We start from the raw sequence: 43,597 nt of genomic DNA, 5'->3' as shown, positions 1-43,597 counted from the left end.
GCCGCTGGATCTACTACACCTCCGGCACGACCGGCGGAGCCAAGGGCGCCCGCCACACCGACGGCTCGGTCATCGCGGCGGCGCGGGGCGCGATCGGGCGGCACCGCAAGGTCCCGTCCGATGTCAGCGCGATCGCCTGGCCGTTCCCCCACGTCGGCGGCGTCTCCATGCTCGCGTCCGTGCTGATCGCGGGCGGCAGGCTGGTGCTGTACGACCACTTCGACCCGGAGACCACCCCGATGCGCATGGCCGCGCACGGGACGACGGTCCTGGGTTCGGCGACCCCGTTCTTCAAGGCGTACGTCGCCGCGCAGCGCCGCTACGGCGAACGTCCGCTGTTCCCCGCGCTGCGCGTGTGCGTGGCGGGCGGCGCGGCGGTGCCCGGGTCGGTCAGCCGGGAGGTCGCCGAGGTGCTCGGCGTTCCCGGCATAGTCGACGCCTGGGGCCTCACCGAGTTCCCGGTCGCGGCCAGCCAGACGCCCGAGGACCCGGACATCGGCACGAACGTCGGCCTCCCCACCCCGGGCGTGCGCGTCCGCGTCGTCGACGGGGAACTGCGGCTCAAAGGCCCGCAGTGCTTCCTCGGCTACGTCGACGCCTCGCTCGACGCCGAGGGCTTCGACGAGGACGGCTGGTTCCGGACCGGCGACCTCGGCACCGTGGACACCGGCGGCCGGATCCGCATCACCGGCCGGCTCAAGGACGTGATCATCCGCAACGCGGAGAACATCTCGGCCAGGGACGTCGAGGAGGCGCTGCTCAGCCACCCGGCCATCGCCGACGCCGCGGTGATCGGCGTCCCGGACCCCCGGACGGGCGAACGTGTCTGCGCCGTGGTGGTGGCCCGTCCCGGCGGACGGGAGCCCACCCTGGACGGCCTCGCCGAGCACTGCCGGGCCGCCGGGCTCGCCCGCTTCAAGGCCCCCGAGCGCCTCGTCGTCCTCGACCAGCTGCCTCGCAACCCGATGGGCAAAGTACTCAAGAACGAGCTGCGGTCCGCCCTGGCGGAGCCGTAGGCCGAGAAGGGATCTTCGTGGCGACGGTCAAGAGGGCGATCGACTGCCTGGTGAACGTGAGCCTGACGGGCGGCCAGGACCCGCCCGACTGGCTGGTGCGGGTCAAGGAGGACTACTTCAAGGGCGACGACTCGTTCTTCCGCGACGCCGACTACGACGAGCTGATCGACGAGATGGACCGGCTCGGAGTGCGCCGCGCCATCCTCCTGAGCCCCCTGAACGCGGGCCCTTCCTCGCTGGCCCGGAAGTTCGCGGAGAAGGCGCCCGACCGCTTCTCACTCGGCATCGGCCGCCTCGACCTGCTGCGCCCGATGCCGACCCTCCGCGCCCTGACCGAGGTCGTGGCCAGCGCGCCCGTGTCCTACGTCTCGGTCGGCCCGAGCTTCTGGGGCGACGGCAACTACCCGCCCAGCGACGCGGTCTACTACCCGCTCTACACCAAGGCGTGCGAGCTGGGCCTGCCCGTCTGCGTCAACACCGGCCTGCCGGGGCCGCCGCTGCCGGGCGAAGCGCAGAACCCCATCCATCTCGACCGGGTCTGCGTCCGCTTCCCGGAGCTGAAGCTGTGCATGACGCATGGCGCCGACCCCTGGTGGGACACCGCCGTCCGGCTGATGATCAAGTACCGGAACCTGCACCTGATGACGTCGGCCTGGTCGCCGAAGCACCTGCCGCAGTCGCTCGTCCACTACATCTCGACGCGCGGCAAGAAGAAGGTCATCTTCGCCTCGGACTCCCCGGTGCTGTCCCTCACCCGCACCGTCACCGAGGCGGCGGCACTGGGCCTCGCCCCCGAGGTCCTCGACGACTACCTGTTCGGCAACGCGAACCGGTTCTTCTTCGACGGCGCGGCGGCCTGACATGTCTGTTCAGCGCGACCCTGTTCAACGCGACCCTGTTCAGCACGATTCTGTTCAACACGGTTCTGTTCAGCGCGGTTCTGTTCAGCACGAGGTTCGTGACGGGGTTCTCGTCGTGCGGATCGACCGTGAGAACCGGCGCAACGCGCTCGACCAGGAGTCCACGCTGCGCCTGGTCCGGCTGCTGGAGGACGCGGCGCTGGACGAGTCACTCAGGGCCGTCCATCTCACGGCGGCCGGACGCGACTTCTGCTCGGGCTCCGACTGGGTGTCGGCCAACTCGGGTAGCGCCGCCAACTCTGCCAACTCTGCCAACTCCGGCGACTCCGGTGACAGGGAAAGGCCACGCCCCGCGAGCCTGGTCAGGCGCCTGCCGCTGCAGAGCCATCGCCTGATCGAGCTGCTGCTGACCATTCACCTGCCGGTCGTCGCGACCGTGCGGGGCTTCGCCGCCGGGCTCGGCTGCCAGCTCGCCCTCGCCGCGGACTTCACCGTGGCGGACGAGGACGCGACGTTCTGGGAGCCGTTCGTCCACCGCGGATTCACCCCCGACACCGGTGCGACATGGCTGCTCCCGAGGCTGGTCGGGCTGGCCCGCGCGCGGCGAATGCTGCTGCTGGGCGAGAAGGTCAGCGGCGCGCAGGCGGCGGAATGGGGCCTGATCCACGAGGCCGTCCCCGCCCCGGACCTGGACGACCGCTCCAACGAACTGGTCGCCTCGCTGGCAAAGGGCCCGACCGTCGCCCTGGGCCTGACGAAACAGTCGCTTCTGCGAGCGGCGGAGGCGCCCCTGACCCGCGCCATGTCCGACGAGTCGTACGCCCTCGAACTCGCCGCCCGGACAGCCGACTTCAAGGAGGGCCTCGCCGCCTTCAAGGCCCGCCGCGACTCCGACTTCACCGGGCGATGACCGACACCAGAGGAGACCCGCGCATGGGCCCTGCCGATCCACCGCATCCCCTTCCCGACGAGACGGTAGGGCCCGACGAGACGGTCCGGCCCTACGAGACGGTCCGGCTGGACGTGGACCGCGACGCGCGAGTGGCCACCGTGACCCTCGACCGCCCGAAGCGCCTCAACGCGTTCAACAAGAAGATGTGCCACGAGGTCGCCGACGCCTGGCGGCGGATCAAGCTCGACGAGTCGGTCAACGCCGTCGTCCTCCGGGCGGCCGGGGAGCGTGCGTTCAGCGCTGGCCTGGACGTCCGGGAGCGCTACGAGCAGCCGGACGACATCTGGAACCACGAGGATCCCGGGGAGCTCCTCAGCCCGAAGTGGCAGAAGCTGTGGAAGCCGGTCGTCTGCGCGGTCCAGGGCATGTGCACGGCCGGGGCCTTCTACTTCGTCAACGAGGCGGACATCGTCATCTGCTCCGAGGACGCGACGTTCTTCGATTCGCACGTCACCTACGGCATGGTCTCGGCCATCGAACCCGTCGGCCTGATGCGCCGCATCGGGCTCGGCGACACGCTGCGCATGGCACTGCAGGGCAACGACGAGCGGGTCGGCGCGGCGACCGCGCTGCGCGTGGGCCTGGTCACCGAGGTCGTCCCGGCAGACCGGCTCTGGGCCAGGGCGGACGAGATCGCGCGGGGCGTCGCGCGCAAGCCGTCGGCCGCGACGCAGGGCACCGTCCGGGCGATCTGGGAGTCACTGGACAAGCCGTATCGGGCGGCCGTCGAGCAGGGCCTCACCTACACCCGGCTCGGCAACCCGATCGGCATGAGCCAGGTCGACCGCGAGCAGGCGCTCGACGGGGACGTGGTGATCAGATGAGCGCGCTCTCCGGCGGGCTCGGCCGGACGCTGCGGATCGACCCCGCCGCGCCCGCCATCGAGTTCGAGGACGCCTGGTGGAGCTGGGGCGATGTCGCGCGGATCGCGGAGTCGGCCGCCGCGTCGGTGCCGCGGCCCGGGGCACCGGTCGGGGTGATCCTGCGGAACACGCCGTGGCATGCCGGGGCGCTGCTCGGTGTCCTGATCGCCGACGGGTGCGTGGTGACGATCAACCCCGGGCTCGGGCGTGCGCCGGCCGAGGTCGGCGAGCTGAACCTCGCGGGGCTGGTGGGCACGGACGCCGACCTGGAGGCGTTCGGACGTCCGGTCACCGATCCGGCGGCACCGGCCAGGCCGGGCGTCGCGGTGCGGATGCTGACGAGCGGGACGACCGGACCGCCCAAGCGCGTGGACATCACCGCCGACACGCTCACGCGGACCATGGAAGGCGCCAAGCACTACGAGTCAGGCCGCCGCCCCGAGCCGGTGCTGCGGCACGGCGTGGCCATCGTGAACTCTCCGCTCGTCCACATCGGTGGCCTGTTCCGCGTCGTGCAGTGCGTGCTGGACGGCCGCTCCTTCGTGCTCCTGCCCCGCTTCGAGGTCGGGGCGTGGGCCGGCGCGGTGCGCCGCCACCGGCCGAAGACGGCGAGCCTGGTGCCGGCCGCGCTCCGCATGGTCCTCGACTCGGACCTGACCCGCGAAGACCTGTCCGGCCTCCTGTCGGTGGTCTCCGGGACGGCGCCGCTGGACCCGGCCGACGCGGACGCGTTCACCGAACGCTTCGGCGTGCCCGTGCTGACCTCGTACGCGGCCACCGAGTTCGGCGGCGGCGTGGCGGGCTGGACCCTCGCCGACCACCGCCGCTACTGGACGGCCAAGCGAGGCAGTGCCGGACGTGCGCATCCCGGCTGCGGCCTGCGCGTGGTGTCCCCGGAAGGCGAGGAACTGCCCGTGGACGAGGCGGGCCTGCTGGAGGTGCGTCCAGCACAGTTCGGTGCCGATGCGCCATGGGTCCGCACGACCGACCTGGCCCGTATCGACGGCGACGGGTTCCTGTGGATCGTGGGACGCGCGGACCAGACGATCATCCGGGGCGGGTTCAAGGTGCAGCCCGATCACGTCCGGTCCGTGCTGGAGCGGCATCCGGCCGTCCGGAGCGCGGTCGTGCTGGGCGTCCCTGACGCGCGCCTCGGCGAGGTGCCGGTCGCGGTGATCGAGTCGCGGCCGGGACACGCGCCCCACCGGGAGGAACTCCTCGCCCACGCCGCCGAGGCACTGGCCCGCTACGAGCTGCCGACCGAGGTGACGTTCGTGGACGCGCTGCCGCGTACCCCGTCCGGCAAGGTCGACCTCCCCGCCGCACGGGCCCTCCTGGGGGCGTCATGACCGAGCCGTGGGTGTTCGGGGAGCGGGCACTGCCCGAGCAGGAACGCTTCGCGCGGGAGGTCAGGGACCTGTGCTCGGTGGTACTCGCCCTAGAACACACCGACCCGCTCCTAGAGGACGTGACCCGCACGCTGACCGCGGCCCGCCGGCGACTGGCCCGCCGCGTGCCACCCGAACCGGGACCACGCGTCGGAGCCAAGGCCGACACCAGCGGGCGCGTCTACCTGGACCACGGCCGGGACGTCGGCGAGTTCAACCCGATGTTCCCGCCCTACGGCATCACGGTCGACGGTCCGGCGCGGGCGACCGGGACCGTGCGGTTCCCGATCTGCTACGAGGGGCCGCCGGGCTGCGTGCACGGCGGATTCCTGGCCGTCTTCGCCGACTGCGTCGTCCAGCACCACAACTGCGCGGTCGGGCAGACGGGCAAGACGCGCGGGCTGGAACTGCGCTACCGGCGTCCCGTCCCGGTGTCGAGGGACCTGGACTTCGAGATCGACAGGACGGTCGCGGACGGCTCGGTCCACTCGAAGGTGCGGCTGATGTCGGACGGCGAGCTGCTCTGCCACGCGACGACCAGCGCGATCTGCGGCGACCGCGCGAACCTGCCCGCCGTCTCCGCCAGGAGGTGACATGCGAACCGTGGGCGACGTGCTCCGCTCCAGAACATCCGACGATCACACGTTCCTGGTGTGCGACGACGAGCGGCTGACCTACCGCGACGCCTGCCGGGAATCGCGCCGCCTCGCGAAAGGCCTGGTCGCGGCGGGTGCCGGCCACGGAACACACATCGGCCTCCTGATCCCCAGCGGCGCGGATTTCGTCGTCGCCGCCCTGGCCGCCGCGCGCATCGGAGCGGTGGCCGTCCCGATGAGCACGATGTCCACGACGGCGGAACTGCACACGCTGATCGACGGCTCCGACACCGAGATCCTGCTGGCCTTCCCGTCCTACCGGTCGAAGGACTTCGAGACGATGCTGCGAGAGGCCGCAGGACTCGGCGCACCAGTCTTGCGGGAGGTTCTCTTCACCGGCGGGGACGCCTGGCACGGCCTGCTGAACGACGCCGACACGGTGAGCGACGACCTCTTCGAAGCGATCGAGGCCGATGTCACGCCGTCCGACGACCTGGTCATCGTGCACACGTCCGGCTCGACCAGCGCGCCGAAGGGCGTCGTCCACACGCACGGCGCGCTGCTCGACCACCTGCGGGTGCTGAACGAGATGCGCGACTACGGCCGCGGCGAGACCCTCTTCTCCAACTCGCCGTTCTTCTGGATCGGCGGGTTCGCCTACACCCTGCTCGGCACCCTGCTCGCCGGCGCGACGCTCGCCTGCTCGCGCGCCGCCGAACCGTCCGGCGTGCTGGACGTCATCGAGCGCGAACGTCCCACGATGGTGAACGGCTACGCCTCGTCGGTAGCCGCCCTGGCCGCCGACCCCAGCTTCCCGCGCCGCGACCTGTCGTCCATCCGGCGCGGCAACCTGTATCCGATCATGCCGGACAGCGCCCTCCCCGCCGATCCCGGGCTGCGGACGAACATGCTCGGGACGACCGAGGGAGGCAGCGTCGTCCTAGCCGGACGTGACAACGCGGACGACCTGCCGGAGAGCAGGCGAGGCTCGTTCGGACGCCCCGTCCCCGGCTACGAGGCCCGGATCGTCGACCGGGAAACCGGCGCCGACCGCCCGGTGGGGGAGAAGGGCGAGCTGTGGCTGCGCGGCCCCGCTCTCATGCGCGGCTACTACGGCGTGGAGCGGTTCGACACTTTCGACGACGACGGCTGGTTCCACACCGGCGACATGGCGCGCACCGACGAGGCGGGCCACTGGTACTTCCTCGGCCGCGCCGACGACCTGATCAAGACGGCGGGCGCGAGCGTGTCGCCCGCCGAGGTGCAGGACGCGATCCGCACCGCCACCGGCCTGGACTCCTACGTGTTCGGCCTGCCAGATGCCGAGCGCGGCCAGGTGGTGGCGGCCGTCCTGGTCACCGGCGACGGCCCCCCGCCCGCCCTGCGTGAGTCCCTCGCCCCGGTCCTGTCGCCCTACAAGATCCCCCGGGTGGTGCGCGCCGTACCGGTCTCGCGCGTGCCTCTCCGCTCCAGCGGCAAGGTGGACATGAACGCACTGGCGGAGTTGTTCGATGACCGTTGACCAGAAACCCACGATCCCCACCGCCCTGGCGTCGCTCACCGACCGGTGCCCGAACCGTGATGCGCTGGTGACCGCCACCGAGCGGATCACCTGGACCGAACTGGACGTTCGCAGCCGTGGCCTCGCCGCCGTCCTCGCCGATCGCGGCGTCACCCGCCGCACCCGCGTCGGGCTGCTGATGGAGAACGGCATCGACTGGGCGGTCCACGCCTTCGCGATCATGCGGATGGGTGCCGTGCTCGTCCCCCTCAGCACCTTCCTCCGCGCACCCGAACTCGACCAGCAACTGCGGACCGCGGCCGTGGAGCGCCTGATCCTGGTGGACGGCTTCCGCGACAGGAACTTCCTGGACGAGTTCAAGGACCTGCTGCCTCTCGGTGCCCGGGACGGCCGAACGCCTCGCCTGCCAGCCCTCCGCTCCGCCTGGCGCCACGACGAGCTACGGGACGCCCCGCCATCCAGCGAGAAAGCGTCCGCCCTGGAGGACCGCGTCCGCCCCGCCGACGACCTCGCGATCATGTTCACCTCCGGCAGCCGAGGAACCCCCAAGGGCGTCATCCACACCCACGGGAACGCGCTGCGCGCCGTGGCCGCGAGCCTGCCCATCCGATGCGTCCGCCCTGGTGACCGCCTCTACATCCCGATGCCGTTCTTCTGGATGGGCGGCTTCGGCGGTGGCCTGCTGACCGTCCTCGCCGCCGGGGCGACGCTGCTGACGGAGGCCGTTCCGTCCCCGGAGAGCACGCTCGAACTCCTGAGCCGCGAACGCGCGACCCTCTTCCGCGGCTGGCCCGACCAGGCCGCCCGCCTGGCGGCGCACCCGCTGGCCGCCGAAACCGACCTGTCGTCCCTGAGACCGGGCAGCCTCCCCGCGATCCTGCCGCCGCATCTGCGCAGCCACCCCGGAGCCCGCGCGAACCTGTTCGGAATGACCGAGACCTTCGGCCCCTACTGCGGCGACCCCCTAGACCAGGACATGCGCCCCGAAGCCTGGGGAAGCTGCGGCACCCCATTCCCAGGGATGCAGGTACGGATCGCCACCCCAGAGACGGGCGAACCAACGCCCTCGGGCGAACACGGCGAGATCCAGGTCCGCGGCAGACACCTAATGCGCGGCATCTGCGGCCGCTCCCGCGAGGAGGTCTTCACAAAGGACGGCTGGTGCCGCACCGGAGACATCGGCCACCTGGACGACGCCGGACGCCTCTGGCACCACGGCCGCCTAGACGACATGCTCAAGATCCGTGGCGCCACCGTCTATCCAACGGAGGTCGAGTCCGCGCTCCAGACCATCCCCGGCATCCACCAAGCCTTCGTAACCGACGTCCCCGCCCCAGACGGCACACCCCAGATCGCAGCAGCCGTAATCCCGGAACCCGACACCGCATTGGACGAGGCAGACGTCCTGAAGGCCGCCCGAACACAGTTGAGCGCCTTCAAGCTCCCCACCGTCCTCCGCGTCCTCCCGCCAGGCGAAGACGTCCCCCGCCTACCAACCGGCAAGCCCAACAAACCCGCCCTACAGCGCCTCCTAACGGAGTAGCAGCAACACGTCCGATTCGGTGGTAAGCGTTGCGCGAGGCGGAGCGGGGCTTTCACTATGTGGTCCATGGACGGATTCGGGGCGATCATCGGGCCTCCCGCCTGGCGGGAACTCACCGCGCTGGGCCGGCCAGGCACCTATGAGCCCGGCGAGATCCTCATGCGGCAGGGGGACATCGCCGACCAGGTGCTCCTGCTGGTCGCCGGACGGGTGAAGGTCTCCCTGGTCGACGCCGAGGGCCACAGTATGCTGCTCGCCGTGCGTGGACCGGGACAGGTGCTCGGGGACATCACGGTCATCGACGGCGCTCGGCGGTCTGCGACGGTCTCAGCGATCGACGAGTGCGAGGTCTCGGCGGTGTCCCGGGACTCGTTCCTCCGTGCTCTCCAGGCGATGGGCCTCCATAACGAACTGGTCCGCTTCGCGATGCGACTGTTCCGGGAGAGCGAGGAACTGCGGCTGGAGCTCGCCACGCTCAAGGCCGGCCCCCGGGTCGTCCGTGGCCTGCTGCGGCTGGCCGTGTCGACTAGCCGCGAGGTCAAATCTATTGATATCGGGCTGAGTCAGGCAGAGTTCGGTGAAGCGATCGGCCTCTCGAGGGCCTCGGTGGCGGACAAGCTCGCCGAATTGCGTTCGGCTGGATTGGTTAACACGAAACGCGAGCGAATCATTATCACGGATCTACCGGGCCTACGTGATCGCGCCTCCAGGTAACATTAAGATTACTTGTCGGGACGTGTCTACTTTTGCACACAGAGGCCGCTGTGGTTCCTGCAAGATCGGGTGATCCACCCGCCTTGCCTTGATTTCTCATCACCTGTGCGGGTGTCCTTCCTGACCACGAGAACACCCACGGAGGTGCCATGGCAACGCGTCCGACGCTGGCCGACCGGTTCGTCATCGGGTCGGACATCGAGAAGTACAGCAGCCGTTCAGTGCGCCGCCAGGTCGAGCTTCAACGGACGCTGCACGAACTGCTCAACACGGCCGCCGAAGAGGTCGGCCTCGACCGAGGCTCGTGGCAACGGGAGCCCGGCGGGGATGGTGAGCTGGCCATCCTGCCTCCGGAGATCGACCTCCTCGCGGTGGTCGCCGAGTTCGTGCGTGTGCTGGACCGGCGGTTGACCGACCATAACGACGACCACGGTGCCGAGCTTCAGATGAGGTTGCGGGTCGCCATGAACATGGGCACGGTGACGTCCGGCCATATGGGGGGCGGTGGCGACGCTTTCATCGTCCTCAGCCGGCTTCTGGACAGCGCGCCCGTGCGCGCCGCGCTGGCATCCCGGCGGGATGCGAACCTCGCATTGATCATTTCCGAGGAGGTTTATCAGAAGGTCGTACTGTCTGAGTTGGGCGGCCTGAGGGCGAAGCAATTCCTCGCGGTTGCGGTGGACCTTCCCGCGAAGGGGTTCCATCAGACTGCCTACGTCCATGTCCCGGGAATCGGTCCGGGGGCGATCGTTTCCGGTGGAACGGAACCGGGTTCCGGTACCCCTGAGTTCGACAGTAAGCCAAAAACCGTCATAAACACCATCTCGGGCGAAAACATCGATCTGTCACGTTCCATCCTGGGCTTCAATGAGCACGGCTGATTCGGTCTGTGCAAATGTCCGACGATGAGATCGCCGAAAAGGTGCCCGAAATGCCGGAGCGGGAGCCGGAGCACGACGACGGAAACTCCGGCGATGACGCGCTTGCGAACGACGATGCCGATCAGGTCACACCGGAAGCCGATGCCGATGCCGGTGATGCGTCAGCCGACGTTGACCATGGCACGGTGAGCAATGCTCACGCTACGGCCGCCCAAGCCGGGAAGGCCGTCTACAACATCTTTCTCGACCGGGTGGATCAGCGGGGAAGCGTGCTCGGCATGGCCTCGGCGGAGCGCATCGAACGAGGGCACGCCGTCACCGGCAAGATCAGCCCGGCGGTGATCAAGGAGGCCGCCGCCGGGTACGCCTCGCCGGGCGATTGCTACGAGGAGGCGAGCGCCCACCTGGTCAAGGACCACGCCCTGGTCCTGACCGGCCGGAGGGGACTAGGGAAACGCACAGGCGCCCTTGTCATGCTGCGCGACGTCATCGGCTCAGAAGGCACGATCGTCGCCCTGCCCCCATCTATCTCCCTGAAGGAACTCGCTGAGCGCAAGTACAACCAGGGCTGCGGTTACGTGGTTTTCGATCGTGTGGACGACGGCCTGCCCCGTGCCGGAAGCGGCCGAAGCACCGGAAGCGAACTCGACCACGCCTGGCTGGCCGTCCTTGACCGCCTAGATCACTTCGGTGCCTTTCTCGTGGTGACCATGATCGAGGAGCCGGTGCGGGTACCCGACTCCGTCCGGCACGTCCCTTGGGCGCCGCCGCCGGTCGCCACCGTGCTCCGGACCGGACTCGGCGAGCACGCGCGAAACGAGGACGTCGAGGCCGTACGGGATGCGCTGCCCGCCGAGTTCGCGATGCGCGACCTCGGCCGCATCGTCGAGCGCCTTGCCGCCGGGCAGGCGCCCGCTGAGGCGGTTGCGGAGGTCCTCGACGAAGCGGGGCGCCGCGTAGTCCACGAGTGGTTCGACGGCGGTCCTGGCCGGGAGCAACTACTGGCAGTTACCGTCATCGCCTTCGTCTCGCGACTTCCCGAACGGCGCTTCGAACTGTGCGTCAGGCTGCTGGACGGCATCCTCTCACCGGCGCGCACCGAGGCCGCCTCCGATGGAACGGCAGGTTCGGAGTCGGGCACAGCCTCTCCAGCGGGAGATCGTCCCGCCATAACGCAGGATCGGCGCCGGAACGAGACGCTTGTCCAGGTCCTTCGCGTACAGGACGGTGCCAGCACGCGACGGGTGCTTGCGTTCGCCGAGGACGCCTACCGCCCCTACGTTCTCGAAGAACTCACGACGGGCTACGGCATCGGGTTCTGGGACTCCGTCCGCGCTTGGCTCAACCTGCTCGTCCTCGAAAAGGACGATGAACTCCACCTCGGCATCGGTTCGGCGCTCGCCCTGCTCACCTACTTCGACCGCGACGAGACCGAGACCTATCTGGAGGAATGGTCCCGGGGCGGGGCCGGCTGGCAGGGGCAGGCCACCGCTGTCTACGCCCTGTGGTTCCTGTGCCTGGACGAGGCCATGGTTCCGATCGCGCAGCGGATCGCGGATGACTGGGCGGGCCAAGGAACCGCAGAGCAGCGTCACACCGCGATCCAGGCATTCGCCGGGGAGCTGGGCGTCCGCCTTCCCCAGCTCGGAGCACGTCGGCTCTGGCAGCTCGTCCTGCAGGAGAACCGGCACAGCGAACCGGCGGCGTCCGCGTTCGGTGAGCTCTTCGCCACGCTGGTCGCCCGGGACGGCGACGCCGAGTTGCTTGTTGAGCACCTGCTCGCGCAACTGGCGAAGTTCCTGCCGATCGGTTCTAGCCAGAACCGCTACCGGCTCACGTTGGTCGGCGTCCTCTCCGTGGTCCACGCCCGCAGTGCCCGCACCGGCGTCCCCGCCGTCGCCGAGTACCTGCGCGACCGCCCGGATCGGCTCGCTGCCACAGCTGAGCTGTGGGCGGCGGCGATCCGGCACCGGCCGTGCCGCCGCTCCGCGTTGGAGGCGCTGCTGAGTGCGTGCGTCGCGATGATCCGGCGGGGCGGGACGGAGAACGAACGGGAGGTGCAGGCGCTCGCCGACGCCCTGATCGGCGCGCTACCGCCCGAGGAACTCGAACCGCTGAAGACCGACTTCGGCGTTCTGCTCACGCATACCCACTCCAACGCGGTTCGTGTGCGGAGCTTTGGCGAGATCATGCTGGCCGCTCTGGATCACGCGGCAGCAGTCCTGAAACGGAGACCGCAATGACGATCCCTTACCCGATCACCAGTGAGAAGACGCTGGGCCCGGCGGGCCGCGGCGGGGTCCGGGGCATCGGACGACGCCGCCGGGCCCCGGGGGAACTCCCGCCGGTCAAGGGCGAGCAGGTCCGTGTGTTCCTGGTCGACGGCGAACACGTCGTCGACCACGGCAGGCCGGACGACGACGAGCAGGCCGTGCGCGCCAGCCATGTCGCCGTAGTCGACCTGTCGCGGAATGTCGAGGTGCCTGTGCGGCTGACCATCCCGTCGTGTGACGCTCAGGAGTTCACCGTCCAGGCGACCTTCCTTTGCTCGGTCACCGATGCCGCGGCCGTCGTGCAGAACGGGCAGGGCGACGCGTCCCGGGCACTCACCGGATATGTGCGCAGTCACCAGCGGCTCTTCCAGCTGGGCCTGGATCACCGGGTGTCGGCGATCAACCACGTGCGGCTGCTCGTGCAGACACAGCTCCAGGCATACGTTCAGCTCCGGCCGCCGGTCCTGCCGGGCATCGCCGCCGACCTTGCCAGCGTCGACGTGCTGACCCCGGACGCCGTCCGCTCCTTCCAGAATCGGCTCAACGAGCAGGACGCCGCCCACACCGTCCAGGCGCGGGGGTTGAACCTCCAGCACGAGATCGAGCGGATCAAGGAGGACTACGCCCGGCAGATGGAGATCGCTCAGCGGAAGCATGATACGCAGATGGAGGAGATGCGCCTTCATCTCCAGGAACAGACCCAGCGAATCCTCAACTCCCAGATCAATTTCCTGGACGAGGCCGTGGGTGACGACCCGTTGCGTGCCGCTTATCACGCCCAGGGAAAGGGGGAGCTCTCCGCGGTCGACGTCGCCCACAAGGTGCAGGAGCAGGCTGACCGTGTGGCCGCGGGGCAACGCGACGAGATCGAGCGCTCAAGGCGGCTCGAGGACGAGGACCGCACGTGGATGAGGCAACACGCTGACCGCGAGTATGAGGCGGGGCTCAAGCGGGAAGAGCGCGCCTATCAGGTCGAGAACGGCGACCGGGAACGGTTGCGGGCGTTGGAACAGTTGAAGCACGAGCTGGATTTGAAGAAGCTCGAGCATCTTCAGGCGCTCGAAAGCAGCGGTGCCGAACACGAACGCGCCATGATCGAGCGTGCCTACGCCGCCGAGGAGCGCGAGCGGGAACGGCTACACGAATTCAAGGGCAGAACACTGGATATGCAGGCCGAGCAGGCCCGTCTCGACCATCAGGCCAACGAAGCCAAGCTCCAGCTCCTCTACGCGGCCCAAGGTGCCGACCGCGAACACCGGCATGCCTTCCGGGAGCGGGAGCAGCAGCAGGCGATCGATCGTGAGATCCGCGAGCACGAGCTGCGCCGCCATCTCCTCCAGGCACGGCTCGAAATGTTCAAGGAGTACGCCGCGCGAGGCTACGTCGACCAAGGAGTGATCAGCCAGCAGGACGTGCTGTACGGCCTCACAGAGAATCCCCCTGTCACCGGACAGGAGCCGCGCGCTGCCTTGCAGGACGGGGATTCCGGCGACTATGGCGACTATGACGAGTCGACCTTGCGTGAGGAGGGCTCGGCATGACCTCTGACACCGTGGTGCCCGCTCCGCCCGGCAACCGGTTCGATGTTCGGTTCCGCAAGGTCACCGGCGTGGAGGAGGACATACTCCGGTGGGTGCCTTGGGAACGCACTCGCTACTCGGCGCTTGCCCTGGTGGTCGTGAACGCCGGGTTGATGGCCGTCGTCTCGATGCTCATTCTGCTGGCGGCTTTTACGAACGCACCCTGGTATGCCCTCCTGCCGTTCGCGGTCCTGTGGGGTTGGGGCCTCATCGGTGTGGACCGCTTCCTCATCACTATCACGCACGGAGCCGTTTCCAAGCGCGTCGTCATCCTGATCCTGCGGCTCGGCCTGTCGATTATGATCGGCCTGGTCGTCGCCGAGCCTCTGCTTTTCAAGATTTTCGAGCCGGCGATCCACCGTGAGGTGAGCGCCATGCGTGTCGATGAGCGCCTCATGAAGGAGTCCGCGCTGCGGGAATGCAACCCCGTGCCGTATCGGGCTCTTGACGAAAAGACCCGTGCCCGTTGCGCGGCTGGCCATCTACTTCTCTCGGTTGAGGACACCCCGGCCGCGGCGGTCGGGGCACTGGAAGCGACGCGGAACCGGCAAGCGGAACTCCGGCGGCTCATCGACGATGCCGAAAAGGCGATTGCCAAGGCGGATCAAACCGTCCGCAACGAGTGCAATGGTGTCCGAGGCCGGGGCCTCACCGGCCAGATCGGCCGCGGCCCGGCCTGTAAGGCGGCAGAGGACGCCGCGCGGCGCACCGAGGCCGGCAGCAGGATCGATGAGTATCAACGCCAGGCCCAGGCCCTTGAAGCGACACTGGCGAATCTGACCAAGGCCAGGCAGACGGCCGAAGGAGCTTACGAGGGCCGGGTCGCCCAGGCCATCGCATCCAAACTTCCCTCGGCCGACGGCAAGATCGGCATTCTGGAGGAGTGGAAGGCTCTGGAGCGATTGTCCTCGCAGAGTGTCTTCATCTTCCTCGGCCAGTGGTTGCTCCGCTTGCTTCTTGTCATGCTCGACTGCCTGCCCATCCTGGCCAAGAGCATGATGGGCACGACAAGTTACGACCGAATGCACAGAGCCCAGCTCTTCCTCGCCGAGGAAATCTACGGCTCAGAACAGAAGCTGCAACGTCAACGGCACCTCGCCATGAAACGCGTAGCCCACCAGGAGTCCGAACTTGACGAGCGCCGCCGGACAGACCAACTGGCGGAGGAGAATCAGGCCGTCCTTACACACCGCGACGCCGTCCTCGATTCCCAGATAGACGCGCTGGCGGAAGAACTCCGCCGCCGTCACACCAGCACTAACCCGCCCAGCCCCAACGGCGTGCCTTTCCTCATCAACTGACCCACCCCGCGTCCATTGAGGCGACCCGGTTGCTGGCCGGCGCCGGGGTGGCGCAGCCGGTCAAGGTGCGTCTGGGCGTCCGGCGATGAATCGCATACCCACGTGGGTTTCCAGCAAGAGGTGGTCGGCTACCGGTTTCATGTCCTCGGTCGCCGTAGCCAGTTTGAAGCGTTGTACGGCGTCGACCTCAAGGCCCGACCACTCGCCGGGGGCCAGGTTCGGGCGGTCCCAGATACTCTCCGACCAGGTGTGGTCCACCCTCCAGTAGGGCGTCCAGAACACAGCTCATGGCTTCTGCGCCTGTTGCCTGCCCCGTTGCCCGGCCGAAGAACCTGAACTGATGAGCCAATGCATACACCTTTGATCGCTGCTCACCCACCATAGGCTTTCTCGATCGCGAGAGAGCAGGAAGCCGTGCTGCAGGCTGGGCCACAGGACGCGCCTATCCAGAAGAACGGTGAACACGCCCGGTCCCGGGGCGGAAGGCGAAACGCTGCCGATTAAAGCGAACGAAACGACGTCGGAAGGAGGCCGGCGAGCCGGTCGGGATCGGCGATCATCTCGATCCGGGCGATTGTCGCGTCGTGGACGGTGAAGGCGAACGCCATCTGCGGACGTCCGCCCGGCGCCCACACCGCCCCGGGTGAACCGCCGAGCAAGGCCGGCCGGGCGCCGAAGGCCCGGCCGCAGAACGTTTCGGCCACGGCGGTCGCACCCTCCAGCAACTCGGGGGCGCCGGTGAGGACGGCGGCGGCGTCGGCGCTCAGCACCGCGTCCGGATCGAGCAGGGCGAGCAGTGCCGCGAAGTCCCCGCCACGGGAGGCGGCAAGGAAGGCGTCGACGATCTCCTTGCGCCGCCGGACGGCTTCCCCGCCGCTCGGTGCGGCCCCTTGGACCCGGCGCCGGCCCCGGCTGGCCAGCTGGCGCGCGGCGTCCGGAGATCGGCCCAGGACGACGGCGATCTCCTTGTACGGCACCGCGAACATGTCGTGCAGCACGAACGCTAGCCGCTCCGCCGGAGTGAGGTGGTCCAGGACGACGGTCATGGCCAGCCCCACGGAGTCGGCGAGGAGCGTTTCCCGCTCCGGGTCCCCGCCGTCGTCCTCGCGGGCAGGAGGCTCCGGGGTCTCGTCCATGGGACCTTCACGCCTGGTCGCGCGGGAACGCAGCATGTTCAGCGACACCCGCGCCACCACCGTCGTCAGCCAACCACCCAGGTTGTCCACACCGCCGGTGCCCGCGACGCTGGCCCGTACCCAGGCCTCCTGCACGGCGTCCTCGGCCTCGTTCACCGAGCCGAGCAGCCGGTGGGCAACGGAGAGCAGGTGGGGCCGATACCGTTCGAACTGATCGGTCGGCACATCGCGGTCGTTCAAGGCAGCACATCTCCAGTGAGTCGTTACCAGGACTGACACCGCCCGCAGGCCGAATGTGACGCACCCGGCTGTCACATCCGCCCATCGCCACGTGTCAGATCCACCGACCGGCCGAAGAGACGCCGGGTCGAGCGATGTGGAGAAGATCATGACCGAAGGTGTTCGGACGATCATTTACCCGGTCGGGAACCTGGACAAAGCGAAGGCGCTGTACAGCCGGCTTCTCGGCGTGGAGCCCTACATGGACGAGCCCTACTATGTCGGCTTCGAGGTCGGCGACCAGAACATCGGTCTCGACCCCCACGGGCACCGCCTGGGGGCGGTCGCGTATTGGCACGTGGACGACATCGAGGCGGCGCGGCAAGAGCTTCTCGACGCCGACGCGGAACCCGTTGACGACATCAAGGACGTCGGCAACAAGTTCATCGCCACGGTCAAGGACGCCGACGGCAACATCATCGGCCTCCTCCAGAACGCCTGAAGGCGAGCACGATGTCTCACGTGTGGAAACGGCGGCTCGCCGTCGCGCTCATCGCGTACCTGTTCCTCTCGTTCACGGTCGGGATGGTGACCAAGTTCTGGCCCGGCCCGACCTTCTTCGGCCCGGCCTACTCGGTGAAGTTCGCCGAGTGGGGATGGCCGTCGTGGATGCGGTTCGTGGCCGGCGCCACCGAGGGGATCTGCGCGGTTCTGCTGGTCGTCCCGCGCCGCCGGGTGCGCTTCCTCGGGGCCGTGGCGCTGGTCTTCCTCCTGGCAGGGGCGGTGACGACGCACCTTCTGGACGAGGCGCCCCTCTATGAGGAGGTCTCGGCCCCCCTCCATCTGGTGATCATGATGGCCGTGGCGCTGGCGAACTGGCCGTCGGACTGGCGGCTGTTGCTGCGGCCCTGGGAACCGGACGCGTCCCCGCTGCGTACTCAAGACCACATGCACGTCAGGGAGGATGCCTACATGCCTTGACCTTCGCGTGTTGCCGTGCCGGCTCCGCCTCCAGCACGCCTACTCCACGGAGAGCGGGCAAGCTCCCCAGAGGGCGGGCAAGCTCCCCGGAGAACGGGCAAGCTCCCCGGAGAGCGGGCAAGGAATCCGCCGTCTATGGCTTTAGCGAATCGGAGGCGCCGGGGCGGCCGATGAGTTTGTGTCTCCCGGCTGGTCAACCTCGTGACACCCTAGGAAAGGAGACCGCCATGTCGGAGCTTCTCGTCGACTTCATCACCTCCCTCGACGGTCACGCATCGGGAGAGGGATGGCCCGGGTTCTGGGGCCTCGAGGGTCCGGAGTACCTCGCATGGCTCGGCGAGCAGCCCGAGGCCACCCACCTGATGGGAGCGAACACCTACCGCCAGATGTCGGGCTTCGCCGCCGGCGAGGTCCCGAGTGGCCAGGACGAGTTCAGACCCGAGGAAGAGGCGTCCGTCGACGAGCTCACGCGAGCGTCCAAGGTGGTGTTCTCCTCCTCACTCGAGGAGCCGCTGACGTGGGCCAACTGCACGCTCGTCCGCGACGACGCCGTCGAGGCGGTTCGCGCCATGAAGTCGAGCGGCTCGGGGCTCCTCAGCACGATCGGCAGCCTGAGCCTGTGCCGGTCCCTGCTACGAGCCGGACTCGTCGACCGCTTCCGGGTCGTGATGTTCCCGGTGATCACCGGGGCCACGGGCGCGGAACGCATCTACGACGGCTATCCGGACGTCGCCCTCGAGATGACCGAGCACCGCACCTTCGACGGCCGCATCCAACTGGTCGAGTACAAGCCCCGCGTGCTCGAGCACCCGCCGTTGGGCGCCCCCGGGTGACGTCGCCCCGTCCGCCGGTCTGGACCGGGTCTGGACCGCCGCCAGGCCGACGGGCGCGGAGCAAGCTATAGAGATAGCTGTGCTACGAGATCGCCTGGGTAGGTGCGTGTCGGTGATGCAGAACAGGGACGATCCTCGGTGGCAGAACGCGCCAACTCCTGGCACAACCGCGCCGTTCTGCAAGCTCGCGATCTGTACCGAACGACGGGCCCGCGTCATCAACGCCTTCATCGGTCTCGCCAACGCCGCCATCGTGACCCGACGACCACTGGCTGAAGCCTGGACCACCGACAACCGCTGGGACGACCGGCCAGCCCGTCGACCGTGACCTACCTGCGGAACCTCTAAGGAGTGCTTCGAAGCGTGGGGTGCGGCGGGTCGTCCGGCTCAACGGGACGACTCGCCGCGACTTAGCGGATCGGGGGCCGCCGGGGGGAGTTGTTGGCGGCCGGTCAGTGCGTGCGGGTGGCGGTGTGGAGGGTCGTGCGCAGGGCCGCACGGGTGAGCAGGAGGACGGGCCCGTCCGGGTCCTTGCTGTCCCGCACCGCCACCGCACCGGCGACGTCCGCCAACTCGATGCACTCGCCGCCGTTGCTGAGGCTTCGTCCGGCTTTGCGCCACTTGGCGTTCTTCAGGTCCATCGTTCTTCGGCCACCTTCCTGATGAAGTCTCGCGACATCTCTCCCGGAAGTGTTCTGTTCCGGAGATCAACCAGGACGCGTGAGAGCTCCGCAAGGTCTGCGGGATCATCTGTCGTGAGTCCTCGTATAGCCGTCTCTATGCGGGCTATACGTATCGATTGGCCGTGGTGAGTCGACCCTGACCTGCGCTGACGGTCCGGACACGAAGGTAGGAGGGCACGAGGGCAGGAGGGCACGAGGGCAGGACGTCGCGGAACCAGATGGTCAGCCGTCGGTTCGGACAGCATCTGGATCTCGCCGCCGAAACCGCCGGTCTTTCCGGAGAACCAGGCGTCGATCGTTTCGTCCTTCACGCTCACGGTCTTCTCGCGGCATTGGTCGCTGGCGAAGATCTTGCCCGTCCAGATCCAGGTGCGGCAGTCCGTCGGCGGCTGCCTTGTCCAGGGCCTGATGCAGGTCCGGTGCGCGGTCGGCCAGGACGTCGACGGCCTCGTGCAGGTACTGGTAGGCGGTTGATTGCGACAGCCCGAACGCGACGCCGTGTCGGGTGATGTTCGGCTTGTCCCGGAACCACGCGATCGTGAACAGAGCCTGCTTCCGGCAGGTCATCCCTGAAGGGGCGGGGACGGTGCCCTTCCTGGTCCCGCGTGCCCGGCGCTCGGCGCGGCGTGCCGGCCAGACCGCAGCAGTCCGGCGACGAAGCGGATCAGTTCGCCGGGACGTCGAGCATGGCAGGATAGGTGAGCACGTGGCGGCTTTCGGTGGCAGACGAGAACTTGGGGTGAGATCTCTTCTGCCCGGGGTCACCACGCTTGTTTCGGGGCACATCGCCGTGTCCGAGAGTCTTCCCGATCCTGCCTGTCACGGCATGCTGAATCCCAAACGCCCGAATAGAAGTCGCTGGGAAAACGTCATTCCTGCCCGCTTCAGCGATACCGTTGCCATCCGCGACAGCAAGAACTACGACGGACTCAAGCTCCTTCCCCCCAACGACTTCAGGAACCTTGCCTAGTCTCTGAAGAATGCCTGACCTCTGGAGCGATTCCCATTCCCGGCTTCGCGTGCTGATTCTGCGTTCGTAGTCGCAGTTCGTTGTTCGTGACCCGTGGTTCCGTGAGCCCGTGGTTCCGTGAGCCCGTGATTCGGTGCCGTGCGGTGGGGGCGGCGCTGCGTACGGGGCCGCCCCTCCAAAGTCAAGGGCGCCTTCGGCGTCGCTTCGCGATGGGACTCCGTCCCACCCTTGACTTCGGAGCCTCTGCGGCCCCTGAGTGCAGCTTTTCGTCGGGCAGGCTCCGCCTGCCCTCTGCCCGACGCGCCGCCCCCACCGCCAGCCAAGAACCCCATTGTGCATCACCCAGAAAGCTATCAATTCACGGCCATCACTCGTAATGGTTGACTGGCTCGCAGGTCAGTGGCGCCCGATTTTTCCGATTCGCCTCTTTGTGAAATACCGTCAAACTCCGACATGGCGCGACGGTGACAATAATCGAACCGCGGACGGTCACGGGAAAAGGTGCACGGGCTTTATAATCGGGGGTATGGAAAGAGTCGCGGTCGACCTGGCGGGGGCGTCCACCATGGAATTGGTGAACGCCGCATCCGCGATCGCGACCGAACTCGCCCGCCGTGAGCCGCCCGAATCGGCGGCCGCCTGCCTGGAACTGACCGAGGTTCTTTCCGCGGCCAACGACAGGAACGAGGCCGCGCTCGCCGGGTTCGTGTCCGTCGTGGACGCCGGTCGCGAGGCACAGCGATGGGGCTTCCCCTCCACCCAGTCATGGCTGCGCAACCGGCTCGGCATGCGCGACACCCGCGCCAGGGAACGCCTCACCCTCGCCCGGCAGCGGCACCGCCTCACCGAAGTCATCAGGCGGTGGAGCACCGGTGACCTGTCCTTCGGGTACGCCGCCACCATCGCCGGTGCGGTCGCCCGTCTCGACGATGAGGACTGCGCCGCCGCCGAAGACATCCTGCTCGGCATGGTCGACCAGGACTTCTCCGCTGGGAAGATCGCCTCGTTCGGCAAACGGATCCGTGACGTCATCGCCGAACGCGACGGCACCGAACAGCCGCCCCGCGACGCCGAACGCGGCTACCAACGCTCCTGGATCGACTCGACACGCTCTCTGGACGGCGGCCGGTACATCACAGGGTGGCTCAACGCCGAAGACGCCGCCATCTGGGACGGAACCCTCGGGCCGCTGGCCAAACCCGCCGGAACCGACGACGACCGCGACCTGCCCGAACGCACCGCGGCGGCGCTGTCGGCCGTGCTGTCAGGCGGGCACCGCGCCACCAAGGTCACCGTCATCTGCGACCTGGACACCCTCACCGGCGGCACCACACCCGCGAGACTCACCGACGGCACCCCCATCCCCGCTGAGCAGGCCCGCCGGATCGCCCTGGCCGCCGGAGTGTCACCCCTGCTGCTGGGACGCGGCCACATACCGCTCTACCTCGGCTACCGGGAACGGTTCGCCACACCTGGGCAGCGACGCGTCCTGGAAGCCCTCTACCCCACCTGCGCAGTGGTCGGCTGCGAAGTCCCCGGGACCTTGAGCGAGGTCGACCACGTCCACGGCTGGGCCCTGGGCAACAGCCCCACCGACATCGATCAACTCACCCTCACCTGCGGATTCCACAACCGCTACAAGGCTGCCCACCCCGGTCACGTCGCCGTCCACCGCGATACCCAAGGCCACTACACCTACCGCCTCCAACAACCCGGAACCGGCATCCCAGGCGAAACCGGAACACCCACCGCGACCAGCCGCCCACCACCCTGGAACCAGGCCGCATGACCTCCGGGACCGACCGGTTCCCCCGGCGCACCGCCGCGCGAGCCCACGGCCCGGCGACAACCAGGGAACCGCCGAAAGCACAGCCAGCGACATGCCCCGGCGATCCATGGCGAGCAATCCTTGAGACCTGATGACTTCTGAACGGCGCGGTCCCGGGCCACGGACGTCTACTTGAGACGCGGGACCGGTGAGCCCTCTCCACAGGCTGGCGGAGTGCTTCGAGCCGGGCCGTTCGTCCCTGTCGGGGGACGGTCGGCGGACACCGGAGACGCCCGTCAATCCCCTGGACCTGGAGTTCTTCTTTGAGGCCGCGCGGCTGGCGTTTCGGCCGTCACCCAGCAGGCGCCTGGCCCGGGCTGACGTCTGGGAATGGATCGGAGCGCGCACTCCTGGTGGTGCACGCTGCACGCGGCCGGGGCGGGCTGGCGAGCAAGATCGTGGGCTGAGCCGGCCGTAGGGAGCCTCGCTCGATCAACTGGGCCTGTGAGCCCTGACGCAGAGCGCGGGCCTGCGGTCGGCTGGGGCCACGAACTGGTCATTGAGAGTCAAGCCATCGAGCTCCCTCATTAGGTAGGGCGCAGCGTGCCCCTGCCCGGCTCGCAAGCTGCACCAACCCTCTCAAGGAGGAGACGTTGAAGGTGACCTGCGGAATCGACTGGAGCGAGAAGCACCACGACGTCGCCCTGGTCGACACCGACGGCACGCTGGTAGCGCACCGGCGCATCACCGACGATGCCGCCGGCTGGAAGACACTGCCGCAACTGCTGGCCGAGCACGGCGACACCCCGACCGGCAGATCCCGGTCGCGATCGAGACCACCCGCGGGCCTTTGGTCGCCTGCCTGCGCGCCACCGGCCGCACGGTGTACGCGATCAACCCGCTGTCGGTCGCCCGTTACCGCGAGCGGCACAGCGTCGCGCGGGCCAAGTCCGACCACGCGGACGCGATGAGGCTGGCCGACATCCTGCGCGTCGACGCCGCCCACCACCGGCCGCTTCCCGCCGACTCTGATCTGGTCCAGGCGATCGCGGTACTGGCCCGCGCGCAGCCGGACGCAGTCTGGAACCGGCAGCAGATCGCCAACCAGCTCCGCTCCCTACTACGCGAGTACTTCCCGGCCGCGCTGATGGCCTTTCAAGTCAAGGGCATCGGCCTTGACCAGCCGCGAGTCCCGCGCCGTCCTTGCCGCAGCAGCCACCCCCACCAAAGCGGCCAAGCTCACTCGCACCCGGCTGAAGGCCGCGCTGCGCCGCTGCGGCCGTCAGCGCAACCTTGACGTCTGGACCGACCGGCTCCACACCCCTGTTCCGCCAGGGGTCCCTGCGCCAGCTCCCGCTGGTCGAGGACGCGTTCGGCGCCCAGACCCGCGCGCTGCTCCTGCAACCGGACGCAGCCTGCCAGGCCGCCGACGACCTGGCCGAGGCCACCGGCCAGGCCTTCCACCGCACCCCGACGCCGCCGTCATCACCAGCTTCCCCGGTCTGGCCGACCTGACCGGCGCCCGGGTCCTGGCCGAGATCGGCGACGACCGCACCCGGTTCGCCGACGCCCGCGCCCTCAAGGCCTACGCCAGAGCGGCACCGATCACCCGCGTCACCGGCCGATCCCTCGCCGTCCACCACCGCAAGGTCAAGAACCAGCGGCTGGCCGCCGCCGGCTACGTCCGGGCGTCGCCTCCCTCAAAGCCACCGGCCCCAGAGCCCACTACGACCACCGCCGCCACGCCGGCGACCGGCACTCCAGCGCCCTGCGCAACACCTTCAACCGCATGCTCGGCTGCCTGTTCCACTGCCTCCAGACCGGCCAGCACTACGACGAGACGACAGCCTTCGGAGCCCCTCGCCGCCGCCGCTTGACGCCTACGAAGATCTGATGTCTGTGGATCGGCCGGAAAGGGGCGGGCCTTCCCGGTGATCTGTTGAGGCTCACGCAGGCCGACGCGCCAACGTCCGGGGAAGCCGGGGTCGACGCCTACGTCGCCCGGTTCATCGACGAGCGCGACGAGTTCGACGAGCGCGACGAGCAGGGGCGTCGTCTGGTCGTGCGCAATCCTGCCGCCCCGAGCGCGTTAGACCCCGCGGGTGACCGAGGTGCCGCCGCTGCTGTACATGCACGGCCTGTCGAGCGGGGATTTCGTCCCGGCACTGGGCCAGTTCCTCGGTTCGTCGGCCGGGCTGTCGGGGCCGGTCATCACCACGATCACAGAGCACCGGAAGGCTCACCGAGCAGTGGAAGGCCGACCAGCGGATTTTCGCCGACCGTGACCTGTCCGAGGTCGACTACGTCTACCTGTGGCTGGACAACGGCAAGATCCTCAGCACCCGTTCACACGGCAAGGACGTCTACTACATCCCGGCGGCAAACGTGAAGTCGGCGAAACCGACCTTGACACCCTGATCAGGGAAATCGACGAAGAACTCGCCATCGCCATCGCCATCGTCCCGGCCACCGCCACGCACGTGGGCACCTACCGTGCGCAAGCCCACGGCCACACCGCCGGCGTCACCGTGCAGATGACCCGCTACACCGCCGACCACCATGGCCAGCCGACCCCCAACAGCGAAATCGCGGAACTCGTCTGGCTCACCTACGCCGACCGCGACCAGGTATCCCCCGTCGACCAGAGCATCTTCGACCACCTACACCAAGCCGGCCAACTCCACTGACACGAAAGACCCGATCCACAGGTGTTGACTATTCCTCATCATCCATGGCGCCAAGATCCTCGAGCGCGTCCAGGAGTGCCATTCGGGGGCGGTCCGGGGGCCCGCATCCGGTGGGGCGGAACCGTCGACGCGCTCGGCCTCGGCCAGCTGCCCGTTCGCTCCAGTGATCTCTGGCCTCCGGTGGCGCACGATTTCGGCGATCTCCACCTGGTCACGCCCGCGGATACGTTCGACCGTCCGTCCACCACAGCAGGTGGAACGTGCGGCCGTTTGCGCTGACTCCGGCGGTGGTGCCGGGCGCGATGTCCCCGGTGCCGTTGTCACCGAGTCCGGTCACCGGCCGGCCGTCGGCGAGATTGGGGTATCCGCCCACTGCCCAGTGCAGGGCACCCATCCGTCGCTCTCCGCCCTCCACGGCCATGTTGAAGAAGTCCGTGTTCGCCGCGGCGAAGGCAGCCTTGCGGGCCGCCGTGCGAGGTGGTGACCCTGAACGACTTGTGCAGGACGCCCCGGACCTCCTGTGTGCCGCGCCGTACCGGCTGGAACCGGACGTTGACCAGAGACACCAGCCCGGCTTATCCGACCTCCCCCACCAAGATCTTTCCGCCCGGTGAACGGCCGTAGACCCGCGATCCCGCCTGGCGGTCAAGGTGTAGCGGCGTCGTACTGGGCGATGATGGTTGGAGGGATCGGGCCCGAGTCGTTGACCGCCAGGCCGTTGGTCTTCGCCCAGGTGCGAATGGCTTTGAGGCGATCGGGTTCCCACTGCTGTGCCGCTTCCGGCTCGCCGTTGTCGTGCTCTGGCCAGAATCTCGCTACGTATAGTTCGGTGCCCTCGGTGCGTTTCCACTCGTCATCGAGGGGAGAGATCTCGCGGGCGTAAAGTTCCTTTTCGATGGTGGGCATTATGCTGCGGCGGTAGCCGAGTAGGTGTAGGTGGTACCCGCCGGGTGGCAGCGAGAAGGCACCCGGTTCCGACCCTGCGGCGACTGCGTACAGGGCGATCGATCCCTGCGTCACCTGGAACTTCAGCCTTTTCTGCACCTCTGGTTCATCCCCGGTATGCAGGACGTCGCCGGGGGGAGCGTCAGCCCACAGTTCGAACCGGATCCCTGGTTCTGGCAGTTGGCACATGGGACGGACGTCTACCGCGCGGCTTGTCGCGGAGAACCAAGCGCCGGTGATCTCTGGCTCGGGGTGGTCGCTGTCCTCGTTCTCGTCGTAAAAGCCGAACATGCCGTAGCCGGTCGTCGCGACATGTTGGGTGGCTGCGACGAGACCGTTGCCGGTGGATGCGCTTTCCGGCCACAGTTGTACCGTGTAGCTCTCCCTGCCGTTCGAAATCCTGCCGGCGGCGGCGCGCTCACGGGCCATCTTTCGCTGCCGCCCGGCGATCCGCGCGTGGTACCTGCCAGGTCGGACGGTGAAAACGTTCCGGACGGTGCCGTTCCTCTCCCTGAACGCCAGTTCTCCGGTGGGAGCGTCGATGGTGAAGGTCTCCTGGACCTCTACTGGGAGATCGTCCCGCGACGGAGGCGGAGACCGCCGGCCGGCCGGGTCGTTATCCCAGAGCTCGAAGTGAACGATCTGCTCTTCCGCGTCCTGGGCGACCCGGATGAAGATTCCTCGGTCGTCGGCGACCGCCCAGCCGGACAGTGCCGGTGGCGAGCCCGCGTCCGAATGGCCGGTGAGTGTGGCGATTTCGAGGAGCAGGTTGTGGGATCGGGCACTGTGCAAGGTCGATGAGATGCGTGTGCTCATGGCGATGCTCCCCGGTAATGGTCGAAGGTGCTGGACGATTGTTGCGACTCGTCTCCGCCTGCGCATTCGCCGCGACGGGACTGTCCCCCGTGCGAGCTACCGGTGAGTGTCCACTGTGCGGTGAAGACTCCGGGGGGCCCGGATTCGTAGCGTCCTCGGTGTGCCGCGGCGCCGTGCGGCGGAGTCTCGTGGAGGAGTTTTCATGCGCCTGCTGAAGCAGTTCTTGGCCGTCGGGGCGGTCGCTTTCGTCGGTGGGCAGGCCGTTGCCGCGGCGGGGAACGCGTTTCTCATGCTGGTTTTCGGTGCGGCGACCGCCGTGCTCGCGCTGCTCGTCTACGCCTGGGTGGTGCGGCGGACCGAGGACCGCGCGCCGGTGGAGGTGGCCAAGGAGGGCGCGGGCGCCGCCATCGGCCGGGGCATGCTGATCGGTTTCGCGATGTTCGGGTTCGTCATCATGAACATCGCCATGTTCGGCGGCTACCGGGTCGACGGTATCGGCTCGGTGGCGGGCGCGGTCGGGCTGCTCGGCCTCATGGCCGCCGTCGCCGTGACGGAGGAACTGCTCTTCCGGGGCGTCCTGTTCCGGATCGTCGAGGAGCGCATCGGCACGTGGCTGGCGCTGACGCTTACCGGTTTGTTCTTCGGCTTCATGCACCTGACCAACCCCGACGCCAGCCTGTGGGGTGTGATCGCCATCGCGGTCGAGGCCGGGGGCATGCTCGCCGCCGCCTACGCCGCCACCCGCAACCTGTGGGTGCCGATCGGCCTGCACTTCGGCTGGAACTTCGCCCAGGCCGGCATCTTCGGCAGTGAGGTCTCCGGCAACGGCGACATCGAGGGCCTGCTGGACGGTGTGGCGTCGGGACCGACCGTGGTCAGCGGTGGCGAGTTCGGCCCGGAGGCGAGCCTGTTCTCCGTGGGAGCCGGTCTGGCGCTGACCGTCGTGTTCATGTGGCTGGCCCGCCGCCGCGGGCGCGTGGTGAGCCGTCGGCGCCCCGCCCAGGCCGCCGCGACCGCTACGCTCTCCCAGTGATCGAGCTCCGGCGGCTGCCCGACATGTGGCGGCGGTGGGACGTCACGGTCCGGGATTTCCCGTTCGCGGTGCTGCTGATCGTCTTGTCGTTCGTCCCTGCTCTGCACGGCCAGGAGACGCAGGTCGGCGACCTTCCGAAACGCCCCTTCGACGCGCTCGCCGCCGTGATCCTCGCCCTGGAGTGCCTCCCGCTGGTCGTGCGGAGGCGGTGGCCGGCCGCTTCCCTCGCCGTGACGACGCTCGGCTTCACGCTCGCCGAGCTCGGCAGTTACCACATGGTCGCGGGTACCGCCTTTCCCTTCATGCTGGTGAGCGCGGGCGCCCACCTGGAGCATCACCGGCGCACCGCCGTAATCGTCCTCTCCGTGGCGTACGTGCCGCTGGTGGTCACGCTCTACCGGCTCGGCTCGACCGAGGGGCTGGGCGGATTCGTGACGTTCTACCTGCTGGCGGCGATGGGGTGGGGCGTCGGGGCGTGGCTGCGCAACACCCGGATCGCCGAGGCGGAGCGGCGCCGGCACGTCGCCGAGGCCACCCGTACCGCCGAACGCACCCGTATCGCCCGCGAGCTCCACGATGTGGTGACCCACCACGTGACGGCGATGGTGGTGCAGACCGAGGCGGCGCGGTACCTGACCGCCGCGCCCGATCGTCTGGACGAGACGCTGAACGCCGTCACCGATACCGGGCGGCGGGCCATCGGCGACCTGCGGCATCTGCTCGACCTGCTGAACCCCGATCACGACGCCGGCGGGCGGACGCCGTCCACCGGTGAGCTCAGCACGCTGGTGGAGCAGACGCGCCGGGCCGGGCAGCCGGTGGAGTTCACCCAGGAGGGGACGCCGGTGGAGTCGGCCGGCAGCGCCGAGTTCGTGGCCTACCGGGTCGTACAGGAGGCCCTGACGAACGCCCTCAAACATGCCCATGGCAGCCGCACCGGGGTCTGCGTGCGCTATGGCGAGAAGGAGATCACCGTGGAGGTCAGCAACGACGGCTCCGGGTCTCGGACGGGGTCTCCCGGCGGGAGCGGGCGGGGCCTGGTCGGGCTCCGCGAACGGGTCGACGCCCTGGGCGGCGAGTTCCGCGCGGACGGGTCGGCCGGCGGTTTCGTCGTGCGGGCGCGCATCCCGGCGGGGAGCGCGTCGTGACCGAGCCCGTCCGGGTCATCGTCTGCGACGACCAGGCGCTCGTCCGGACCGGGTTCGTGACGATCATCGGCGCGCAGCCCGACCTCGAGGTGGTGGGCGAGTGCGGGGACGGGCGGGCCGCCGTCGACCTCGCCCAGCGGCTGAAGCCGGACCTGGTGGTCATGGACGTCCGGATGCCGGTCCTCGACGGCATCGAGGCGACCCGCCTGCTGGCCGGCGCCGGGGTGGCGCAGCCGGTCAAGGTGCTCGTGGTGACGACGTTCAACCTGGACGAGTACGTCTACGAGGCGCTGCGGGCGGGGGCGAGCGGGTTCCTGCTCAAGGACGCGCCGCCGGCGCAGCTGCTGCACGGTATCCGCACCGTCGCGTCCGGCGCGGCGCTGCTGGCGCCCGAGGTGACGCGGCAGCTCGTCGGCAGGTACGCGGCGCGGATCCGTCCCGCCGGGGGCGCGGCGGACGGCACGGCGCTGACCCCGCGCGAGCTGGAGGTGCTGCGCCTGATCGCCGACGGCCGGTCCAACAGCGAGATCGCCGCGACGCTGGTGATCAGCCAGGAGACCGTCAAGACGTACGTGTCGCGCATCCTCACCAAGCTCGACCTGCGCGACCGCGTGCAGGCGGTGGTCTACGCCTACCGCAGGGGCTTGGTGACCTGAGATTTCCGCCGTCCTCCGGGGCCCGCCTGCCGGACGGTGAGGACGGCCGACAGGAGTTTGCGCGTGTACTCGTGCTCGGGGTCGTGGCGCACCTTCCGCCATTCGCCGGTTTCGACGGCGACGCCCTTGTAGAGGACGACGACGCGTTCGGCGAGGGCGGACACCGTGGCCATGTCATGCGTGATCAGCAGGTACGAGAGGCCGAGGCGTTCCTGGAGTTCGCGCATCGTCTCCAGGATCCGGCCGCGCACCGACAGGTCGAGGGACGCGGTCGGCTCGTCCAGCACGACGAACTCGGGCTCGGTCACGATCGCGCGGGTGATGCCGGCGCGCTGCTGCTGGCCGCCGCTCAGCTCGCGGGGGTAGCGGTCCCACAGCCCGGGGTCCAGATGCGCCAGCTCCATGGCGTGCTCGGCGCGCTCACGGCGTTCGGCGGCGGGCAACTCGGGAAAGTGGACGTCCAGCGGTTCGGTGACCGACTGGCCGAGGGTGCGGCGGGGGTTGAGCGCCAGCTCCGGCTCCTGGAGGACGATCGAGGTCTTGCGGCGGAACTCGGCGAGCCGTTCGCGGTCGAACCCGGCGAAGTCCGCGCCGTCCGACAGGAGGCGTCCCGAGTCGAACGGTTCGGCGCCGAGGCAGATGCGGCCCAGCGTGGATTTGCCCGATCCGCTCTCGCCGATGAGCCCGAGTGTCCGGCCGGGTTCGACGGCCAGCGACACTCCCCGGACGGCCTCGACCGCGTTCTTGCCGCGCCCGTAGGTCTTGCGCACTTCTTCCAGCGCCAGCCGGCTCATCGGGCGGCCCCCTCTTCGATGTCTCCGGCGGAGGCCGCTTCCACCAGGGTGCGCGTGTACTCGTGCCGCGGTGAAGCGAACACCTCGTCGACCGGGCCTTCCTCCACCAGGCGGCCTTCGCGCATCACGTAGACCCGGTCGCAGTAGTGCGCGACCACGCCGAGGTCGTGGGTGACGATGAGGACGCTCTTTCCGTCCTCCTGGCAGATCCGGCTCAGCAGGTCGAGGATCTCCCGCTGGACGGTGACGTCCAGCGCCGTTGTGGGCTCGTCCGCGACGACCAGTTCGGGCTCCAGCAGCAGCGACATCGCGATCACCACGCGCTGGGCCATGCCGCCGCTCAGCTCGCCGGAGAACCCGGCCAGGACGCGTACGGGGTCGGCGATCTCGACCCTGGCGAGCATCTCCCGCGCGGCGTTGTCCGTCCATGCCCGGCTCTTGCCGTGCGCCCTGCCGACCTGCCGGAACTGCCGGTCCAGGCGGATGACCGGGTTCAGGGCGCTCCACGGCTGCTGCGGGATGAAGCCGATCCGGGCGCCGCGCAGCCGCCGCAGCTCCTTGGCGGGCAGGGCGGTGAGGTCGGTGCCGCGGAACTCGCTGGTGCCGCCGGCGAGCGTGCCGTTGCGGGGCAGCATCCGCAGTGCCGCCCGCAGCGACACCGACTTGCCCGAGCCCGTCTCGCCGATGATCCCGACGAACTCGCCGGTGGCGATGTCGAACGACATGTCCCGGACGACCCGGGTCCGCTGCCCGTCCCGGGTGAAGTCCACGGTCAGACCGCGGACGTCCAGCAGCGGCCCTCCGGTGTCTTTCTCACTCACTGGATCTCCTTGGCGAAGTGCGCGTCCAGGCTGTCGGCGATCAGGTTGAACGCGACGATGGCCCACACCAGCGCGAGGCTCGGGAACAGCACCGGCCACCACTGACCGCTGGTGATCCCGGCCGTGCCGGACTGGACCATCGCTCCCCAGCTCGGCGTGGGCGGGGCGATGCCGAGCCCGAGGAAGGACATCGCGCCGATCGCTCCCAGCGCCAGCGCGCCGCCGAGGCTCGCCTGGCTCAGCACGGCGCCGCTGACGTTCGGCAGGACGTGCCGCCGCAGCACGTGCCGCCGGCTCGCGCCGATCACCTCGGCGAAGAACACGAACCGGGACTCGCGGATGTGCAGCGCCTCGGCCCGGGTCAGCCGGATGAACCGGGGCATGTTGATGATCGCGATCGTGCCCGCGAGCACCGCCATCCCGCCTCCGCTGATCTGGACGATGACCAGGATCAGGATCAGCAGCGGGAACGCCTGGAAGCCGTCCACCACGCGCATGATCGGCTCGGCGTAGCGGTTGCGGGTGCCGGCGAGCAGGCCCAGCAGCGTCCCGGCGACCAGGGCGATCACCGTGCCGCCCAGGGCGATCGGCAGGTCGGCGGCGCCGGCGGCCAGGGTGCGGACGAACACGTCCCGCCCGTTCTCGTCGGTGCCGAACCAGTGGTCGGCGGACGGGCCCTGCAGTACGGCGTCGACGTCCACGGCGTCGGTGTCGGCCCACAGGCGCGCGGCGAGCGCGGAGGTGAACAGCACGACGAGCATGGCCAGCCCGATCCATACTCCGAGCAGCCGCCGGGCCCGGCGTCCGCCCGGCTGGCGCTGGGAGTCCGGCCCGGGGCCGGTTCCTTCGCGGCCGGACGTCTCCGCGGGTTCCACGGCGACCGCGTCCGGCGTGCCGCCGATCTCGGCTTTCATCGCGTCTCCCTTGGTCACGAGGTCGCCCGGACTCTCGGGTCGAGGAGCAGGATCATGATGTCGATGAGCAGGAACAGCACCACGGTGATGCCGCCGAACACCAGCACCAGGCCCTGCACCACGGGCAGGTCGAGCTTGAAGATGGAGTCGACGCCGAACGCGGCGGCGCCGTCCAGGCTGAAGATCTTCTGCATGATCGCGTTGCCGCCGATCAGCGCCCCGGACACGATCGCGATCGTGGTGAGGATCGCGGTCCGCGAGACGGTCAGCGCCGAGGAGAACACCCGCCGGGACGGCAGGCCGAGTGCGCGGGCGTACTCGACCTGCGGCGAGGCCAGCACCGAGGCGAGCGAGGACCGGGTGACCTTGGCGAACACCGCCGACAGCACCAGCCCGAAGCTCACCACCGGCAGCACCAGCTGCGCGGCGGCGGCCCGGAACGCCGCCCAGTCCCCGGCCGGGATCGCGTCCAGGGCCACCACGCCGGTGATCCGCGGTGGCGCGCTCTGGGTGAGCTCGATCTGGCCGACCGGGGCGGGCAGCAGCCGCAGCTGGAAGAACAGCACGAAGATCAGCACGAGCGCGAGCACGAACTCGGGGACCGACTGCAGCAGCGTCACCACGCCCCGTCCCGTCCGGTCCGGCCAGCCGCCGCGGTACCAGGCGCCGGCGGCGCCGATCCCGACCCCGGCGGCGACCGCGACGATCAGCGCGAGCACGCCGACGGTGGCGTCCAGCGGCAGCCGGGCCATCAGCTCCTCCCCGACGGGCTGCCGGGTGAAGTAGGACGTGCCGAGGTCGCCGCGGACCAGGCCGCCGAGGAAGCTCAGGTACTGGTCCCACAGGCCGCGGTCCAGCCCGAGTTCCCGTTCGGTGGCGGCGATGGCCTCCGGGGTGGCGTGCTCGCCGGCGACCGACGCCGCGGCGTTGGTCCCCGAGAGCCTGATCATCCAGAAGGCCAGGGTGGCGACCGCGAACAGCGACACCGGGATGGCGACCAGCCGTCCGGCGATCATCTTGAGGGGGATACGACGCATCGTGACTCGTTCCTACGCTGGGGCGCCGGCCGCGCTCAGCCGCAGCTGGCGCGGGCCTTGGTGTAGCTGTTGCCGAATCCAGTGCTGGGGACGTCGGTGACGCACTTGTTGCGCACGTTCACCCCCGACCGGTCGACCAGGTAGACGGCGGGCTGCTGCTCGGCGATGAGGCCGGCCAGCTCGGTGGTCTTGTTCTTGGTCTCCTCGGCGCTCAGCCCGCCGGCCTGAAGGTCGTCGGCGAGGCCGTCGAGCTTCTCGTCGCAGAACCCCATGTAGTTCTGCAGGCCGTCGCACGCCAGCGACAGCCAGGCCGAGTAGCCGGGGTTGCCGGCCGCCGGGCCTTCGGCCATCAGGAACGCCTGGTGCTTCTTGTCCAGCCCGTCGGCCTTGTACTGCACCGCGGACGGCACGTTCTTGATCTTGACGTTGACGCCGACGGCCTTGAGCTGCTGCTGGATCAGCACGGCCAGGTTGTCGGCGTACGCGCCGGGCTGGGACTCCGAGACGCTCAGCGTGAACGAGAACCCGTCGCCGACGCCCGCCTCGGACAGCAGCTTCTTGGCGCGGGCCACGTCGTGCTTGTAGTTGTCGCCCTCGCCGAACTGGCCGTAAGCCTGGGAGAGGCCGCCCTGCGCCGGCTTGGCGAAGCCCCGGTACACGGCGGTCTGGATGGCCGTCCGGTTCAGCGCGACGGAGATCGCCTGGCGCACCTTGGTCTTGCCCAGCACCGGGTCCTCGGCGTTGAGGCCGAGCCAGTCGCGGCCGGGGTTGGGGCAGGTGACCAGGTTGACGGCGCCGGACTCCTTCAGGCTCTCCATCTGCGTGTAGTCGAGACCGATGGTCTCGGCGGCCTGGCCGGTACGCACGAGCTGGATGCGGGACGAGGCTTCGGGGACCGTGCGCAGCACGATCTTCTCGAGGTTCCCGCGCTCGCCCGTGAAGTTGGGGTTCTTGCCGAACGTCAGCTGCTGCGAGCTGAACTCGGTGAGCGTCCACGGGCCGAAGTCGGCGGTGTGGTCGGTGAGGTATTTGGTCGCCCACGGGTCGTCGCCGGTGGCGTGCTTCTTCGCCGTCGTGCTGTCCAGGATCAGCCCGGAGTTGCCCGCGAGGGTGTAGGGGGCGAGTTCGCTGCGCTTCTCCAGGTTCAGCGTGAACTTGGTCGGGCTGTGCACGGTGATCGTCTTGTCGGGGTCGAAGCCGCCCACGGTGAACCACAGGGTCTTGCCCGAGGCGTCGATGGCCTTCAGCCGTTCGATCGACCACTGGACGTCCGCCGAGGTCAGCACGTTGCCGTCGGCCGACTTCACGCCCTCGCGCAGGGTGATGTCGATGCCCTTGCCGTCATCGGTGACCGACCACGACGACACCAGCGGCGACTCGGGGGCGATCTTCGGCGGGACGCCGGGTGTGCAGGCGCCGGGGGCCTGCCCGGAGGTGTCCAGCTCCAGCAGCCGGCTGTGCATGACGTCGCCGACGATCTTGGACGCCTCGCTGGAGTACTTGGCCCGGTCGACGCCCTGGAAGTCCTGCGGCAGCACGTAGACGTAGGCGCCGCCGGCGGAGGAGCCGGTGCTGCCGGAGCTGCAGGCGACCAGCCCGGCCGCCAGGAGGGGGAGGGTCGCGGCGGCGGCCAGCCGCCGGATGGCGTTACCTGCCATGGTGTGCTCCTGAATCGTGCGGGTGGGGGGTGGTGGTGCGGTCCTTGGCGCGCAGGGCCTCCAGGTAGCCGAAGGCGTTGGGCAGGTCGGTGACGACCGTCCCGTGCGCGGGGGCGATCACCGTGGGGGACGTGTGCTCGACCAGCCGCAGGAACCGCTGGATCGTGTCCTCAATGTCGAGCAGTTCCAGGCCGCTGACGATCTCGGTCATCGGCGCGTAGGTGGCGGCGTCCGGGGTGAACCCGCGGTCCTCGGTGGTGAAGCCGCAGGCGTCCTGGCTGTGCCAGTGGAAGAAGGCGAACCCGTCGGCGGGGAACAGCGTCCGCGAGCCGTGGTCGAAGCCCCAGACCGTGTTGGGCAGGTCCTTGAACAGCGCCTCGACGATCTCGAACTCGCGCCCGCCGCCCAGGTCGAGCCGCTCTCCCGGGCGCATCTCGCGGTACGCGCCGTCCGGGATCTCGGGGTGGTAGAGGAAGTAGTCGCGGGTGTCGCCGACCACGGTGAGCCCCGGCCACCTGCGGTGCAGCAGCGTGAGGGACCCGCCGTGCGGGATCTCCGGATGGGTCGGCATCACGTAGTCGAGAGGCCGGCCGCCGAGCGCCTTCTCCACCGCCGCGGAGAATCCGGGCCACAGCGCCGGATGGCCGGTGTCGACGAGGAGGGTCTTCTCCTCGCCTAGGACGAGGTAGCTGTTGAGGGCGGAGTGGGCGAGGTCGGGCTTGGCGCGGTCCATGAACAGCGCCGAGCAGCCGCCGATCCAGGACACGCCGTCGGCGATCGGGCGCGGGAAGCGCTCGTGGACGAAGTACGTGCCGTACACGTCGAGGAGGTCGTCGAGTTCCATGCGGAGTCCCTGGGGGGTCGCTAGGGGCTGGGGGTCGCTAGGGGCTGGTCGGGAGGGTGCCGGTCAGGACGCGGCGGGCGTGGGACAGGTGGCGGCGCACCGCGTCCGGGCCTTCGATGACGCAGCCGTGGAAGGGGGCGAGCCGGTCGATCTCGCGGCCCTCGAAGACGGCGTCGAGGTCGTCGAGCAGCGGGCCGGGGTCGGCGTCGCGCATCCAGTAGAAGCGGGCGAAGACATGGTCGCGGACCTGCTCGAACGTGATGCCGGAGCCGTCGGAGACCGGCCGGGCGCCCGGCGTCGCGAGGGGGACCTCGCCGAAGAAGTCGCTGGGGAACAGCGTCCGCGTCGTCCGGTCGTACAACCAGGCGAAGCCGAGCGTGGTGAGCCGGGTGTGCAGCAGCTCCAGCCGCCCGTCGCCGAAGCCGACCGTGGAGGGCCGGTCGCTCTCCAGGTTGATCTCCCGCGCGGCGCCCTCCGGCATCATGAACACGATCTCGGTGTCGGGGACCGCGCCGCCGAACCCGTCGTGCTCGAACCAGCGCAGCAGGTGCCCGGCCCCGGCGAACCACATCCGGCGGACGCCGAACTCCGACACCACCGCGGCCAGGTTGCCGATCTCGTCGGCCTCGTTGCGGTCGGCGTAGACCTCCAGCTCGCGGCCGTCCAGCAGGCCGCGGATCTGGTCGAGGACGAGCCGCTGGTGCAGCCGGACCCCGGTACCGATCAGCAGCGCGCGGCCGGGTTCGAGCAGCAGGTAGCAGCCGATCGGCTCGTGGCCGGACGCGCCGGGCGCGCGCCAGCTCAGCCGCCCGTCGATGGGCACGACTCCGCCGAGCCGGTACAGGTGGCCTGGGACGATCTCGGTCGCGTTCATGATCTCGGTCGCGTTCATCGGGCGGCTCCCTGACCGGCCGGCTCCAGGCCGCTCGGCCCGGAGATGCTGTGCTGGTTCTCTTCGATGACCCGCAGCGCGTCCTCGGTCACCTCGGCCAGGTCGCCGCCGCTGAGCGGGGCGCCGTGTGCCGAGCACACCGTCCGGACGGGGTGCCTCTCGGTGAGTTCGCGGTAGCGGGCGACGCCGGGTGCCATGCGGTGGTAGCGCATCCCGACGAAGGGGAGGGCGTAGCGCCGTATCCCGTGCTCGGGGGCGTCCTGCGGGACCTCGCCGGGGAGGAGCCCGCACACGTCGGGGGAATGGTCGTGGATGTAGCCGAGCCCGTCGGAGGTGAACAGCGTCCGGCCGCGCGTCTCGTACGCCCAGAGGGTGCCCGACAGGTCGTACCAGACCGGGTCGAGGAACATCAGGCTCGTGCCGCCCAGGTCGATGGAGTCGCCGCCGCGCGTGCGCCGCAGCCGCTCCGGGGCGATCTCGGGGAAGTAGAGGTGGTATTCGCGGGTGTCGCCGACCGCGACCGCGTCCGGGTAGCGGGCCAGCAGCCGACCGAGGTTGCCCGCGTGCGGGATCTCGTGGTGGGTGGGGAAGACGTAGTCCAGCGGCCGGTCCCCGAGGCACGCGTCGAGCTGGTCGCGGATGCCGTCCCACTGGGCGTAGTGGCCGGTGTCGATCAGCACGGTCTTGTCGGTGCCGGCCACCAGGTAGGTGGACAGGTGCTCGTGGGTGGTGGCGCCCTTGCGGGTGGGCCAGGCACCCGAGTCCGAGCAGCCGCCCAGCCAGTGGAGCCCGGGGGCGAACTCCCTGGGCAGCTTGGCGGAGACCGGGTACGCCGTCCGGGGCGGCGCCGGGTCCGCGGTGGGGTTCTCGTTCATCGTGCTTGCCGCCGTCCTGCCGGTTGCGGGGTGGTGAGCGCGGCCAGTGCCGCGCGGGTGTCGTCGAGTGCGCGCCGGACGGTCGCGGCGCCGCTGATCACCTGGCCGTGGACAGGCGCGATCCGCTCCACGTCGTAGGCGGTGACCGTCCGCTCGAACGCCTCCAGGACGTCCGGTGCGGTGGCGCCGGGCAGCCAGTTGACGCGGTGCGGGATCTCCGCCGCGACCTCGGCTGCCTCGGGTAGGTCGTCCGGCCGGTCGGCCACCACCGGGCCGGTCGCGGAGCGCGCGTGCACCCAGCCGAAGAAGTCGCTGGTGAACAGGGTCCTGGTGGACTCCTCGTAGGCCCACTGGGTCAGGAACATCTCCTTGACCGGGGCGTCCATCCAGTGCAGGCGGACCCCGCCGGAGAACGCGGTGGACGTCCCGTTCGGCGCGAGGACGATCTCGCGGCGGCCCAGGAAGCCACGGCCGTCGGCGTCCCCGATCCATTCGAGGATCCCGCCGCCGCCTCCGAACAGGAGGCGCGCGTCGTCGCGGAGGTCGAGCAGCGGGCCGAGGTTGCCGACGCAGTCGAACTCGTTGCGGGTCGGGAAGATCCACAGCGACCGCCCGCCGTCCACCTGTTCCCGCGCCGCCGCCATGACCTGGGGACGGACGATCGCGGGACCGGTGTCGAGGAAGATCGCCTCGTCCGGGGTGGTGAGCAGGTAGCAGTTGAGCGGCTCGTGCACTCCGGGGCCGCCGGGCGTCCAGGTCAGGTCGCGGGCCGGGACGGTGGCGCCGATCCGGTAGAGCGTGCCGGGAACCAGCTCGGTGACCTCGGTCATTCCGCCTCCACGTTCGCGTCCTGCCGGGCGCTGGTGAGCATGGACGTGCGCAGGAGGTGGTCGCGGGCCTTGGCGGGGTCGGCGGCGACCGAGCGCATGTGCTCGTGCTGGCGGGCCCGCTCCCCGGCGTCCGTCTCCTTCAGGACCTCCCGGTTGCGGTGGGTCACCACGCGGACGTAGTCGTGCGCCACGGCGCGCCGCGTCTCCTCGTACCGCTCCAGTGGCCCGGTGTCACCGCGCTCGGCGGCCAGGATCGCCGCGGCCGCGGCCGCCGCGTCGTGGATGCCGCTGTTCATGCCCATGCCGCCCAGAGGGTTGTTGATGTGCGCCGCGTCGCCCGCCAGCAGCACCCGTCCCGCGCGGAACCGGTCGGCCACCCGCTGGTGGACGCGGTAGATGCGGCTGTGCGCCACCTCGTACGGGCGGGGCAGCGGCACGATCGCCTGCAACCGCCGCTGGGTCTCGGCGGGCCGCAGCGCCGTGGCGGCGGCCTCCTCGCTCGGCGGGATCGGGAACAGGGCGCGCCAGTGCAGCGGTGTCTTCAGCAGCACCAGCCATTCGACCGGGTCGGAGATGTAGTTGACGGTCGCGATGCCCGGGATCAGCGAGGCGAAGTCCTCGGTGGTGGACACCACCAGGAAGTGCTCGGGGTAGGTGATCCCGTCGAAGGCGATGCCGAGGGACTCGCGGATCGCGCTGCGCGCCCCGTCCGCGGCGATGACCCAGCGGGCGCGGACCGTCGTGCCCGGCCCGACCGACAGCGTGACGCCGTCGTTTCCGGCCCTGCCGCCTCCGGCCCCGTCGCCTCCGGGCTCGACCGCGGTGACCTCCGCGCCCGTCGCCATCGTGACGTTCGGCAGCGCGCTCAGCTCCGCCTGGATGATCTTGACGAGGTTCCGCTGCTCGCTCTGCAGCCGGTACGGGAAGGAGGTGTCACCGGCGATGCTGGCGAGGTCGAAGTGGGCGATCACCCCCTCGGACCGGTCGCGGTACTGGAAGGTGTCGGAGACCAGCCCGACCTCGTGCAGCCGTCCGGCCACGCCGAGCTCGTCGAGGATCTCCAGGGTGGGCGGGTGGAAGGTGGACGCCCTCGACTCGCTCGGGTCCTTCGACGGCCGGACCTCCCGTTCGAGGACCAGCACCCGCAGGCCGGCCCGTGCCAGCGTGAGCGCCGCCGTGGCGCCGACCGGCCCGAAGCCTGCCACGGCCACGTCGTACCCGCCGGGGTCGTCGGGCACGCCGAGACCGTTGGGGCCGAGATTCACGGATCCTCCATCTAGCTAGCAGCTCTCACACTGCGGGAACCGTTAACTCGGCATGTGAGAATGGACGGTAGACGGCGATCATGGGTCCGTCAATACCCGAATGACTCAGAGCAGCCCGGATTAACCCAGGGTCGACGAAGAGGGACGGCCGGAAATGCCGTCGTCACCGCGCCGGAACATCCCATGCCCGGGGCGGTTCGGAGTGGACGGCGCTATGGACGGCGCTGCGGACGGCGCTCAGGCGCCGGGAGAGTCGCCCTTCTCCAGATCGGCGGAGATCTCGGCGGCGCCGGACACGAGCAGGTCGATGACCCGAGTGCGGTCGGACTGCTGGAGGCGGAACAGCGGGCCGGCGACGCCGATCGCGGCCACGGGCTCGCCCTGCCTGCGGATCAGCGCGGACGCGCCCCAGATGCCCTCGTCCACCTCGCCGAAGCTCTCCACCCAGCCGGTGCGGGCCACGGCGTCCACGTCGGACTCGATCTGCTCGCGCTCGGCGGGCGCCAGGTCGGTCACCGACTCCAGGTAGCGGCGCCGCTCGGCGTCCGGCATCGCGGCCAGCAGCACCCGCGCCGCCGACCCGCGGTGCAGGGTCATCGGCTGGCCCGGATCGAACTGCAGCCGCACCGGGTGCGACGACTCGACCCGGTCGATGCACATCGCGCTCCAGCCGACCCGCTTGACGAGCAGCGTCGTCTCGCCGCCGGCCGAGGCGACCGAGTCCAGTACCGGGCGCGCGATGCTCTCCAGCGTGTCGCCCGCGGCGCGGGCCGCCCGCGCCAGCCCGACGAACAGCCAGGTCAGCCGGTACTCGCCGGGCCCCACGTCCTCGATCATTCCGGTGTCGCGCAACACTGAGAGGTAGCGGTACACCGAGCTGATCGGCATGTCGAGGGAGCGCGCCAGCTCGGCGGCCGAACGGGTGTGCTGGCGCTCGTTGAACGCCAGCAGCAGGTGCAGCATCTTGCGCGAGCTCTCCGCACCGCTACGCCGCCTCTCCGTGCCCGATCCAGGCGAGGACGCGGACGTGGACGGTGTCCGGGGCACGGGGCCTCCTCTAGGTGGTGGGGTCCTATGGAGTCTGGCGGAGACGTGAATACGAACGCCAGCGGATCGGGAACCCGGACGTTCCACCGGAACGGCGAGACCCTTGACCGGCCGAACCGGGTTCGCTTACGATCTCACATCGTACAAACAATGCTCTCACATTGCGGGAACCACTGCATCGGCAACCACTGCATCGGCCCTGCTTCCCGAAGGAAACGCATCGATGTCGCGACACATCGTCGTCCTCCCGAACGTCCTCCTCCCGAACGTCCCCCAGCTTCCCGCCGCGCCATGAGCAGGCAGGGGTATCCCGCAGACCGGCTGCGGGCGCGGATCGCGGCTGCCGGGCCGCCCGTTCCGGCGGCCGGTTGCTTCGACGCGCTGAGCGCCCGGCTGGCCGCCGACGCGGGCTTCGGGGCCGTCCACCTGTCCGGCGCGGCCGTCGGCGCGGCTGTGTTCGGCCTGCCCGACCTGGGCTTCGCCGGCGCCACCGACATGGTCGAGGCGCTGCACCGGGTCCGGGCCGGGGCGGGCCCGGACGTGCCGATCGTCGCGGACGCCGACACCGGCTACGGCGACGCCCTCCAGGCGGCCGAGACCGCGCGCCGGTACGAGACGGCCGGGGCGGCGGCGCTGCACCTGGAGGACCAGGTGCTGCCGAAGCGGTGCGGGCACATGGCGGGAAAGCGGCTGGTCCCGGTGGCGGAGGCGGCGGCGCGGATCGCCGCGGCGGCCGATGCCAGGCAGCGGCTGCTGGTGATCGCGCGGACCGACGCGCTGTCGGTCGCCGGGATGCCGGAGACCCTGGTGCGGGTGGCCGCCTACGCCGCGGCCGGGGCGGACGCGATCTTCGTCGAGGGGGCACGCGACCGCGCGGCGTTCGAGGCGATCCGGGAGGCGGCGGGGAGCCTGCCGCTGGTGGTCAACTACTCCGAGGCGGGGGCCGCGCCCGAGCCGCCGGCCGTGCTGGCGAAGGCGGGCGTGCGGCTCGCGCTGTACCCGGTGTCGGCGCTGCTCGCCGGGGCGCGGGCGATGCGCGACGCCTACCGCCACGTCCTGGCCGAGAACGCCTTGCCTCCCGGCACCATGCCCTGGTCCGAGCTCAACGGACTGCTCGGCCTGGACGAGCTGACCGAGACCGAGCGCCGCTACCTGCCGCAGCAACCCCAGCCGCAGCAACCCGTGGCGCAGCAACCCGTGGCGCAGCAACCCGTGGCGCAACAACCCGAGGCGCAACAACCCGAGCCGCCGCACCCCAAGGAGCCCGCATGACCACCGTGCTAGCACCGCGCGCCGCGTTCGGTGTGATCGTCCCGTCCACGAACACCGTGGTGGAGGACGAGTACTACCGGTTCCGGGCGCCGGGGGTGTCGTTCCACTCGGGGCGGATCATGATCCGCAACGCGGCGCTGGACAGCGACGAGACCTTCGCCGCGTTCCTCGAAGACCTGCGCGGGCAGCTCGCCGCCGCTGTGGAGTCGGTGCTGACCTGCGAGCCCGACTACCTGATCATGGGGATGAGCGCGGAGACCTTCTGGGGCGGCACGGACGGGAACGCCGAGTTCGAGAAGTGGATCCGGGAGCTGTCCGGGCTGGAGCTGTCGACCGGCGCGTCGGCGTGCCATGCCGCGCTGAGCAAGCTCGGCGTGCGCCGGATAGGCGTGATCACGCCCTACCAGCCGGTGGCGGACGAGCAGGTCCACGCGTTCTTCACCGAGCTGGGGTACGAGGTGGCCGCCGTGCACGGGCTGAAGTGCGACTCGGCGACCTCGATCGCGGACGTGCGGCCGGAGGAGATCCGCGCCGCGTTCGCCGCCGTGGACGGTCCGGACGTCGACGCGCTCGTCCAGGCCGGGACGAACCTGCCGGTGATCGGCGTCGCCGACGAACTGGAGCGCGAGCTGGACAAGCCGGTGATCCCGATCAACGCGGCCACGCTGTGGCACGCCTACCGCGCCAACGGCATCGACGACCGGATCGAGGGCGCCGGGCGCCTGCTCTCCACGCTCTGACCCTTCCCGGTTCTCAGGGGCCGGTTCTCAAGGTCCGGTTATCGAGGGCCCGTACGAAAGGAGTGCCTCCATGGCAACGGTCCGGGTGGCGGCCGCGCAGTTCTTCTCCGGTACCGACGTCGGCGCCAACCTCGCCCTCTGCCGCGACTACCTGCGGCGGGCGGCGGGCGAGGGCGCGCGGCTGGTCGTCCTGCCCGAGAACGCCAACCGCGTCCGCGACCACGCCGACCGGTGGGAGTGCTGGGCGCACAGCGAGGACCTCGACGGCGCGTTCGTCACGGGGCTGCGGGAGACGGCCCGGGAACTCGGCGTGTACGTCGCGGCGGGCGTGGACCTGCGCGCCGCCGGCGCGCCGGCCGTCCACATCGCCTCGGTGCTGATCGGACCGGACGGCGAGATCATCGGCGTGCACCGCAAGCACGTCCTGTGGGACTACGAGTACACGCTGTTCGAGGCGGGCGACGAGCCGTACGAGGTGTTCGACACCGAGATCGGCAGGATCGGGCTGCTGCTGTGCGCGGACGGGATCGTCCCGGAGACCCCGCGTGCGCTCGCGCTGCTCGGGGCGCAGGTCCTGTGCAACTCCCTGAACTCCAGGGGGCCGGACGAGCACCGTGTCCACGTCCCGCTGCGTTCGATGGAGAACGGGGTGTTCCACGTCGCGGCCAACACGGTCGGCGGCCCGGAGCTGGAATGGCCGTGGATGGGCGGCAGCCAGGTCGTCGCCCCGGACGGTACGAGGCTCGCCGACGCGGGCGAGCTGGAGCCGGGCCTGGCCATCGCCGACATCGACCCCGAACAGGCCGCCGACAAGCGGATGCCGGGCGTCGCCGACCTGTTCGCGTGGCGGCGTCCCGAGCTGTACGGGGTGCTGACCCGGCCGCTGGGCGAGGTGCCGGCCGCCGCGATGTACGGCCCGAGCGACCGGCCGCCCCGGCTCGTCCCGACCGCGCTCATGCAGGTCAGCTACTTCCGCGGCACCGAGTGGACGATCCGCCGCGGCCTTGGCCAGATCGCGCACGCGGGACGGCAGGGTGCGCGTCTCGGCGTGCTGCCCGAGCTGTTCTGCTTCGCCGACGGCGAGGTCGCGGCGGACCCGGCCGCCGCCGCGGAACTCTCCCGCAGCGTCCTCGCCCGCATCTCGGACGCGTGCGCGGAGGCCAAGATCTACGTCGCGGCCAACCTGGTCGAACGGGACGGGCAGGACTGGCAGGGCGGGCAAGGCGAGCAGGACGGGCAAGACG

Annotated in this window: 41 protein-coding genes and 3 pseudogenes; 28 read left to right on the top strand and 16 right to left on the bottom strand. The window is 69.8% G+C overall.

The window, feature by feature from the left end:
- From E1285_RS15205 to E1285_RS15145, 13 genes are all read left to right on the top strand, one after another.
- On the top strand, positions 1 to 1,016 hold a 1,016-nt coding region (locus tag E1285_RS15205; RefSeq protein WP_165966626.1), incomplete at its 5' end, for a fatty acid--CoA ligase family protein.
- A gap of 17 nt (positions 1,017 to 1,033) precedes the next feature.
- The gene (locus E1285_RS15200) at positions 1,034 to 1,876 is read left to right on the top strand and encodes an amidohydrolase family protein (RefSeq protein WP_132152426.1); all 843 of its coding nucleotides are present in this window, start codon (positions 1,034 to 1,036) and stop codon (positions 1,874 to 1,876) included.
- 1 nt (position 1,877) lies between these two features.
- The gene (locus tag E1285_RS15195) at positions 1,878 to 2,786 is read left to right on the top strand and encodes an enoyl-CoA hydratase-related protein (RefSeq protein ID WP_132152424.1); all 909 of its coding nucleotides are present in this window, start codon (positions 1,878 to 1,880) and stop codon (positions 2,784 to 2,786) included.
- Between the two features lie 23 nt (positions 2,787 to 2,809).
- Entirely contained in the window at positions 2,810 to 3,652 is an 843-nt protein-coding gene (locus tag E1285_RS15190) for an enoyl-CoA hydratase/isomerase family protein (protein ID WP_132152422.1), read from the top strand.
- Positions 3,649 to 5,040 carry an AMP-binding protein gene (locus tag E1285_RS15185; protein WP_132152420.1) on the top strand — a complete coding sequence of 464 codons (1,392 nt, stop codon included), beginning with the start codon at positions 3,649 to 3,651 and terminating at the stop codon, positions 5,038 to 5,040. The genes E1285_RS15190 and E1285_RS15185 overlap by 4 nt, the downstream gene beginning before the upstream one ends.
- Positions 5,037 to 5,672 (top strand): hypothetical protein, encoded by a 636-nt coding sequence (locus E1285_RS15180; protein ID WP_132152418.1) that lies wholly within the window; start codon positions 5,037 to 5,039, stop codon positions 5,670 to 5,672. Before E1285_RS15185 ends, E1285_RS15180 begins: the two co-directional genes overlap by 4 nt.
- A gap of 1 nt (position 5,673) precedes the next feature.
- Positions 5,674 to 7,197: a class I adenylate-forming enzyme family protein gene (locus tag E1285_RS15175; protein WP_132152416.1), complete on the top strand. Its 1,524-nt coding sequence runs from the start codon at positions 5,674 to 5,676 to the stop codon at positions 7,195 to 7,197.
- Positions 7,187 to 8,740 (top strand): class I adenylate-forming enzyme family protein, encoded by a 1,554-nt coding sequence (locus E1285_RS15170; protein WP_132152414.1) that lies wholly within the window; start codon positions 7,187 to 7,189, stop codon positions 8,738 to 8,740. Before E1285_RS15175 ends, E1285_RS15170 begins: the two co-directional genes overlap by 11 nt.
- A 66-nt stretch (positions 8,741 to 8,806) precedes the next feature.
- Positions 8,807 to 9,454 (top strand): Crp/Fnr family transcriptional regulator, encoded by a 648-nt coding sequence (locus E1285_RS15165; protein ID WP_132152412.1) that lies wholly within the window; start codon positions 8,807 to 8,809, stop codon positions 9,452 to 9,454.
- Between the two features lie 149 nt (positions 9,455 to 9,603).
- The gene (locus tag E1285_RS15160) at positions 9,604 to 10,335 is read left to right on the top strand and encodes a hypothetical protein (RefSeq protein WP_132152410.1); all 732 of its coding nucleotides are present in this window, start codon (positions 9,604 to 9,606) and stop codon (positions 10,333 to 10,335) included.
- Between the two features lie 185 nt (positions 10,336 to 10,520).
- A complete protein-coding gene (locus E1285_RS15155; protein ID WP_132152408.1) occupies positions 10,521 to 12,578 on the top strand; it encodes a hypothetical protein in 2,058 nt (685 codons plus the stop codon).
- Complete coding sequence (locus E1285_RS15150) at positions 12,575 to 14,149, top strand: hypothetical protein (RefSeq protein ID WP_132152406.1); 1,575 nt, start codon at positions 12,575 to 12,577, stop codon at positions 14,147 to 14,149. The genes E1285_RS15155 and E1285_RS15150 overlap by 4 nt, the downstream gene beginning before the upstream one ends.
- On the top strand, positions 14,146 to 15,489 hold the full coding sequence (locus E1285_RS15145) for a DUF4407 domain-containing protein (RefSeq protein ID WP_132152404.1): 1,344 nt from the start codon (positions 14,146 to 14,148) through the stop codon (positions 15,487 to 15,489). Before E1285_RS15150 ends, E1285_RS15145 begins: the two co-directional genes overlap by 4 nt.
- 500 nt (positions 15,490 to 15,989) lie before the next feature.
- On the opposite strand, the gene E1285_RS15140 is transcribed toward E1285_RS15145, so the two are convergent.
- Positions 15,990 to 16,865, bottom strand: a complete 876-nt coding sequence (locus E1285_RS15140) for a sigma-70 family RNA polymerase sigma factor (protein ID WP_132152402.1) — start codon at positions 16,863 to 16,865, stop codon at positions 15,990 to 15,992.
- Between the two features lie 148 nt (positions 16,866 to 17,013).
- Between E1285_RS15140 and E1285_RS15135 the strand changes: the two genes are divergently transcribed.
- From E1285_RS15135 to E1285_RS15120, 4 genes and pseudogenes are all read left to right on the top strand, one after another.
- A complete protein-coding gene (locus E1285_RS15135; protein ID WP_132152400.1) occupies positions 17,014 to 17,346 on the top strand; it encodes a VOC family protein in 333 nt (110 codons plus the stop codon).
- 11 nt (positions 17,347 to 17,357) lie between these two features.
- On the top strand, positions 17,358 to 17,825 hold the full coding sequence (locus E1285_RS15130) for a DoxX family protein (protein WP_132152398.1): 468 nt from the start codon (positions 17,358 to 17,360) through the stop codon (positions 17,823 to 17,825).
- Between the two features lie 227 nt (positions 17,826 to 18,052).
- A complete protein-coding gene (locus E1285_RS15125; RefSeq protein ID WP_132152396.1) occupies positions 18,053 to 18,658 on the top strand; it encodes a dihydrofolate reductase family protein in 606 nt (201 codons plus the stop codon).
- A 138-nt stretch (positions 18,659 to 18,796) separates the two neighbouring features.
- Positions 18,797 to 18,986, top strand: a pseudogene (locus E1285_RS15120) (IS5/IS1182 family transposase); the annotation flags it as partial.
- Between the two features lie 124 nt (positions 18,987 to 19,110).
- On the opposite strand, the gene E1285_RS15115 reads toward E1285_RS15120, so the two are convergent.
- Both E1285_RS15115 and E1285_RS15110 read right to left on the bottom strand, forming a co-directional pair.
- A complete protein-coding gene (locus E1285_RS15115) occupies positions 19,111 to 19,299 on the bottom strand; it encodes a DUF397 domain-containing protein (protein ID WP_132152392.1) in 189 nt (62 codons plus the stop codon).
- Between the two features lie 264 nt (positions 19,300 to 19,563).
- The gene (locus E1285_RS15110) at positions 19,564 to 19,908 is read right to left on the bottom strand and encodes a transposase family protein (protein WP_132152390.1); all 345 of its coding nucleotides are present in this window, start codon (positions 19,906 to 19,908) and stop codon (positions 19,564 to 19,566) included.
- 139 nt (positions 19,909 to 20,047) lie between these two features.
- Here E1285_RS15110 and E1285_RS15105 point away from each other — a divergent pair, with 139 nt between their 5' ends.
- The 5 genes and pseudogenes from E1285_RS15105 (at position 20,048) to E1285_RS15090 (ending at position 24,766) form a co-directional block, all read left to right on the top strand.
- A complete protein-coding gene (locus tag E1285_RS15105; RefSeq protein ID WP_132152388.1) occupies positions 20,048 to 20,311 on the top strand; it encodes a hypothetical protein in 264 nt (87 codons plus the stop codon).
- Positions 20,312 to 20,837: 526 nt separating this feature from the next.
- Positions 20,838 to 22,100, top strand: a complete 1,263-nt coding sequence (locus E1285_RS15100) for an HNH endonuclease signature motif containing protein (protein ID WP_165966625.1) — start codon at positions 20,838 to 20,840, stop codon at positions 22,098 to 22,100.
- Positions 22,101 to 22,732: 632 nt separating this feature from the next.
- A pseudogene (locus tag E1285_RS15095) lies at positions 22,733 to 23,973 on the top strand (IS110 family transposase).
- A gap of 163 nt (positions 23,974 to 24,136) precedes the next feature.
- A pseudogene (locus tag E1285_RS46620) lies at positions 24,137 to 24,401 on the top strand (IS256 family transposase); the annotation flags it as partial.
- Positions 24,392 to 24,766, top strand: coding sequence for an NUDIX domain-containing protein (locus E1285_RS15090; protein ID WP_165966621.1), 375 nt, complete (start codon positions 24,392 to 24,394; stop codon positions 24,764 to 24,766). The pseudogene E1285_RS46620 and the gene E1285_RS15090, both read left to right, overlap by 10 nt.
- 211 nt (positions 24,767 to 24,977) lie before the next feature.
- Here the strand turns inward: E1285_RS15090 and E1285_RS15085 are convergent, their stop codons facing one another.
- Positions 24,978 to 25,160, bottom strand: coding sequence for a hypothetical protein (locus E1285_RS15085; RefSeq protein WP_132152384.1), 183 nt, complete (start codon positions 25,158 to 25,160; stop codon positions 24,978 to 24,980).
- Positions 25,161 to 25,411: 251 nt separating this feature from the next.
- Complete coding sequence (locus tag E1285_RS15080; protein ID WP_165966624.1) at positions 25,412 to 26,527, bottom strand: histone-like nucleoid-structuring protein Lsr2; 1,116 nt, start codon at positions 26,525 to 26,527, stop codon at positions 25,412 to 25,414.
- Between the two features lie 202 nt (positions 26,528 to 26,729).
- Here E1285_RS15080 and E1285_RS15075 point away from each other — a divergent pair, with 202 nt between their 5' ends.
- The 3 genes from E1285_RS15075 to E1285_RS15065 are packed head-to-tail and all read left to right on the top strand — an operon-like array spanning position 26,730 to position 29,364.
- A complete protein-coding gene (locus E1285_RS15075; RefSeq protein ID WP_132152380.1) occupies positions 26,730 to 27,560 on the top strand; it encodes a type II CAAX endopeptidase family protein in 831 nt (276 codons plus the stop codon).
- Positions 27,557 to 28,708, top strand: a complete 1,152-nt coding sequence (locus tag E1285_RS15070) for a histidine kinase (RefSeq protein WP_132152378.1) — start codon at positions 27,557 to 27,559, stop codon at positions 28,706 to 28,708. The genes E1285_RS15075 and E1285_RS15070 overlap by 4 nt, the downstream gene beginning before the upstream one ends.
- A complete protein-coding gene (locus tag E1285_RS15065; RefSeq protein ID WP_132152376.1) occupies positions 28,705 to 29,364 on the top strand; it encodes a response regulator transcription factor in 660 nt (219 codons plus the stop codon). Before E1285_RS15070 ends, E1285_RS15065 begins: the two co-directional genes overlap by 4 nt.
- Here the strand turns inward: E1285_RS15065 and E1285_RS15060 are convergent.
- From E1285_RS15060 to E1285_RS15015, 11 genes are all read right to left on the bottom strand, one after another.
- Positions 29,340 to 30,158, bottom strand: a complete 819-nt coding sequence (locus tag E1285_RS15060; protein WP_132152374.1) for an ABC transporter ATP-binding protein — start codon at positions 30,156 to 30,158, stop codon at positions 29,340 to 29,342. The genes E1285_RS15065 and E1285_RS15060 overlap by 25 nt on opposite strands.
- Positions 30,155 to 30,979, bottom strand: coding sequence for an ABC transporter ATP-binding protein (locus E1285_RS15055; RefSeq protein WP_132152372.1), 825 nt, complete (start codon positions 30,977 to 30,979; stop codon positions 30,155 to 30,157). The genes E1285_RS15060 and E1285_RS15055 overlap by 4 nt, the downstream gene beginning before the upstream one ends.
- On the bottom strand, positions 30,976 to 31,893 hold the full coding sequence (locus E1285_RS15050; RefSeq protein ID WP_132152370.1) for an ABC transporter permease: 918 nt from the start codon (positions 31,891 to 31,893) through the stop codon (positions 30,976 to 30,978). The genes E1285_RS15055 and E1285_RS15050 overlap by 4 nt, the downstream gene beginning before the upstream one ends.
- A gap of 14 nt (positions 31,894 to 31,907) precedes the next feature.
- Positions 31,908 to 32,930, bottom strand: coding sequence for an ABC transporter permease (locus E1285_RS15045; protein WP_132152368.1), 1,023 nt, complete (start codon positions 32,928 to 32,930; stop codon positions 31,908 to 31,910).
- A gap of 35 nt (positions 32,931 to 32,965) precedes the next feature.
- Positions 32,966 to 34,588 carry an ABC transporter substrate-binding protein gene (locus E1285_RS15040; RefSeq protein ID WP_132152366.1) on the bottom strand — a complete coding sequence of 541 codons (1,623 nt, stop codon included), beginning with the start codon at positions 34,586 to 34,588 and terminating at the stop codon, positions 32,966 to 32,968.
- On the bottom strand, positions 34,578 to 35,432 hold the full coding sequence (locus tag E1285_RS15035; RefSeq protein ID WP_132152364.1) for an MBL fold metallo-hydrolase: 855 nt from the start codon (positions 35,430 to 35,432) through the stop codon (positions 34,578 to 34,580). The genes E1285_RS15040 and E1285_RS15035 overlap by 11 nt, the downstream gene beginning before the upstream one ends.
- Positions 35,433 to 35,469: 37 nt before the next feature.
- A complete protein-coding gene (locus E1285_RS15030) occupies positions 35,470 to 36,324 on the bottom strand; it encodes a hypothetical protein (protein ID WP_132152362.1) in 855 nt (284 codons plus the stop codon).
- Positions 36,321 to 37,199, bottom strand: coding sequence for an MBL fold metallo-hydrolase (locus E1285_RS45600; RefSeq protein ID WP_165966623.1), 879 nt, complete (start codon positions 37,197 to 37,199; stop codon positions 36,321 to 36,323). Before E1285_RS45600 ends, E1285_RS15030 begins: the two co-directional genes overlap by 4 nt.
- Entirely contained in the window at positions 37,196 to 38,029 is an 834-nt protein-coding gene (locus E1285_RS45595; protein ID WP_165966622.1) for a hypothetical protein, read from the bottom strand. The genes E1285_RS45600 and E1285_RS45595 overlap by 4 nt, the downstream gene beginning before the upstream one ends.
- Positions 38,026 to 39,294: an NAD(P)/FAD-dependent oxidoreductase gene (locus E1285_RS15020; RefSeq protein ID WP_243722794.1), complete on the bottom strand. Its 1,269-nt coding sequence runs from the start codon at positions 39,292 to 39,294 to the stop codon at positions 38,026 to 38,028. Before E1285_RS15020 ends, E1285_RS45595 begins: the two co-directional genes overlap by 4 nt.
- Before the next feature lie 237 nt (positions 39,295 to 39,531).
- Positions 39,532 to 40,341, bottom strand: coding sequence for an IclR family transcriptional regulator (locus E1285_RS15015; RefSeq protein ID WP_132152357.1), 810 nt, complete (start codon positions 40,339 to 40,341; stop codon positions 39,532 to 39,534).
- Between the two features lie 291 nt (positions 40,342 to 40,632).
- Here E1285_RS15015 and E1285_RS15010 point away from each other — a divergent pair, with 291 nt between their 5' ends.
- The 3 genes from E1285_RS15010 to E1285_RS15000 form a co-directional block, all read left to right on the top strand.
- Positions 40,633 to 41,613 carry an isocitrate lyase/PEP mutase family protein gene (locus tag E1285_RS15010; protein WP_132152355.1) on the top strand — a complete coding sequence of 327 codons (981 nt, stop codon included), beginning with the start codon at positions 40,633 to 40,635 and terminating at the stop codon, positions 41,611 to 41,613.
- Positions 41,610 to 42,353, top strand: a complete 744-nt coding sequence (locus tag E1285_RS15005; RefSeq protein ID WP_132152353.1) for an arylmalonate decarboxylase — start codon at positions 41,610 to 41,612, stop codon at positions 42,351 to 42,353. The genes E1285_RS15010 and E1285_RS15005 overlap by 4 nt, the downstream gene beginning before the upstream one ends.
- A 70-nt stretch (positions 42,354 to 42,423) precedes the next feature.
- Positions 42,424 to 43,597: nitrilase-related carbon-nitrogen hydrolase (locus tag E1285_RS15000; RefSeq protein WP_279510064.1), on the top strand; the 1,174-nt coding region annotated here is incomplete at its 3' end.

The sequence above is a fragment of the Actinomadura sp. 7K507 genome (assembly GCF_004348425.1).
Classification (GTDB): domain Bacteria; phylum Actinomycetota; class Actinomycetes; order Streptosporangiales; family Streptosporangiaceae; genus Spirillospora.
This window is presented reverse-complemented; position numbering and strand designations above follow the sequence as displayed.

Bases quoted from the DNA above. Each gene is read 5' to 3' on its own strand.
- E1285_RS15195 (WP_132152424.1), top strand. From the start codon at position 1,878: ATGTCTGTTCAGCGCGACCCTGTTCAACGCGACCCTGTTCAGCACGAT.
- E1285_RS15190 (WP_132152422.1), top strand. From the start codon at position 2,810: ATGGGCCCTGCCGATCCACCGCATCCCCTTCCCGACGAGACGGTAGGG.
- E1285_RS15185 (WP_132152420.1), top strand. From the start codon at position 3,649: ATGAGCGCGCTCTCCGGCGGGCTCGGCCGGACGCTGCGGATCGACCCC.
- E1285_RS15180 (WP_132152418.1), top strand. From the start codon at position 5,037: ATGACCGAGCCGTGGGTGTTCGGGGAGCGGGCACTGCCCGAGCAGGAA.
- E1285_RS15175 (WP_132152416.1), top strand. From the start codon at position 5,674: ATGCGAACCGTGGGCGACGTGCTCCGCTCCAGAACATCCGACGATCAC.
- E1285_RS15170 (WP_132152414.1), top strand. From the start codon at position 7,187: ATGACCGTTGACCAGAAACCCACGATCCCCACCGCCCTGGCGTCGCTC.
- E1285_RS15165 (WP_132152412.1), top strand. From the start codon at position 8,807: ATGGACGGATTCGGGGCGATCATCGGGCCTCCCGCCTGGCGGGAACTC.
- E1285_RS15160 (WP_132152410.1), top strand. From the start codon at position 9,604: ATGGCAACGCGTCCGACGCTGGCCGACCGGTTCGTCATCGGGTCGGAC.
- E1285_RS15150 (WP_132152406.1), top strand. From the start codon at position 12,575: ATGACGATCCCTTACCCGATCACCAGTGAGAAGACGCTGGGCCCGGCG.
- E1285_RS15145 (WP_132152404.1), top strand. From the start codon at position 14,146: ATGACCTCTGACACCGTGGTGCCCGCTCCGCCCGGCAACCGGTTCGAT.
- E1285_RS15135 (WP_132152400.1), top strand. From the start codon at position 17,014: ATGACCGAAGGTGTTCGGACGATCATTTACCCGGTCGGGAACCTGGAC.
- E1285_RS15130 (WP_132152398.1), top strand. From the start codon at position 17,358: ATGTCTCACGTGTGGAAACGGCGGCTCGCCGTCGCGCTCATCGCGTAC.
- E1285_RS15125 (WP_132152396.1), top strand. From the start codon at position 18,053: ATGTCGGAGCTTCTCGTCGACTTCATCACCTCCCTCGACGGTCACGCA.
- E1285_RS15115 (WP_132152392.1), bottom strand. From the start codon at position 19,299: ATGGACCTGAAGAACGCCAAGTGGCGCAAAGCCGGACGAAGCCTCAGC.
- E1285_RS15110 (WP_132152390.1), bottom strand. From the start codon at position 19,908: ATGACCTGCCGGAAGCAGGCTCTGTTCACGATCGCGTGGTTCCGGGAC.
- E1285_RS15100 (WP_165966625.1), top strand. From the start codon at position 20,838: ATGGAAAGAGTCGCGGTCGACCTGGCGGGGGCGTCCACCATGGAATTG.
- E1285_RS15085 (WP_132152384.1), bottom strand. From the start codon at position 25,160: ATGGGTGCCCTGCACTGGGCAGTGGGCGGATACCCCAATCTCGCCGAC.
- E1285_RS15080 (WP_165966624.1), bottom strand. From the start codon at position 26,527: ATGAGCACACGCATCTCATCGACCTTGCACAGTGCCCGATCCCACAAC.
- E1285_RS15075 (WP_132152380.1), top strand. From the start codon at position 26,730: ATGCGCCTGCTGAAGCAGTTCTTGGCCGTCGGGGCGGTCGCTTTCGTC.
- E1285_RS15060 (WP_132152374.1), bottom strand. From the start codon at position 30,158: ATGAGCCGGCTGGCGCTGGAAGAAGTGCGCAAGACCTACGGGCGCGGC.
- E1285_RS15050 (WP_132152370.1), bottom strand. From the start codon at position 31,893: ATGAAAGCCGAGATCGGCGGCACGCCGGACGCGGTCGCCGTGGAACCC.
- E1285_RS15045 (WP_132152368.1), bottom strand. From the start codon at position 32,930: ATGCGTCGTATCCCCCTCAAGATGATCGCCGGACGGCTGGTCGCCATC.
- E1285_RS15040 (WP_132152366.1), bottom strand. From the start codon at position 34,588: ATGGCAGGTAACGCCATCCGGCGGCTGGCCGCCGCCGCGACCCTCCCC.
- E1285_RS15035 (WP_132152364.1), bottom strand. From the start codon at position 35,432: ATGGAACTCGACGACCTCCTCGACGTGTACGGCACGTACTTCGTCCAC.
- E1285_RS15030 (WP_132152362.1), bottom strand. From the start codon at position 36,324: ATGAACGCGACCGAGATCATGAACGCGACCGAGATCGTCCCAGGCCAC.
- E1285_RS45600 (WP_165966623.1), bottom strand. From the start codon at position 37,199: ATGAACGAGAACCCCACCGCGGACCCGGCGCCGCCCCGGACGGCGTAC.
- E1285_RS45595 (WP_165966622.1), bottom strand. From the start codon at position 38,029: ATGACCGAGGTCACCGAGCTGGTTCCCGGCACGCTCTACCGGATCGGC.
- E1285_RS15010 (WP_132152355.1), top strand. From the start codon at position 40,633: ATGAGCAGGCAGGGGTATCCCGCAGACCGGCTGCGGGCGCGGATCGCG.
- E1285_RS15005 (WP_132152353.1), top strand. From the start codon at position 41,610: ATGACCACCGTGCTAGCACCGCGCGCCGCGTTCGGTGTGATCGTCCCG.